This is a genomic window from Cupriavidus sp. 05L411 (assembly GCF_056398045.1).
Map to the genome: position 1 here is coordinate 1 of NZ_JBFTOQ010000033.1, position 57,671 is coordinate 57,671.

The 57,671-nt window shown below is 64.7% G+C and carries 46 protein-coding genes and 4 pseudogenes (1 of these 50 running past the window's edge); 32 read left to right on the forward strand and 18 right to left on the reverse strand.

The window, feature by feature from the left end; translation table 11 throughout:
• Positions 1–669: 669 nt before the first annotated feature.
• The 18 genes from AC1DQR_RS29365 to AC1DQR_RS29450 all read left to right on the forward strand — a co-directional run bounded on the left by AC1DQR_RS29365 (position 670) and on the right by AC1DQR_RS29450 (position 20,609).
• On the forward strand, positions 670–1,566 hold the full coding sequence (locus AC1DQR_RS29365) for a VOC family protein (RefSeq protein ID WP_416053012.1): 897 nt from the start codon (positions 670–672) through the stop codon (positions 1,564–1,566).
• Between the two features lie 4 nt (positions 1,567–1,570).
• Positions 1,571–2,461, forward strand: coding sequence for a CoA transferase subunit A (locus AC1DQR_RS29370; protein ID WP_477134255.1), 891 nt, complete (start codon positions 1,571–1,573; stop codon positions 2,459–2,461).
• Between the two features lie 26 nt (positions 2,462–2,487).
• A complete protein-coding gene (locus tag AC1DQR_RS29375) occupies positions 2,488–3,291 on the forward strand; it encodes a CoA-transferase subunit beta (protein WP_477134256.1) in 804 nt (267 codons plus the stop codon).
• An 8-nt stretch (positions 3,292–3,299) separates the two neighbouring features.
• Positions 3,300–4,190, forward strand: a complete 891-nt coding sequence (locus AC1DQR_RS29380) for an enoyl-CoA hydratase (protein ID WP_416053010.1) — start codon at positions 3,300–3,302, stop codon at positions 4,188–4,190.
• Entirely contained in the window at positions 4,187–5,296 is a 1,110-nt protein-coding gene (locus AC1DQR_RS29385) for a nitronate monooxygenase (protein ID WP_416053009.1), read from the forward strand. Before AC1DQR_RS29380 ends, AC1DQR_RS29385 begins: the two co-directional genes overlap by 4 nt.
• Before the next feature lie 12 nt (positions 5,297–5,308).
• Positions 5,309–6,127, forward strand: coding sequence for an enoyl-CoA hydratase family protein (locus tag AC1DQR_RS29390; protein ID WP_477134257.1), 819 nt, complete (start codon positions 5,309–5,311; stop codon positions 6,125–6,127).
• A gap of 9 nt (positions 6,128–6,136) precedes the next feature.
• Complete coding sequence (locus AC1DQR_RS29395) at positions 6,137–7,306, forward strand: acyl-CoA dehydrogenase family protein (RefSeq protein WP_416053007.1); 1,170 nt, start codon at positions 6,137–6,139, stop codon at positions 7,304–7,306.
• A gap of 53 nt (positions 7,307–7,359) precedes the next feature.
• Positions 7,360–8,460, forward strand: coding sequence for an acyl-CoA dehydrogenase family protein (locus tag AC1DQR_RS29400; protein WP_416053006.1), 1,101 nt, complete (start codon positions 7,360–7,362; stop codon positions 8,458–8,460).
• 14 nt (positions 8,461–8,474) lie between these two features.
• Positions 8,475–9,626 (forward strand): acetyl-CoA C-acetyltransferase, encoded by a 1,152-nt coding sequence (locus AC1DQR_RS29405; protein ID WP_416053005.1) that lies wholly within the window; start codon positions 8,475–8,477, stop codon positions 9,624–9,626.
• Positions 9,627–9,676: 50 nt separating this feature from the next.
• The gene (locus AC1DQR_RS29410) at positions 9,677–10,552 is read left to right on the forward strand and encodes an SDR family oxidoreductase (protein WP_416053004.1); all 876 of its coding nucleotides are present in this window, start codon (positions 9,677–9,679) and stop codon (positions 10,550–10,552) included.
• Between the two features lie 44 nt (positions 10,553–10,596).
• Positions 10,597–11,763: an acyl-CoA dehydrogenase family protein gene (locus AC1DQR_RS29415; RefSeq protein ID WP_477134258.1), complete on the forward strand. Its 1,167-nt coding sequence runs from the start codon at positions 10,597–10,599 to the stop codon at positions 11,761–11,763.
• A gap of 35 nt (positions 11,764–11,798) precedes the next feature.
• The gene (locus AC1DQR_RS29420; RefSeq protein ID WP_477134259.1) at positions 11,799–13,016 is read left to right on the forward strand and encodes an acyl-CoA dehydrogenase family protein; all 1,218 of its coding nucleotides are present in this window, start codon (positions 11,799–11,801) and stop codon (positions 13,014–13,016) included.
• A 5-nt stretch (positions 13,017–13,021) separates the two neighbouring features.
• The gene (locus AC1DQR_RS29425; RefSeq protein ID WP_416053287.1) at positions 13,022–13,840 is read left to right on the forward strand and encodes an SDR family oxidoreductase; all 819 of its coding nucleotides are present in this window, start codon (positions 13,022–13,024) and stop codon (positions 13,838–13,840) included.
• A 34-nt stretch (positions 13,841–13,874) separates the two neighbouring features.
• Positions 13,875–14,330, forward strand: a complete 456-nt coding sequence (locus tag AC1DQR_RS29430) for a MaoC family dehydratase (protein WP_416053001.1) — start codon at positions 13,875–13,877, stop codon at positions 14,328–14,330.
• 19 nt (positions 14,331–14,349) lie between these two features.
• On the forward strand, positions 14,350–15,552 hold the full coding sequence (locus tag AC1DQR_RS29435; RefSeq protein ID WP_416053000.1) for an acetyl-CoA C-acyltransferase: 1,203 nt from the start codon (positions 14,350–14,352) through the stop codon (positions 15,550–15,552).
• Between the two features lie 71 nt (positions 15,553–15,623).
• Positions 15,624–16,604, forward strand: a complete 981-nt coding sequence (locus tag AC1DQR_RS29440) for a WD40/YVTN/BNR-like repeat-containing protein (RefSeq protein WP_477134260.1) — start codon at positions 15,624–15,626, stop codon at positions 16,602–16,604.
• Between the two features lie 63 nt (positions 16,605–16,667).
• On the forward strand, positions 16,668–19,130 hold the full coding sequence (locus AC1DQR_RS29445) for an efflux RND transporter permease subunit (protein ID WP_477134261.1): 2,463 nt from the start codon (positions 16,668–16,670) through the stop codon (positions 19,128–19,130).
• Between the two features lie 228 nt (positions 19,131–19,358).
• Positions 19,359–20,609: an NADH:flavin oxidoreductase gene (locus tag AC1DQR_RS29450; protein ID WP_416052997.1), complete on the forward strand. Its 1,251-nt coding sequence runs from the start codon at positions 19,359–19,361 to the stop codon at positions 20,607–20,609.
• 31 nt (positions 20,610–20,640) lie between these two features.
• Here AC1DQR_RS29450 and AC1DQR_RS29455 read toward each other — a convergent pair whose 3' ends face one another.
• The gene (locus tag AC1DQR_RS29455) at positions 20,641–21,786 is read right to left on the reverse strand and encodes a formylglycine-generating enzyme family protein (protein ID WP_477134262.1); all 1,146 of its coding nucleotides are present in this window, start codon (positions 21,784–21,786) and stop codon (positions 20,641–20,643) included.
• Between the two features lie 323 nt (positions 21,787–22,109).
• Between AC1DQR_RS29455 and AC1DQR_RS29460 the strand changes: the two genes are divergently transcribed.
• On the forward strand, positions 22,110–23,186 hold the full coding sequence (locus AC1DQR_RS29460; protein ID WP_416052995.1) for a 3-ketosteroid-9-alpha-monooxygenase, oxygenase component: 1,077 nt from the start codon (positions 22,110–22,112) through the stop codon (positions 23,184–23,186).
• A 193-nt stretch (positions 23,187–23,379) separates the two neighbouring features.
• Here the strand turns inward: AC1DQR_RS29460 and AC1DQR_RS29465 are convergent, their stop codons facing one another.
• Positions 23,380–24,795, reverse strand: a complete 1,416-nt coding sequence (locus tag AC1DQR_RS29465) for a hypothetical protein (RefSeq protein WP_416052994.1) — start codon at positions 24,793–24,795, stop codon at positions 23,380–23,382.
• 1,141 nt (positions 24,796–25,936) lie between these two features.
• The gene (locus AC1DQR_RS29470; RefSeq protein ID WP_477134263.1) at positions 25,937–27,673 is read right to left on the reverse strand and encodes an FAD-binding protein; all 1,737 of its coding nucleotides are present in this window, start codon (positions 27,671–27,673) and stop codon (positions 25,937–25,939) included.
• Positions 27,674–27,978: 305 nt separating this feature from the next.
• On the opposite strand from AC1DQR_RS29470, the gene AC1DQR_RS29475 reads away from it, so the two are divergent.
• From AC1DQR_RS29475 to AC1DQR_RS29485, 3 genes are all read left to right on the forward strand, one after another.
• Complete coding sequence (locus AC1DQR_RS29475; protein WP_416052992.1) at positions 27,979–28,581, forward strand: TetR/AcrR family transcriptional regulator; 603 nt, start codon at positions 27,979–27,981, stop codon at positions 28,579–28,581.
• A gap of 297 nt (positions 28,582–28,878) precedes the next feature.
• Positions 28,879–30,900, forward strand: a complete 2,022-nt coding sequence (locus tag AC1DQR_RS29480) for an oxidoreductase (RefSeq protein ID WP_477134264.1) — start codon at positions 28,879–28,881, stop codon at positions 30,898–30,900.
• Positions 30,901–31,080: 180 nt separating this feature from the next.
• Complete coding sequence (locus tag AC1DQR_RS29485) at positions 31,081–31,875, forward strand: SDR family oxidoreductase (RefSeq protein WP_416052990.1); 795 nt, start codon at positions 31,081–31,083, stop codon at positions 31,873–31,875.
• A 544-nt stretch (positions 31,876–32,419) separates the two neighbouring features.
• Here AC1DQR_RS29485 and AC1DQR_RS29490 read toward each other — a convergent pair.
• Together AC1DQR_RS29490 and AC1DQR_RS29495 are read right to left on the reverse strand one after the other, a co-directional pair.
• Positions 32,420–33,237: pseudogene (locus AC1DQR_RS29490) on the reverse strand (hypothetical protein).
• A 495-nt stretch (positions 33,238–33,732) separates the two neighbouring features.
• Positions 33,733–36,024, reverse strand: a complete 2,292-nt coding sequence (locus AC1DQR_RS29495) for an arylsulfatase (RefSeq protein WP_477134265.1) — start codon at positions 36,022–36,024, stop codon at positions 33,733–33,735.
• Positions 36,025–36,281: 257 nt separating this feature from the next.
• On the opposite strand from AC1DQR_RS29495, the gene AC1DQR_RS29500 reads away from it, so the two are divergent.
• Together AC1DQR_RS29500 and AC1DQR_RS29505 are read left to right on the forward strand one after the other, a co-directional pair.
• Positions 36,282–37,052, forward strand: a complete 771-nt coding sequence (locus AC1DQR_RS29500; RefSeq protein ID WP_416052987.1) for an SDR family NAD(P)-dependent oxidoreductase — start codon at positions 36,282–36,284, stop codon at positions 37,050–37,052.
• 139 nt (positions 37,053–37,191) lie between these two features.
• Positions 37,192–37,848: a TetR/AcrR family transcriptional regulator gene (locus AC1DQR_RS29505; RefSeq protein ID WP_477134266.1), complete on the forward strand. Its 657-nt coding sequence runs from the start codon at positions 37,192–37,194 to the stop codon at positions 37,846–37,848.
• Between the two features lie 108 nt (positions 37,849–37,956).
• Here the strand turns inward: AC1DQR_RS29505 and AC1DQR_RS29510 are convergent.
• Positions 37,957–38,157, reverse strand: a pseudogene (locus tag AC1DQR_RS29510) (4-hydroxy-2-oxovalerate aldolase); the annotation flags it as partial.
• Here AC1DQR_RS29510 and AC1DQR_RS29515 point away from each other — a divergent pair.
• Positions 38,148–38,711 (forward strand): annotated as a pseudogene (locus AC1DQR_RS29515) (3-ketosteroid-9-alpha-hydroxylase); the annotation flags it as partial. The pseudogenes AC1DQR_RS29510 and AC1DQR_RS29515 overlap by 10 nt on opposite strands.
• An 86-nt stretch (positions 38,712–38,797) precedes the next feature.
• On the opposite strand, the gene AC1DQR_RS29520 reads toward AC1DQR_RS29515, so the two are convergent.
• The 7 genes from AC1DQR_RS29520 to AC1DQR_RS29550 all read right to left on the reverse strand — a co-directional run bounded on the left by AC1DQR_RS29520 (position 38,798) and on the right by AC1DQR_RS29550 (position 45,407).
• Entirely contained in the window at positions 38,798–39,193 is a 396-nt protein-coding gene (locus AC1DQR_RS29520) for a type II toxin-antitoxin system VapC family toxin (protein WP_150992284.1), read from the reverse strand.
• Positions 39,190–39,423 (reverse strand): type II toxin-antitoxin system Phd/YefM family antitoxin, encoded by a 234-nt coding sequence (locus AC1DQR_RS29525; protein WP_150992282.1) that lies wholly within the window; start codon positions 39,421–39,423, stop codon positions 39,190–39,192. Before AC1DQR_RS29525 ends, AC1DQR_RS29520 begins: the two co-directional genes overlap by 4 nt.
• A 149-nt stretch (positions 39,424–39,572) precedes the next feature.
• Complete coding sequence (gene dmpG / locus AC1DQR_RS29530; protein WP_416052985.1) at positions 39,573–40,595, reverse strand: 4-hydroxy-2-oxovalerate aldolase; 1,023 nt, start codon at positions 40,593–40,595, stop codon at positions 39,573–39,575.
• 10 nt (positions 40,596–40,605) lie between these two features.
• The gene (locus AC1DQR_RS29535; protein WP_477134267.1) at positions 40,606–41,517 is read right to left on the reverse strand and encodes an acetaldehyde dehydrogenase (acetylating); all 912 of its coding nucleotides are present in this window, start codon (positions 41,515–41,517) and stop codon (positions 40,606–40,608) included.
• A gap of 35 nt (positions 41,518–41,552) precedes the next feature.
• Positions 41,553–42,335 carry a 2-oxopent-4-enoate hydratase gene (dmpE, locus tag AC1DQR_RS29540; RefSeq protein ID WP_416052983.1) on the reverse strand — a complete coding sequence of 261 codons (783 nt, stop codon included), beginning with the start codon at positions 42,333–42,335 and terminating at the stop codon, positions 41,553–41,555.
• 83 nt (positions 42,336–42,418) lie between these two features.
• Positions 42,419–43,789 (reverse strand): DUF1329 domain-containing protein, encoded by a 1,371-nt coding sequence (locus AC1DQR_RS29545; protein WP_416053286.1) that lies wholly within the window; start codon positions 43,787–43,789, stop codon positions 42,419–42,421.
• A 55-nt stretch (positions 43,790–43,844) separates the two neighbouring features.
• Positions 43,845–45,407: a DUF1302 domain-containing protein gene (locus AC1DQR_RS29550; protein ID WP_477134268.1), complete on the reverse strand. Its 1,563-nt coding sequence runs from the start codon at positions 45,405–45,407 to the stop codon at positions 43,845–43,847.
• A 266-nt stretch (positions 45,408–45,673) separates the two neighbouring features.
• On the opposite strand from AC1DQR_RS29550, the gene AC1DQR_RS29555 reads away from it, so the two are divergent.
• Complete coding sequence (locus AC1DQR_RS29555; protein ID WP_477134269.1) at positions 45,674–46,540, forward strand: SDR family NAD(P)-dependent oxidoreductase; 867 nt, start codon at positions 45,674–45,676, stop codon at positions 46,538–46,540.
• Between the two features lie 16 nt (positions 46,541–46,556).
• Here AC1DQR_RS29555 and AC1DQR_RS29560 read toward each other — a convergent pair whose 3' ends face one another.
• Positions 46,557–47,333, reverse strand: coding sequence for an SDR family oxidoreductase (locus AC1DQR_RS29560; RefSeq protein ID WP_477134270.1), 777 nt, complete (start codon positions 47,331–47,333; stop codon positions 46,557–46,559).
• A 149-nt stretch (positions 47,334–47,482) separates the two neighbouring features.
• Here AC1DQR_RS29560 and AC1DQR_RS29565 point away from each other — a divergent pair, with 149 nt between their 5' ends.
• From AC1DQR_RS29565 to ppk2, 6 genes and pseudogenes are all read left to right on the forward strand, one after another.
• Entirely contained in the window at positions 47,483–48,334 is an 852-nt protein-coding gene (locus AC1DQR_RS29565; RefSeq protein ID WP_416052979.1) for an alpha/beta fold hydrolase, read from the forward strand.
• A gap of 102 nt (positions 48,335–48,436) precedes the next feature.
• Entirely contained in the window at positions 48,437–48,844 is a 408-nt protein-coding gene (locus AC1DQR_RS29570; RefSeq protein WP_416052978.1) for a nuclear transport factor 2 family protein, read from the forward strand.
• Between the two features lie 18 nt (positions 48,845–48,862).
• Entirely contained in the window at positions 48,863–49,426 is a 564-nt protein-coding gene (locus tag AC1DQR_RS29575) for a TetR/AcrR family transcriptional regulator (RefSeq protein ID WP_416052977.1), read from the forward strand.
• Positions 49,427–49,611: 185 nt separating this feature from the next.
• Positions 49,612–49,857, forward strand: a complete 246-nt coding sequence (locus tag AC1DQR_RS29580; protein ID WP_416052976.1) for a hypothetical protein — start codon at positions 49,612–49,614, stop codon at positions 49,855–49,857.
• A 280-nt stretch (positions 49,858–50,137) separates the two neighbouring features.
• Positions 50,138–50,779 (forward strand): annotated as a pseudogene (locus tag AC1DQR_RS29585) (AAA family ATPase); the annotation flags it as partial.
• A gap of 101 nt (positions 50,780–50,880) precedes the next feature.
• Positions 50,881–51,702: a polyphosphate kinase 2 gene (ppk2, locus tag AC1DQR_RS29590; protein WP_477134271.1), complete on the forward strand. Its 822-nt coding sequence runs from the start codon at positions 50,881–50,883 to the stop codon at positions 51,700–51,702.
• A gap of 50 nt (positions 51,703–51,752) precedes the next feature.
• Here the strand turns inward: ppk2 and AC1DQR_RS29595 are convergent, their stop codons facing one another.
• The 4 genes from AC1DQR_RS29595 to nirB form a co-directional block, all read right to left on the reverse strand.
• Positions 51,753–54,545 carry a molybdopterin-dependent oxidoreductase gene (locus AC1DQR_RS29595; RefSeq protein WP_477134272.1) on the reverse strand — a complete coding sequence of 931 codons (2,793 nt, stop codon included), beginning with the start codon at positions 54,543–54,545 and terminating at the stop codon, positions 51,753–51,755.
• A gap of 73 nt (positions 54,546–54,618) precedes the next feature.
• Positions 54,619–55,848 carry an NAD(P)/FAD-dependent oxidoreductase gene (locus AC1DQR_RS29600; RefSeq protein ID WP_477134273.1) on the reverse strand — a complete coding sequence of 410 codons (1,230 nt, stop codon included), beginning with the start codon at positions 55,846–55,848 and terminating at the stop codon, positions 54,619–54,621.
• A complete protein-coding gene (gene nirD / locus AC1DQR_RS29605) occupies positions 55,845–56,216 on the reverse strand; it encodes a nitrite reductase small subunit NirD (RefSeq protein ID WP_416052972.1) in 372 nt (123 codons plus the stop codon). Before nirD ends, AC1DQR_RS29600 begins: the two co-directional genes overlap by 4 nt.
• Positions 56,217–56,261: 45 nt before the next feature.
• Positions 56,262–57,671, reverse strand: the 3' portion of a protein-coding gene (nirB, locus tag AC1DQR_RS29610; protein ID WP_477134274.1) for a nitrite reductase large subunit NirB. The gene runs 1,140 nt beyond the window's last position; only the last 1,410 of its 2,550 coding nucleotides appear in the window; the start codon falls outside the window, past its right edge — the gene reads right to left on this strand; the stop codon is at positions 56,262–56,264.

Sequence of the window (57,671 nt, forward strand, 5' to 3'; positions counted from 1 at the left end):
GGCGCTGGTTTCGTGGTGAGGCTGCTCGGTAGCGGCATCCCTGCTCATTCATCCATCTGCCGGTACCGGTGCAAAGTGTCACGATATGTCACGCCGTGATGGTTTCGTGGTGGGGTGGGCGCGGTGGAAGAATTCTTCGGCCTATCAATTCGGTGCCACCGCGCCCACGACGGAAACGGGACGCTTGCAACTTCGTGGCCAGTCACTCGGCGGGCGACAGACGGCTTGAAGTTCGTGGTGGCCGCTACCGGGGGGACCACCACGAATCCCTGGGCATCGGCTGGGTCGTGGTGCTCTGAACCGGTTACGGCACGAGTCCATTGGAACCCAGGGCCTGACGACGAAACCACTGGGCTACGTGACCCCAATAAGCCAGCCTCCTGCAAGGATCGCTTTCTCTTGGTTACTTCTCTTTACGAGTAAAGAGAAGTGACATCTCACACGTTCTAAAACGGCCAACCCCGTACAGCCGCGCCAGCAGCTACAAGCGCTAAAACACCGCCCAAAACAAACGCTCCCCGCGTCAGCGGGGCTAGAGACCGCAAACCAATCCCCCCGGCTAGTCCCAACAGACGATGCCCGCATCCCGCTTCCGCTGAACAATGGCTTCACCAACCTGCCGCACCCAACGCGGCAGCAAATGAATTCCAAGAACAGCGAGGAGGCAGCATGATGGACATCCGAGCGCTCGGCTATATCGTGGTCGAGTCCACCGACACCGAACGCTGGCGCCATTACGGCGAGCAAGTGCTCGGCATGGCGTGCACCACCGCGCCCCATGGCGCGCTCTACCTCAAGATGGACGAGCGCGACTACCGCTACCTGATCGTGCCCGGCAAGCAGGACCGCTACCTGGCATCGGGCTGGGAGCTGGCCGGCGAGGCGGCCTTCATCCACGCACTCGCCACGTTGCGTGCGGCCAACGTGGAAGTCACGCATGCCAGCGAGACCGAGCGCATCCAGCGGCGCGCGCAGGCCATGGCCTGGTTCACCGATCCTTCCGGCAACCGGCACGAGATCTTCTGGGGCATGCGTTCGGACTTCCTGCGTTTTGTCTCGCCCATCGGCGTGTCGTGCTTCGTCACCGATCCGCTGGGCGCAGGGCACTCCGTGCTGCCGGCCCCCGCCTTCGACGAAACCTATGCCTTCCTGCGCGATGTGATGGGTTTCGGCCTGTCGGATATCTTCCGCGCGCGCTTCACCACGGATCCGGCGGAGACGGAGAAGCGCATCCACTTCCTGCATTGCGGCAACGGGCGGCACCACAGCCTGGCCATCTTCGAGGCGCCAGCGCCCAGCGGCTGCATCCATGTAATGGCCGAGGTGCAGGACATGACGGAGGTGGGCCGCGCGCTCGACCGCGCGCAGCAGCATGGCGTGGCGCTCTCGGCCACGCTGGGCCAGCACTGCAACGATCGCGTTGTTTCCTTTTACATGAAGACGCCCGGCGGCTTCGACCTCGAGTACGGCTACGGCGGGCTGGTGGTCGACTGGAGCCAGCATGCCGCCTACGAGGCCACCCGGGTCAGCCTGTGGGGCCACGATTTCAGCATCGGATATCGCTAGAACTATGCTCAAGACACTGGACAAGACCATGACCGCGGCCGAAGTGGCCGGCCGCCTTGCCGATGGCATGACCATCGGCATCGGTGGCTGGGGGCCCCGCCGCAAGCCGATGGCGCTGGTGCGGGAGATCCTGCGCTCGCCGCTGAAGGATCTCACCGTAGTGGCCTACGGCGGCCCGGAAGTCGGCATGCTGTGCGCTGCCGGCAAGGTGCGCAAGGTGGTGTTCGGCTTCGTCTCGCTCGACGTGATCCCGCTGGAGCCGCATTTCCGCGCGGCCCGCGAGCGCGGGGAGATCGACGTATGGGAGCTCGACGAGGGCATGTTGCAGCTCGGCTTGCGCGCCGCCGCTGCGCGCCTGCCGTTCCTGCCGACGCGCGCCGGGCTCGGGACCGACGTGCTGGCTTGCAACCCCGAACTCAAGACCGTCCGCTCGCCCTACGCCGATGGCGAAGTGTTGCTGGCGATGCCGGCCATCGCGCTGGACGCCGCGCTGCTGCATGTCAACGAGAGCGATGTGCTGGGCAACACCCGTATCGACGGCCCCGATCCCTTCTTCGACGAATGGTTCGCGCGGGCGGCCGGCCAGTGCTATGTGAGCTGCGAGGTCCTGCACGACCGCCTGGAGGACGAAGACCTCGCGCGGGCACGCAACAACCCCTTCGAGCGCGCGCTTGTCAGCGGCGTGGTGCACACGCCGGGCGGCGCGCATCCCACTTCCTGCGGGCCTGCCTATGGCTTTGACCTGCCGCAGCTGAAGGCCTACTGCGCCAGCGCCGAGCAGGAGGCGGGCTTCGCCACCTACCGCAAGGACGTGATCGGCGACACCGAAGCCGGCTACCTGGACAAGATCGGTGGCATGGGCCACGTGCTGGACCTGCCGTTGCCGGTCCTTTGAACCCGTCACAAGGAGAAGGAGCCATCGTGAGCGCCACTCAACAATTCACCCTCGCCGAACTGATGATCGCCGCCGCGGCCCGCGCCTGGCGCGACGACGGCGAAGTCATGGCCACCGGCATCGGCACCGGCCCGCGCATCGCGGCCGGGCTGGCGCGGTTGCTGCACAACCCCGGCCTGATGCTGACCGACGGCGAAGCCTACCTGGTGGAAGAGCCGGTGCCGCTGGGTCGCCGCGCGCCGGGCTTCAAGGTGCGCGCCAGCGGCTGGATGGGCTATGCGCGCGTATTCGACTGCCTGTGGGGCGGGCGCCGGCATGCGCTGGTGATGCCCACCCAGATCGACCGCTTCGGCCAGGCCAATATCTCCATGCTTGGCGGCACCCACGCGCAGCCAAAGAAGCAGTTGCTCGGCGCACGCGGCTTTCCCGGCAACAGCATCCATCATGCCAACTCCTTCTTTGTGCCGGCGCACAGCCCGCGCGCCTTTGTCGCCGGCGAGGTCGATATGGTGTGCAGCGTGGGCTATAACCCGGCGCGCCAGATCGAAGGCATGCGCCGCTTTGTCGACCTGCGGGTGATCGTGACCGACCTGTGCGTGATGGACTTCACCGGTCCCGATCACGCGATCCGCGTGCACTCGCTGCATCCCGGCGTGAGCCTGGACCAGGTGCGGGCGGCCACAGGCTTCGCACTGGCCAACGCTTCCGGCGAAATCCTGCCGCAGACCGCGGCGCCCACCGCGGAGGAGCTGGCCGTCATCGTCAGGCTCGATCCGCACAACCTGCGCGCCACCATCGTGCGCGAGAACCCCGCCGTTCGCACCGCGTGAGGAACACCATGTCATCGCAAGCCACCGAATCTCTCGGGCTGGGCCCCAACGCCGAGGTGCTCTTTGAGGCGGCCGACGGCGTGGCCACCGTCACCATGAACCGGCCGCAATACCACAACGCGCAGAACTCCAAGATGACCTACGCGCTGGACGAGGCGTTCCGGCGCGCGGCTGCCGACGATGCGGTCAAGGTCGTGATCCTGCGCGGCGCCGGCAAGCACTTCTCGGCCGGGCACGATATCGGCACGCCGGGCCGCGACATCGGCGAGTCGTTCGCCCGCGTCTCGCTTTGGCCAGACCATGTGGGCAAGCCGGGCGGCGAGATGCTTTATACCCGCGAGCAGGAGGTCTATCTCGGCATGTGCCGGCGCTGGCGCGACCTGCCCAAGCCGACCATCGCCATGGTGCACGGCGCCTGCATTGCCGGCGGCCTGATGCTGGCCTGGGTGTGCGACCTGATCGTGGCGTCTGACGATGCCTTCTTCGCCGATCCGGTGGTGCGCATGGGCATTCCGGGCGTGGAGTATTTCGCGCACGCCTACGAGCTCAATCCGCGCATCGCCAAGGAATTCCTCTTCATGGGCGAGCGCATGGATGCCCGGCGCGCTTACCAGATGGGCATGGTCAACCGCGTGGTGTCGCGCGAGGCGCTGGATGCCGCCGTGCAGGGCATGGCGGCCAAGATCGCGCAGATGCCGCGGCTGGGCTTGAGCCTCACCAAGCAGGCGATCAATCACGTCGAAGAACTGCAGGGCAAGCGCGCGGCCATGGATGCCGCCTTTGCCTGGCACCACTTCGCCCACGCCCACAACGAACTGGTCAGCGGCGACAAGCTGGGCGGCTTCGACGCACGCGCCATGGCGGCATCGCAACGCACCGGCGAGGAGAAAGCAGCATGAGCGGCGCGCCCCTGCATACCGTGCTGTGCGACTTGCTGGGTTGCCGCTACCCGATCGTGCAGACCGCGATGGGCTGGGTGGCCGATGCCCGCCTGGTGGCCGCCACCAGCAATGCCGGGGCCTTCGGCTTCCTGGCCGGCGCCACCATCGAGCCGGGCGAAGTCGAGCAGGAGATCCTGCGGGTGAAGGCGCTCACGGGCCAGCCCTTCGGCATCAACTTCCACATGTTCCAGCCCAACGCTGATGAGGTAGTCGAGATGGCCATCCGCCACCGGCTGCGCGCGGTCAGCTACGGGCGCGGGCCGGACGCGGCGATGATCGGCCGGCTCAAGGCCTCGGGCGTGGTGTGCATGCCTACCGTGGGCGCGGCCAAGCACGCCGCCAAGGCCGTGGAGCTGGGCGCCGACGTGGTGACCGTGCAGGGCGGGGAGGGCGGCGGGCATACGGGTGGCACGCCCACCACGCTGCTGCTGCCGCAAGTGTTGGACAAGGTGGTGGTGCCGGTGGTGGCTGCGGGCGGCTTCTTCGACGGCCGCGGGCTGGCGGCGGCGCTGGCCTACGGCGCGGCGGGCATCGCCATGGGCACGCGCTTTCTGATGTCCGGCGAGTCGCCGGTGCCGGCGCAGACGCTGGCGCGTTACCTGGCAGTCCGGGACGCGGCGCAGATCCGTGTCTCGCTCGCCATCGACGGCCTGCCGCAGCGCATGATCGACAACCGCCTGCTGCTGGCGCTGGAGCAGGCTGGACCGCTGCGCCGCACGCTGATGGCGCTGGCTACCGCCCGCCAGTGGCGCCAGCGCAGCGGCATGGGGCTCGCCCAGATGCTGGCAGTGGGTTGGCGCGCGCTGCGCCAGCACGACTACACCGCGGCGCAGACGCTGATGGCGGCCAACGCGCCCGTGCTGATCCAGCGCGCCATGGTCGAAGGCCATCCCGACGAAGGCGTGCTGCCGAGCGGACAGGCCGCAGCGGCCATCGGCGCCATTGAATCCTGCGAACAGATCGTTGCCGGCATCGCTGCGCAGGCCCAGGCGCGCCTGGCCGCCCTGGCCGAACCAGCCAGCGCCAGGCCGGAACGCAGCAATCCCATCCAAGCCATCCATTGAAGGCAGACGTTCATGACAACGACGAGATCAAGCGAGCCCGTAGCACAGGACGGGACCCAGCCCTTCCACATCGAGGTGCGGGACGGCGTAGCGGAACTGACGATCGCCCATCCCCCGGTCAACGCGCTGGATTGTGCAGGCTGGCATGCGCTGGCGGCAGCGATCGAGCGGCTCGGCGGGGATGAAGCCGTGCGCGTGATCGTGCTGCGCGGCGAGGGGCGCGGCTTCTGCGCCGGGGTCGACATCAAGGAGCTGGCGGCGCACCCGCAGCGCATCGTGGAGGTCAACGCTGGCAACTACGCTACCTTCCGCGCGGTCCACCGCAATCCAAAGCCTGTTATCGCGGCGGTGCACGGTTTCGTGCTCGGCGGCGGCATCGGTATCTGCGGGGCGGCCGACATCCTGATCGCCGCCGAGTGCGCGCGCTTCGGCGTACCGGAGATCGACCGTGGCGCCATGGGTGGCGGTGCCCACCTGCAGCGCATGTTTGGCGTGCAGAAAGTGCGGGCGATGTACTTCACCGGCGACATGATCGACGCCGCCGAAGCCTACCGCCTGGGCGCGGTGGAGCGGGTGGTGCCGCGCACGGCACTGCGCGATACCGCACTGGAGATGGCGTGGCGGATCGCCCGGAAGAGCCCGGCCATGGTGCGCCTGGCCAAGGAGGCGCTCAACGGCGTGGAGGACGGCAACCTCGAGGACAAGTACCGCTGGGAGCAGGGCTTCACGCTGCAAGCCTATATGAGCGCGGATTCCGACGAGGCGCGCGCCGCCTTCGTGGAAGGGCGCGAGGCGCGCTTCGCGGCGCAGGCTTCCACCGTCAACGCCTGAGGTTGCCAGATGCATCTCGAATACACCGAACGCCAGCAGGCCTTCCGGGCCGAGATCCGTGCGTGGCTGGCCGAACGCGTGCCGCGCGCGCCGCTGGCCAGCTTCGACACTGCCGAAGGCTTCGCGCAGCATCGCGACTGGGAGCGCACCCTGTACGAGGGGCGTTGGAGCATGGTCACCTGGCCCAAGGAACTGGGCGGACGCGGCTGCGACCTGATCGAATGGCTGATCTTCGAGGAGGAGTACTGGCGGGCCGGTGCGCCGATGCGCGTCAACCAGAACGGCATCTTCCTGCTCGGGCCGACCTTGATGGAGTTCGGCACGCCGGAGCAGAAGGCGCGCTTCCTGCCACGCATGGCCGCCGGCGAGCACGTGTGGGCGCAGGGCTGGTCGGAGCCGAACGCGGGCTCCGACATGGCCGCGATCCGCTGCACCGCCATCCGGCAGGGTGATGAGTACGTGCTCAACGGGCAGAAGATCTGGTCGACCCGCGCGGTCTGGGCCGACTGGCTGTTCGGCCTGTTCCGCACCGATCCCGGTTCGTCGCGCCACCACGGCTTGACTTTCCTGCTGATGCCCCTGGATACGCCAGGCATCACGGTGCGACCCATCCGCCAGCTCAACGGCCTGACCGGCTTTGCCGAGATCTTTTTCGACGATGTGCGGGTGCCGGCGGAGAACCGCCTGGCGGCGGAGGGTGCCGGCTGGCAAGTGGCGATGGCCACCGCCGGTTTCGAGCGCGGGCTGATGCTGCGCTCGCCGGCGCGCTTCCAGGAGACCGCGCGGGCGCTGGTGCAACTTTATCTCGCGCATCGGGAACAGGCCGACCGCGATCCCTCGCTGCGCGAAGCGGTCACGCGCGCGTGGATGGATGCCGAGGCCTATGCGCTATCCACCTACGCCACCGCCAGCAGGCTGGTCAAGGGCGGGCATATCGGCGCGGAGTCCAGCACCAACAAGGTGTTCTGGTCCGAGCTGGATATCCGCATGCACGAAACCGCGCTGGCGATCCTTGGCCAGCGGGGCGAACTGGTGCCCGCGCAAGACGCGGCGCAAGGCACGCTCGGTGCGTGGCTGGACGGCTTCCTGTTCGCGCAGGCCGGGCCGATCTACGCGGGCACCAATGAGATCCAGCGCAACATCGTCGCCGAACGCATGCTGGGGATGCCGCGCGCCTGAGCGCGCGGCGGCAGACATTCCGGCATCGTCCCCCGACCTAACCGTGAACCACGATGGAATTCGCATTTAACGAAGAGCAGCAACAGTTCGTCGATTCGATCAGGCGCTTCCTGATGATCGAAATGACGCCGGAACTGGCGCGGGAACAATGGAGCAGCGCAAGCGGCCGCTCCGACGCGCTTTGGCAGCGGCTGGCCGGGCAGGGCCTGACGGCGGTGCTGGTGCCGGAGGCTTGCGGCGGCCTGGGCCTGTCCGAAACCGAATGGGCGCCGCTGGCGCAGGAGTGTGGCTACTTCGCCCTGGCCGAGCCGCTGCTGGACACCGCGCTGGTGGCGGCCGGCATGCTGTCGGACTGCCACGCCGCCACGCAGGACACAAGCACCCGCGAACGCTGCGAAAGCTGGCTGGGCCGCATCGCGGACGGCAGCGTGCGCGTGGCGGTGGCGCATCCGGGACAAGCCATGGTGGCCGACGCCCATGTCGCCGACGCCATCCTCTGCGAGCACGGCGGCGCGCTGCACCTGGTGCCGCCGGCGCAGGCCACGCTCGCCGCGCACGCGAGCCTCGATCCCTCACGCCGGCTCTTCGCGCTCAGTTGGGCGCCGGACGACGGCAGCCTGCTGCTGCCCGCGACGGCCGCGAAGCCCGTGTGGGAAGCCGCGTTCAACCGCGGGGCGCTCGGCGTCGCCGCGCAGATGCTCGGGCTGACGCAGCGCATGCTGGATATCGCTATCGACTACAGCATCCAGCGCAAGCAGTTCGGCAAGGCCATCGGCGCCAACCAGGCGCTCAAGCACCTGCTGGCGGATGTCGCCATCCAGCACGAATTCGCCAAGCCGGTGGTGTACCGCGCGGCCTGCACGCTGGCGCAAGGCCATGGCACCGCCGGGCTGCATGTGTCGCACGCGCTGCTGGCCGCCACGCGCGCCGCGCTGCTCGCGGCGCGCAACACCATGCAGGTGCACGGCGCCATGGGCTACACCTGGGAGCTGGACCTGCAGATCTTCATGAAGCGCGCCTGGGCCCTGGCCGATAGCTGGGGTGACCGGGCCTTCCACAAGGCGCGCGTGGACGCGCACATCCTCGGGGCGGCCGTGCCGATCGGCGCCGGCGCCACCTTTGCCACCACAGCCAACTTGGCATCAACACTTTGACAGGCGGAATGACCATGAGAGACGCATATATCGTCGACGCGCTGCGCACCCCAACCGGACGCCGCAAGGGTGGCCTGGCGCACATGCACGGGGCCGACCTTGGCGGCTTCGTGCTGGCCGAACTGGTGGGCCGCAACGCCATCCCGGCCGCGGAGTATGACGACGTGGTGTTCGGCTGCGTCGACACCATCGGGCCGCTGGCCGGCAATATCGCCCGCAGCGCCTGGCTGGCCGCGGGGCTGCCGCTCGCCGTGCCCGGCGTGACCGTGGATCGCCAGTGCGGTTCGTCGCAGCAGGCCGTGCACTTCGCCGCGCAAGCGGTGATGAGCGGCAATCAGGACGTGGTCGTCGCCGGCGGCGTGCAGACCATGACGCAGATCCCGATCTCGTCGGCCATGCTGGCCGGGCAGGCGCTTGGCTTCTCCGATCCGTTCTCCGGCAGCAAGGGCTGGCAGGCGCGCTTCGGCGACCAGCCGGTGTCGCAGTTCGACGCCGCGCAGCGCATCGCCGGGCACTGGAATCTGTCGCGCGAGGCGATGGAAGCCTATGCGCTGCAAAGCCACCAGCGCGCTGCCATGGCCATCGAGAGCGGCCGCTTCCAGCGCGAGATCGTGCCTTGCGAAGGCGTGGTCCACGACGAGACGCCGCGGCCCGATACCACGCTCGCCAAGATGGCATCGCTCGAACCGCTGATGCCCGGCAGTGCACTGACCGCCGCCGTTTCCAGCCAGACCGCGGACGCGGCGGCGGCATTGCTGGTGGTCTCCGAAGATGCGCTCAAGCGCTACGGGCTCACGCCGCGCGCGCGCATCGCCCATATGAGCGTGATGGGCGACGACCCGCTGTGGATGCTGACCGCGCCCATTCCCGCCACGAAACGCGCCCTTGCGCGCAGCGGCCTGCGCTGGGAAGACATCGACGTGGTGGAGATCAACGAGGCGTTCGCTTCGGTGGCGATGGCCTGGCTGGCCGAGACGGGCTACCCGGCCGAGCGCACCAACCCGAACGGCGGCGCCATCGCGCTGGGGCATCCGCTGGGCGCCACCGGCGCGCGGCTGATGACCACGCTGCTGCACGAACTGGAGCGCACGGGCGGCCGCTATGGCCTGCAGACCATGTGCGAGGGCGGCGGCCTGGCCAACGTCACCATCATCGAGCGCCTGTGAGCAGGGTTCCCGGGGCATTGGCGCAAGCAACGGATAAGGGGAGTAGCGACATGGGAATCTGCGACGGACGGACCGTCATCATCACCGGCGCCGGCGGCGGCCTGGGGCGCGCCTACGCGCTGGCCTTCGCCGCCGAAGGCGCCAGCGTAGTGGTCAACGATATTCGCCGCGAGGCGGCCGAGGCGGTATGCGCGCAGATCCGCGCGCAGGGCGGGCAGGCACTTGCCAGCGACGACGACATCACGCAACTGGCCTCGGCCCAGCGCATCGTCGATGCCGCGCTGGCGGCCTTCGGCGAGGTGCACGTGCTGGTCAACAACGCCGGCATCTGCCGCGACCGCATGTTCGTCAGCCTGAGCGAGGCAGACTGGGACGATGTGATGCGCGTGCACCTGCGCGGCCACTTCTGCCTGGCCAACCTGCTGGCCCGGCGCTGGCGCGACGCGGCCAAGGCCGGGCGGCCGGTCGATGCGCGCATCGTCAACACCAGCTCCGGCGCGGGGCTGCAAGGCTCGGTGGGCCAGTCCAACTACGCCGCCGCCAAGGCCGGCATTGCCGCGCTGACGCTGGTGCAGGCCGCGGAACTGGAGCGCTATGGCATCACCGCCAATGCGCTCGCGCCGGCGGCCCGCACCGGCATGACCGAAGGCGTATTCGCGGAGATGATGAAAGCACCGGCCGAAGGCTTCGACTACTACGACCCGGCCAATATCGCGCCGCTGGTGGTCTGGCTTGGCAGCCCGGCCTCGCGCCATGTCACCGGCCGCGTGTTCGAGGCGGCGGGCGGCATGGTGGCGGTGGCGGACGGCTGGCGCACCGGCGTGAGCACCGACAAGGGCGCGCGCTGGCAAGCGGCCGAGCTGGGGGGCGCGATCGACGCGCTGCTCGCCCGCGCCGAGCCCGCGCAACGCGTCTACGGTACCTGAGGCGAGGACGGACGATGCGCTTCACGCTCTCCCTGGAACAACAAATGATCCGCGACTCCGCGCGCGATTTCCTGGCCGTGCGCAGCGATTCGGCGGCGGTCCGGCGGGTGGTGGATGCGGTTGCGGACGCGGCGCGGGACGGCCATGACACCGCCCTGTGGCGGGAAATGGCCGGCGAGCTGGGCTGGTGTGGCATCGCCTTGCCGGAGGCGGCCGGCGGCGCCGGGCTGGGCACTGTCGAACTGGCGCTGCTGATGGAGCAGATGGGCCAGCGGCTGGCCTGCGTGCCGTACTGGTCGGCCATCTGCCTGGCGGCCCCGGCGCTGGCGGGGAGCCTCTCGCCCGAGGCCGCCGCGCCGTGGCTGGCGCGGCTGGCGCAGGGCGAGGCGCGGGCCGCGCTCGCCTTGCCTGCCTGGATGGCGCCCGGCGCGGACGGCTTGCTCGATGCCGATGCGCTGACCGTCACTGCCGCCGCGGCCGGGGATGGCTTCGTGCTGGACGGGCAGCTTGCGCAGGTGTTCGATGCAGCAGGCGCGGACTGGCTGCTGGTGCCCGCGCGCCTGTCCGGCGACGCGGCAGGGCAGCCGGCGCTGTTCCTGCTGCAAACCGCAGCGCTGGCAGGCCAGACAGGCTTCGGGCTGCGCCGGCTGGACGTGCTGGACCGTACCCGCCCGCTGGCCGATCTCGTCTTCGACGGGCTGCACGTGGAGGCTAAGGCTTGCCTGGCGCAAGGCGCCGGGGTGGCGGCGGGCGTAGGCGCCGCGGTGTGGCACGGCAGCCTGATGCTCGCCGCCGAGCAGCTTGGCGGCGCCCAGCAATGCCTCGACCTCACCGTGGCCTATGCCGCCGAGCGCATCCAGTTTGGCCGGCCGATCGCCGCCTTCCAGGCCGTCAAGCACCGCTGCGCGCAGATGATGGTGGCGGTGGAAGCCGCGCGCTCCGCGGTGCACGGCGCCGCGCGCGCCTGGCAGGCGGGCGCGGCAGGTGGCGCGATGGATGCAGCCAGGCTCGATGTCGCCGCGGCGCGCCTTGCCGCCGGCGATGCCTTTGGCTTCTGCGCCCAGGAGGCCATCCAGTTGCATGGCGGCGTGGGCTTTACCTGGGAGTACGACCCGCAGCTCTATTTCAAGCGCGCGCAGGCCGCCGGCGGCTGGCTGGGGGGCGCTGCCGCCGCGCTCGCCCGGATCGCCGACGGCCTGTTGGGCGCATGAGCCATATCAGCAGCGCAAGGATAAGCATGGATTCGATGGAAAACCAAAATGCCTCCGCCGGGGAAGCGCAACTGCGCGCGGAGGTGGCGGACTGGATGTTCGCCAACTTGAGCGGCGAATTCGACTGCCTGAAGCATCGCGGCGGCCCCGGCGACGAAGAGGCGCATCCTGGGCTGCGCAAGGCCTGGGAGCGCCGCCTGGCTGAAGGTGGCTGGACCTGCGTGGGCTGGCCGCAGGCGCACGGCGGGCGCGGCTTGCCGGTGATGTCGCAGGTGATCTTCCAGGAGGAGTACGCGCGTGCCGGCGGCCCCGGCCGCATGGGCCATATCGGCGAAGGGCTGATCGGTCCCACGCTGATCGCCTTCGGCAGCGAAGCGCAGCAGGCCCGCTTCCTGCCGGGCATCCGCAACGGCACGGAGTTCTGGTGCCAGGGCTACTCGGAGCCGGGCGCCGGCTCGGATCTCGCCAATGTGCGCACCCGCGCCGAGCGCGATCCTGCCACCGGGGACTGGCGCGTGAGCGGGCAGAAGGTGTGGACTTCGCTGGCGCATGAGTCGGACTGGATCTTTGTGCTGGCGCGTTGCGATCCGGCGTCGCGCGGCAACAAGGGCCTGGTCTTCCTGCTGATGCCGCTGGCGCAGCCGGGCGTGGAGATCCGCCCGATCCGCCAGATKGGTGGCGGTGTGGAGTTCAACGAGGTGTTCTTCGATGGCGCGCGCGCCGCCGCCGGCGATGTGCTGGGCGCGCCGGGCGACGGCTGGCGCATCGCCATGGCGCTGCTGGGCTTTGAGCGCGGCATCTCCACCCTGGGCCAGCAGATGCAGTTCACCCACGAGCTTGGCTGGATCGCCGAGGCCGCGCGCGCCAACGGCGCCTGGCAGGACGCGGCGCTGCGCCAGCGCATGGCGCGCGCCTGGGCCGGCCTGCGGGTGATGCGCTACAACGCGCTGCGCATGCTGGAAGGCGCGGAGCAGGGCGGTGCCGGCGATGCCAGCGCGGCGCTGCAGCGCGAAACCCTGATCTACAAGTACTACTGGTCGAACTGGCACCGTGACCTGGGCCAGCTCGCGCTCGACGTGCTTGGCCCCAACGCCAACCGGATCGACGAAGCGGACGTGCGCCGCACGCGCCTGCAGCAGATGGCGCTGTTCTCGCGCGCCGACACCATCTACGCCGGTACCAACGAAATCCAGCTCAACATCATCGCCGAGCGCGGGCTGGGCATGCCCCGCGAGGCCAGAGGACAGTCATGACTGAAATGGCAGACAAGCAACCGGCCATGGCCGGCACCCCGATCTCCCCGCCAGCCTATGTGGCCGGCCACCAGTTGCTGGCCGGCAAGAGCGTGCTGATCACCGCCGCCGCCGGCGCGGGCATCGGCTTCGCTGCGGCACGGCGCTGCGCGGAGGAGGGCTGCCGCGCGCTGATGATCTCCGACATCCACGAGAAGCGGCTCGACGAGGCGGTGGCAACCCTGCGCGCCGAGACCGGCCTGCAGGCGATCCATGGCCAGCTTTGCGACGTCTCCGACCAGGCCCACGTGCGGTCCCTGGTGGCGGCGGCCGAGGAGGCCCTGGGCGGCACCGATGTGCTGATCAACAACGCCGGGCTGGGCGGCTCGCGCCGCATAGTCGAGATGGACGATGCCGAATGGTCTCGGGTGCTCGACATTACGCTTACCGGCACCTTCCGCATGACGCGGGCCGTGCTGCCGCATATGCAGGCGCGCCGGCGCGGCGTGATCGTCAACAACGCTTCGGTGCTGGGCTGGCGGGCGCAGAAGGAGCAGGCCCATTACGCCGCCGCCAAGGCCGGCGTGATGGCGCTGACCCGCTGCAGCGCGGTGGAGGCCGCGGAGTTTGGCGTGCGCATCAATGCGGTGGCGCCGAGTATCGCCTTGCACGATTTCCTGCGGAAGTCGGCGCCGGCGGAACTGCTGCGGGACCTGGCCTCGCGCGAGGCGTTCGGGCGGGCGGCCGAGGTGTGGGAGGTGGCGAATGTGATGGTGTTTTTGGCTAGCGACTATGCGTCGTATATGACGGGCGAAGTGTTGCCTGTCAGCAGTCAGCGGGCTTAGCGGTTGCAGGGCAAGAAGCGAAGGAAGGAGAGCCATGACACGAATATTCAATTCCGCCGAGGCGCTGTTGCGCGCCGTGGGCGAGCAACTGGGCCACAGCGCCTGGACCGTCATCACGCAGGAGCGCATCGACGGCTTCGCCGAGGCCACGGGCGACCACCAATGGCTGCACGTGGATCCCGAGCGCGCCGCGCAGGGCCCCTTCGGCGCTTGCATTGCGCACGGCTATCTCACCCTGTCGCTGGTCAACCAGTTCCTGCCGGAGATCCTGGCGGTGGAAAACCTGCGCTGGGGCGTCAACTACGGCTGCGACAAGGTGCGCTTCCCGGCGCCGGTGCGGGTCGGCAAGCGGCTGCGCGGCGTGGCCGAACTCGTGCGCGCAGAGCCGCTGCCCGGCGGCGTGCAATCGGTGGTGCGCGTGAGCGTGGAAATCGAGGGCGAGGATAAGCCCGCTTGCGTGGCCGACACCATCAGCCGCTATTACTTTTGATCCTTCCAAGGAAAGCAGCATGAGAGAAGCAGTCATTGTCGCCGTGGCGCGTACGCCCATCGGCAAGGCATTCCGCGGCGCCTTCAACGATACCGAGGCGCCGGCGTTGGGTGGGCACGTGGTGCGCGCCGTGGTGGAGCGGGCGGGCATCGACCCGGCCGAGGTCGACGATGTACTGATCGGCGCCGCCGCGCAGCAGGGCACGCAGGGCTACAACCTGGGCCGGCTGTGCGCGGTGGCGGCGGGCCTGCCCGATAGCGTGCCGGGCATGACCATGGACCGCATGTGTTCGTCGGGGCTGATGACCATCGCCACGGCCGCGAAGAGCATCATCTGCGGCGAGGCCGACATCGTGGTGGCCGGCGGCGCCGAGTCGATCTCGCTGACGCAGAACAAGCACAAGAACGCCTATCGCGCGCAATCCGAGGCGGTGCTGGCCCGGCAGCCGGACGCCTATATGGCAATGATCGAGACCGCTGAAGTGGTGGCGCAACGCTATGGCATTGCCCGGGCCGCGCAGGACGAGTACGCGCTGCGCAGCCAGCAGCGCACCGCCGAGGCGCAGCGCCAGGGCTTGTTCGACGACGAGATCGTGCCGCTGGAGACGCGCCGCGCGCTGTTCGACAAGGCGGGCGCGCTCACCGGGCACGAGACCGTGCGCCTCGCGCTGGACGAATGCAACCGGCCCGATACCAGCGCCGACAGCCTGGCCGCGCTCAAGCCGGTATGGAGTGGCGGGCACGCGGTGCCGCAAGGGCTCCACATCACCGCCGGCAATGCCTCCCAACTGTCGGACGGCGCCGCCGCCGTGTTGCTGATGAGCCGCGAGCAGGCCGAGCGCCGCGGCTTGCGCCCGCTGGGCCGTTATCGCGGCATGGCCGTGGCCGGCTGCGCGGCGGACGAGATGGGCATCGGCCCGGTGTTCGCCGTGCCCAAGCTGCTGGCGCGTCACGGCCTGACGGTCAAGGACGTTGGGCTTTGGGAGCTCAATGAAGCCTTTGCCTGCCAGGTGCTGTACTGCCGGGACACGCTCGGCATTCCCGACGCGCGGCTGAACGTCAATGGCGGCGCCATCGCGATCGGGCATCCGTTCGGCATGTCGGGCGCGCGCATGACCGCGCACGCCTTGCTCGAAGCGCGCCGGCGCGGGGCTGCGCACGCGGTGGTGACAATGTGCGTCGGCGGCGGCATGGGCGCTGCCGCGCTGTTCGACGTGCTGTAGCGGCCATTGCCGGTGGCAGTGCGAACGGCCAGCACAAGGCCGGCCATGCCCCCGGCACGGAGGAGACGACAATGAAACAAGTGATTGGCATCGCCATGTCGCTGACGGTATTGGCTGCCGCGGCATGGTCCTTCTCGCCGCGGCCCCTGCCTGCCTTCGCCGCCACCGCGCTGCGGGCGGATCGGCTGCAGTTCAATGGCATCGCCCGGTCCGGCGACCGCCTGGTGGCGGTCGGCGAGCGCGGCACGATCTTGCTCAGCGATGACGAAGGTGCGCACTGGCGGCTCGCCAGCGTGACGCCGGAGCACGGCGCCGCGCTCACGCAGCTTGCCTTTGCCGGCGGCAAGGACGACAAGGTCGGCGTGGCGGTCGGCCACAGCGGCTGGATCTTGCGCACCACCGACGGCGGTGAGCATTGGCAGCAGGTGGCCTTCGATGCGGCACAGTCGGACCCCCTGCTGGGGGTCTGGGGCCAGGCGACTAGCCCGTGGTTCGCCATCGGCAGCTTCGGGCGCTTCCTGGTGTCGCACGACCAGGGCAGGCACTGGCAGTCCGCAGCCACGCCGCTGATGCAGGACAAGCACCTGAACGGCATTGCCGGTGATCATCAGGCCCGCCTGATGCTGGTAGGCGAGAGCGGCCTGGTGCTGCGCTCCGCCGATGGCGGCGGCACCTGGGAAGCGGTCAAGATGCCCTACGCGGGCTCGCTCTACGGCGTGCTGCCGCTGCGTGATGGCGCCTGGCTGGTCTATGGCATGCGCGGCAACGTGCTGCGCAGCGCCGACTTCGGCGCGAGCTGGGAGGCCGCCGAGGTGGGGCTCAAGACCTCGTTCTTCGGTGGCGTGCAACTGGCCGACGGCCGCATCGCGGTCGCCGGCCAGGGCGGCATGCTGGCCGTCTCGGCGGACGGCGGGCGCCATTTCAAGCCGGTGGCGGGCGGCAGCGCACAGACGCTGGCTGCGCTCATTCCTGCCGCCGGGGGGAATGCCCTGACGCTGGCCGGCAACGCGGGGATTGCCCGCTTCACGCTGACCCCGGATGCCGCGCCCTGATCCTCTCCCCGCCGCAGCAGCAGCGCTTAGCACCTCATCGCATTGCATAGAAGCGAGAACGCCATGACCCGCCCCGAAATCCCCGGCCCCCGGGCCCCCACCACCCGCCTGAGCCGCTTCGTCGCGCATTGCGCGGACCTGTTGATCCGGCGCCGCCGCCTGTTGCTGGTGCTGTGCCTGGCGATGACCATGGCGATGGGCTTGTCCGCCACGCGCCTGCGGCTCGATCCGGGATTCAACAAGATGATCCCGCTGCAGCATCCCTATATGCAGGTGTTCACCAAGTATGCCGGCACGTTCTCCGGGGCCAATACCGTGCTGATCAGCTTGCGCTGGAAGGGCGAAGGCGACATCTACAACCCGGCTTTCATGGACAAGCTGCGTCGTGCCACCGACGATGTGTTCTTTATCCCAGGCGTGCGCCGTTCACATGTGTTCTCGCTGTTTACGCCGAACGTGCGCTACACCGAGGTGACCGAGGTGGGATTCCGGGGGGATGTGGTGGTACCGGGCCGATACTCCGGGACCCCGGAGCAGCTCGACCAGGTACGCCGCAACGCGGCGCGCTCAGGCCAGATTGGCCGGCTGGTAAGCAATGACCTGAAGTCCGCGCTGATCCGCGCCGATCTGAGCGATGTGGATCCCGCTACGGGCAAGGCCCTCGACTACGGCAAAGTGGCACGCCAGTTGGAGCAAATCCGCACCGGCCTGGGCGGCACGGATGTGGAAGTGAGCATTATCGGCTTCGCCAAGCTTGTCGGCGATGTGGAAGACGGCATTGCCGGGGTCATGGTGTTCTTCGCGCTGGCCTTTGCTGTGACGGCGCTGATGCTGTTCTTCTACACGCGTTCGCTGCGCATTACCCTGCTGGCGCTGGTGGTTGCGCTGCTGCCGGTGGGCTGGCTGCTCGGCTTGCTGCCGCTGCTGGGCTACGGCATCGACCCCATGTCCATTCTGGTGCCGTTCCTGATCTTCTCCATCGGCGTCTCGCATGCGGTGCAGATGACCAATGCCTGGAAACAGGAAGTGGTGCTGGGCAATGACCCGGTCGAGTCCGCGCGCGCGGCCTTCTGCAAGCTGTTTCTCCCCGGCACCGTGGCCTTGCTGACCAACGCGCTGGGTTTCATGGTCATCATGCGCATCGAGATCGAGATCGTGCGTGAGCTGGGCATTACCGCATGCCTCGGCGTATTGCTGATGATCGTCACCAACAAGGTGTTCCTGCCGCTGCTGCTGTCGTACACGCGCCTGGAGCCCCGCGTGGTGGCGGCTGCCAGGGCGCGTGCCGGGCGGCATGGCACCTTCTGGAACCGGTTCGGCCACTTTGCCCGCCCGGGGCCGGCGCTGGTGGTGTTCGGCGTGTCGCTGGCGCTGTTGGCGTTCGGTGCGGTGCAGTCACGGGGATTAAGGGTCGGCGATATCGGTAACGGTGCCCCGGAACTGCGCGCGGACTCGCGCTATAACCGCGATAACGCGCAGATCGTCGGCCAGTACAACATCGGCGTGGACGTGCTCACGGTGGTGGTGGAACCCAAAGGCTTTGACGACGCTTGCCTGCACTATCCGGTGATGAGCGCGGTGGAGCGCTTCGAGATGAACCTGCGCGGTGTGGCGGGCGTGCAATCGGTGGTGAGCGTGCCGTCGCTTGCCAAAGTGATGATCGGCGCCTTCAACGAAGGCAATCCACGCTGGGAGGCGCTGCCGCGCAATAGCGATGGCCTGACCCAGGGCGCCAAAGCCTTCGATCCTGAGAACGGCATGAACACCGCGAACTGCCAGGCCATCCAGGTGCTGATCTACACCGCCAATCACGAAGGCGCCACCATTGCCCATATCGTTAAGGAGATTCAGCACCTAATTGCCGCAGACAAGACGCCGAACGTGGCGTTCCGCCTCGCCGGCGGCAATATCGGCGTGATGGCTGCCACCAACGAAGCGGTGGACGAAGCCGAGGTGACCATGCTGCTGGCCATCTTTGGCGCCATCACGCTGCTGTGCCTGCTGACCTTCCGTTCCTGGCGGGCCGTGCTGTGCATCATCGTGCCGCTGACGCTGGTGTCCGTCCTTTGCAGTGCGCTGATGGCATCGTTGGGGATCGGCCTGAAGGTATCGACGCTGCCGGTGATCACGCTGGGCGTAGGGGTTGGCGTGGACTATGGCATCTATCTCTATGAGCGTATGCAGCATCAGTTGCGCCATGAGGGGCAGAGCCTGCCGCAGGCGTTTGCCGAGGCCATGCGCCAGCGTGGCAACGCCGCCTTGTTCACCGCCATGACGATGTGCATCGGGGTGGGTACATGGGCCTTCGCGGCGCTCAAGTTCCAGGCGGACATGGGCATCCTGCTGGCCTTCATGTTCATGGTCAACCTGTTCGGCGCAGTCTTCCTGTTGCCGGCGCTGGCGAGCTGGCTGGGCGTGGAAGAGGAGGAACGCCGGCCGGCCGGCAGCAAAGCACGCGGCGCGGACGCTCGCGTGGGCAAGATGGTCGGTGGCGAAGGGCGCCCGCTCAAGTCGGACGCGGCCTGAACCGCCGCGTCGGCCAGATCCAACATCCCTTGGGGAATTTGCAGAAAATCGAACGCGCCGGACGCTTACAATGCATAGCGCATACCTCGCGATTCGACATGGCGTCCCGCTGATGGCCGTGCAAGGCCGCGGGGCAATAATCAAACGATAGTAGCCGGCTGCTCTGCTGCATGGGGCAAGGCGCGGCGTGCCAGGCGCGACATGGAATCGCGCCGGAAGGAGAATAAGATGTCGCAGCAGACCCCGACTGATGGATCGCCGTTTTCATCGATCCGGATCGGCCCCCTTGCGTTGCGCAACCGCCTGATCAAGGCAGGTGCGAATGAGGGCATGACACCGCAAGGATTGCCGACACGGGCGCTGGTCAAGCATCACCGGGATATCGCTGCCGGCGGCATCGGCATGACGGTAGTCGCGTATGCTGCCGTCGCGCAGGAGGGGCTGACCTTCTCGCATCAGCTCGTTCTGACCCGCGAGGCCGTACCGCATCTGCGGGTGCTGACCGACGCCGTGCATCGAGAGGGCGCTGCGGCTTGCCTGCAGATTACGCATGCCGGCTCGTTTACGATGATGCGGCACGGCGGGAGCCGTGCCCCGCTGACCGCATCGGCTGGCTTGAATGCCTTCGGCATGATGTATGGCGTGTATTTCCAGCGCGCCATGGGCGAGAGCGATATGTCCCGGGTCGCCACGCAGTTCGCCGATGCTGCGCGCCTCGCGCGGGAGGCGGGTTTCGACGCGGTTGAGATCCACATGGGGCACGGCTATTTGCTCAATCAGTTCCTGTCTCCGCTCAGCAACCGGCGGCGCGACCGTTTTGGCGGTGACGTGGAAAACCGCACGCGCTTCCCGGCGATGGTACTACGCCACGTCAAGGATGCCGTCGGGGCGGAGTTGGCGGTGTGCTGCAAACTGAGTGTGGTTGACGGTGTGCCCGGCGGCAACGCGGCGGCGGATTCTGCCATCACGGCGCGCATCCTGGAGAGGGAGGGGGCTGACCTGCTGACGCTGAGTGGCGGACGCAATGTCGAAAGCCCGTGGGTGTTGTTTGGCAGTGCGATGCCGACGGCGCAGATGAAAGCCGCGGCGCCGCACGCGCTGGCCAGGCTCGCCATTTCGATTCTGGAAAAGCGTACCCCGCGCGAGCTGAAGTTCCGTGAACTGTATTTCCTCGAGGCCTCCCGGGTGATCCGCCAGGCGGTGCGGATGCCGCTGGCCTATATTGGCGGCGTGAAGTCGCTGGACAATGTGCGGCAACTGTTGGGCGAGGGCTTCGACTGCGTTGCCCTGGCGCGCGCGCTGATCCATGATCCCGCACTGGCCGAACACTGGCGAACCGGCGCGGTGACACGTTCGGCGTGCGACAGTTGCAATGCCTGTGTTGCAAAGATCTATGATCCCGCCGGCGTTTCCTGTATTTACGGTCCGCCGGCCGATCCCAGGCTGACCACGATACTGGCAGCCGGGCAGGCCGGTTGAAACGGATTGAGTTACCGCTCCCGTGCGGATTTCATCGATCAGGTGGCATCGCGGTCCCTGATTTCCGGGCAAGCCAGTCCTGTTGGGTCATGATCGTGCGGAAGCCAAGATGCGACATGGCGCTAAACGGGTCTGACCCTCTCCTTGCGCTGACCCGGTAGCTGGTGCAATACGTCTCGCTGCACAAAAAAGAGCCGCCCCGTATGACTCGCTTGGGGGCGTCGACGGGTGCCCCCGCATCGTCAGGGTCATAGGAGTCGACGGGTCCCTGGGGATCGGACACCTGTCCTTTGCGGGCCTCGATGGCGAACGCGTCGGAGCGATACCAGTCAGCCGTCCATTGCCAGACATTGCCGGCCATATCGTAGATGCCATAGCCGTTCGGCGCGAAGTTGCCAACCGGCAATGTGCCAACCTGGATCTTTTCATTGCGGCTGACAACCGGAAATTGACGCGCCCGGTCGTCCCACGTATTGGCCATCTTTTTGCCGTTGGGGGTCAATTCGTCTCCCCAGGCGTAGTCTGCTTGCTCGAGGCCACCTCGCGCAGCGAACTCCCACTGCACTTCGGTCGGCAGGCGCTTTCCAGCCCAACGGGCGTAGTTCAGCGCGTCAACGTACGACACCTGCACCACAGGATGATCCTCTTTATCCGCCAGATTGCTTTGGGGGCCGAGCGGATGCCGCCAATCAGCCCCAGGCACATATCTCCACCAGCGCGACCAATCGCCCAGTTCGACGGGCTCGCTCGTGCCGAAAAATACCATGCTGCCGGGGACAAGCGTTCCGGGATCTGGCTCTGGCGTGCCAGCCGGCAGTTGCGGCCTTATGTCCTCCCACCTTGGTTTCTGCTCAGCTGTCGTGACGTACCGAGTGGTTTCAGTGAAGCGCCTGAAATCGGCATTTGTCACATCGAAACGGTCCATCCAGAACCCGCTGACCTGAACGCGGTGGGCCGGTCCTTCGCTGGGAAGTGCCTGCTTGGATGAACTGCCCATCAAGAACGCGCCCCCTGGGACCCAGACCATGCCTTTGGGGCCGGTCACGCCATCGCCTATCACGGGCCCCTTGAACTGGCCTGCCGAAGAAAAACCCCTGACGTATTTTGCGCTCAGCAGTCCAGCCGCGCCGGCAACTCCAGTTGCCAGTAATCCCGAGATAAGCGCTCGGCGTTTCATGGTATTTCCTAATTTTTTTCGTAGCGTCCCGCAATCTGTTTGCGGCATGCGATGAATTCACTGTGTTGATTCCCGGCTTGGCTCGGCGATGTCGTCCACCTTAAACGGTAGAGGATGAGCCGCCGACTATCCGATGGTGGTGATAATACAGCTGCTTGGCATCGTCTTCCCGGACTACTGCGGTATCTATGTGTGCCATCTCAGGACCTCGCTTTGATTGACCACGGCTACTGCGCGCGTCCTTCGCTGTCTAGTCTGAAGAGACGATGAGGCATGGTCCTGGGCTATGTACTGTGGAACGTGCTAAATCAAAAGGAGGGGACATGGCTGCACCTGGCTACAAAATTGAATCCCGGCCGCTGGAATCGCGGTATGCGCGCGGCTGGCATTGCCTCGGACCGGCCGCGGATTACCGGGACGGGAAGCCGCACACGCTGAACATTTTCGGCCAACGCCTTGCGGCCTTCGCCGACTCCGTCGGCACCATTCGCATCATTGACAGCTATTGCCCGCATATGGGCGCGGACCTGAGTACAGGTACCGTGCAAGGCGACCAGTTGGTGTGCCCCTTCCATGGTTGGCAGTGGGGCGGTGATGGTGTCTGCAAGTCGATTCCTTACTGCAAGCGAGTGCCTCCGAAGGCGCGCATCGGCAGCTGGGATACTTGTGAGCAGAACAATCTGCTCTTCATCTGGCACGATCCCCAAGGCAAGGCACCCCCACCTGAGGTGGCGATCCCACGCATCGAGGCATGCTTCTCGGAGCAATGGTCGGCGTGGTCGATCGACAAGATGGTGATTCAGACGAATTGCCGGGAATTGGTCGACAATATCTCCGATATGGCTCACTTCGACACCGTGCACGGGGCGCCGATCGACTACTTCGCCAATCTGTTCGAGGGCCACAAGGCTACGCAAGTGCTGGTCGGCCGCAGCGCCCGGCTCTCCGCTGGAGATTGCCTGACTGCGCTATCCACCTATTTCGGTCCGGCGTACCACATTACGGAAATGCGTGGCCAGATGGAGGGTCAGCCGATCCATTCGATTCTGCTCAACTGCCATGTGCCGATCGATATGAACAGCTTCGAACTGCGCTATGGCGTATTGGTAAAGAAGGTCCCCGGCCTTTCCGACGAGCAGAATCAGGCGATTGCGCACGCCTATGTGGAACAGGCGCGCAATGCGTTCTACGAGGATGTGGCAATCTGGGATTCCAAGATCCGCACCGACAATCCGCTTTTATGCGAGGGAGATGGGCCCATCTACCAGATGCGGGACTGGTATAGCCAGTTCTATGTGGATGCGGAGGCGGTACGGCCGGCCAGCGTCGGGCGCAAGGTGATCGAGATGAATATCGCGGGAATTGATGCGCCGACACTGCATCATGTATTTGAAGAGTAGGCAGAAGGGGGCGCTGCCGCCTCTGGACCGGAGGCGGCAGCGGTTTTCCTGATGCCGGGTGTTGCACCCGGGCATATAGCCAGGGCAAATGGCGAACGCCGATGACTTAAGATGTCGCTCCTCTTTCCCATTTCATGGAATTCATGGAAGAGAGAATTCATGGAGGAGAGGAGCGAACCAGCCCACGTCGCTGCTACTTCCCGTCTCCAACGTTTACCCGCTTCGTGGCAAAGATGCCGCCGATCAGAAGGTCCCCATCCTCGAGCAATGCGGTAATGCCGCCCCAGGCGTTCCATTTGCGGCTGTCGTCCGGGAACGGCCAGCGGGCCTTGATGGTGCCGGTATCCCAGTCAAGGCCTACATATTCGTAGTTGCTGCTTTCCTTGTTGGCGAGGTAGATCATGTTGCTCTTGGCGGAAATGACAGGGACCATCACATCCGTGTTGTCGATCTCCTTGTTCACCCAGGCCTTCTCGAATGACTTCGTCTGAGTGTTCCAGTTGAACTTGACTACCCCACGCGGGGCGGGCCGGGTCACGCCGGGCGTTACCACGTTGCCCCATATATCGGGCGCGGGCTTCGGATAGGAGTTATTCAGCAGGGCGACGCCATAGCCCAGCACCTCCGGTGACGGCTCGACCGTGGCCTTGGAGATTTCCAGCGGAATCTGATCAGCGATGCGTGCGGACTTGGTGCCCGGCTTCTGCTTGAACCCGGGCGGAATCTGGTCGCGCCAGAAAGCCACGAGGTTGGCTCCCTTTGCATCGCCGTCGGCAATCACAACCAGCTTGTCGGGGTCGTTGCCGAAGCCCATCAGCGTCGGCGTGGTACCGGATCCGCCGGAAGTCGTCAGCGCGCCGGCAGCGATGGCCTGCGCACTGCTCATGGTGTTGTAGTCGGCCTGCCAGCCGCCATCTGCTTCATCATAGGACAGCCTGGTGCCGGTCCAGACGATCTTCAGCATGCGCTTGGAGGTGACCACATAGATGCCACTGTTCTCGTCAATGCAGATGCTGTTTTCGATCGCCTCGCCCGGCAGCAGCAGCGTGCTCTTGAGATTGAGGTCGCGGTCCAGCAGGAGCACCGCGCCTTTCGCGGCGGCAACAACATCGCCGGTATAGGTCATGCCCATGCCGATGATGGCGGATTTGCGCATGTCTTCAGGCAATGCCTCCGAGAAGTCCTGGAATTTGACGATGCGCAGCGGCTTCTTCGGATCATTGTCATCGGTGGACTTTAGGATCTTCAGGCCGCCAAAGGCTGCATAGTGAGCGCCGTCCTTGTCGATCATGTTGTAAGCGCCGTTGGCCAGCATCTGGCGCTTGAAGCCCAGTTCCTCCATCTTCCCCGACAGTGCCAGCAGCTTCGTGTCATCGTTCGCGCGGCGGGCGGCGTCGACTTCCTCCAGTGCCGCCCGGATCTTCTCGCTATTGCCATTCGTGGCCAGCCTCTCCATTCCAGGGTAGGGCAGGAGCGAGACCAGGTCATAGGCCTCGCCGGTCGCGTCGATCTTGCTGATGCCCTCGACGCCGGCAGCGAAGATGATCGTCTTGTCACCGATCTTCTTCACCGTGGGATTCGAGGTAAAGACGGTTGGCACGGTTTTCACATCGTCTGCCGACAACCTGCGGCCCTTGGTTGGGCCGGCATGCGGGACGGAATCGGTCGCGGCCGGATTGTCGTGCGAAATGGGATAGACGCTATCGGTCAGCCAGGGGTTGCGGCCCGGGAAGGTGCCGCTCTCCTGCTGGGCGGCTTGCGCGCACGTCAGGCTTGCTGTCGCAAGCGCAAGCGCGGTCGATGCGAAGACTAATGCTCTCATGGGTCACTCCGTGGATAAGTGTGGGTGTAGTTGCGAGGAGAATCTGACGACGAATTGAGGTTGTTCGGCGGAGCAATTCAATCGACGGAATGCACGCGTGCGCTCACGCGGGCGTGCCGGCTGGCTCGCTGCCGGAGATACCAGTTTGCCAATGGGACGACCGAAGGTGGAACCGGCGTTGAGCGAAGACAGGTAGTCTCGACGGACTTCGATAGCGCGAATGGCTGGAGCCAATTGCGGCTTGCTTCGGCCGCTAACGCCAATGCGAAAGTGACGGGGACATCAGGGCGCAGCATCTTGCCGACATGGCGGCACGGGCCAGACCGCGCCCCTTGGCATGGAACGCACACTATGGTGCGCTGCGGTGATTCAGGAGAGCAACCGCGGCAACTCCAATGCTCTGCCGGCAGGTGTCATCGCAAGACGTCTGCATGATCGCAGCACCATTGGCTTCTTCGCCGGCCAGGTGTCCGTCATGCCTGATCGCACTCCCCGGATCAAGACCAAGCCGGGCAGATGGCAGGCCCCCAGCAAATGCAAAGCTCAGGGCCACGGCAGCACCGGCCCCAAACAGACAAACCGCCCGCAACCATGCTCTCATCACTGTCTCCTCTTGCTGCTGCCCACCATGGGCAGATGCCGACGCCTGTTGTACCGTCAGGGCCAGTCTCTTGATCTAAGCATATTTGCGGAATCTGGAATCAACATCGTCCAATCGGACTACAGGATATATGTAAGTGATGGGTAACTTTTAGGGGGTTCTGCAAAGCGGTTCGGCCAACCGCGGCTTCGAAGTGTTTCTGTGCCGGCGAGAGGAGAGTTAGCCGGATTGCGAGCGGATCCCACGGGGTAAGCGCGCCATTTTCCCTTCAGTCGTCAAGTTCCGGGAAACGTCGGATTTGACGGTTTCCAGCCTGCGTCAATCTACCTAAGGGCGTGGATTGCTTCCGTTGATTTTCTCTGCCGCGATATGATTCGCGGCGATGTAGCCAAAGGTCATGGCCGGCCCGATAGTCGAACCTGGTCCGGGATAGGTTTTTCCCATGACCGCGGCCGAGGTATTGCCGATCGCATAGCATCCCTCGATGACGCTGCCATCGGGGCGGAGGACGCGGGCGTAGGCATCAGTGCTCAATCCGCCCTTGGTGCCGATCTCACCGGGATCGATCCGCAGCGCGTAGAAAGGTGCACGGTCGATCGGACCCAGACACGGGTTAGGCTTGGAGGTGATGTCGCCATAGTAGCGATCGAAGATATTGCCTCCCTTGCCGAACTCATGGTCGGTGCCAATTGACGCATAAGCGTTCATTTGATCTACCGTCGTGGCAAGGCCGCGTGGTTCGACGCCGATTTTTTTGGCCAGTTCGGCCAGCGTCCCGGCGCGATAGATGACACTGTCCAGCCAGCCATGCGGAATCCTGGAATCAGGCTGTATGCTGCCGGGAAGCAGCACGCCGCACGGATAGCGTTTTCTATACTCTGCATCGAACACCAGCCATGCCGGAACATTCGCATTTGTTTGCGCGTTGTCGGCATACATGGCGTGGATGATGTCCGGGTACGGCGCTGCTTCGTTGACAAATCGTCGACCGAGCCGATTGACCAGCACGCATTGCGGCAATGAACGCTCCATGAAAAGCCCGCGTTGTTTTTCCTCTCCTGGAACCCGTATCGTCGGCACACCCCATGTGTATCCCATCAGCGAAACGCTCGCGCCGATTTTCAGGCCGGCGCGAATTCCATCTCCGGTATTGATGGGCGGGGCGGCTGTCCATTCGGCTTGCGTGGGCTTCGGCAGGTATTGGTCGCGCATTTCCTGGCTGGATTCAAAGCCTCCACAGGCGAGCACCACCGCGCATCGCGCGCGTACGTTGTACTCGCGTCCCTGTCGCTCCACTGCCACGCCGGTCACGCGGGCATCGTGCGCGTGGAGCGTGCGCATCGGGGTGTTGAGCCACAGTGGTATGGACCGATGTGCGAGTGCCGCACGCAGACTCGCGACCAAGGCGTTGCCAAGCGTCAGCCGGCGGTCCCTGCGCGTTCGGCAGCGCCAGCGCAAATCCGTTGCGTACCGGAACGCGAGGCGTGCCAACAGGCCGAGCCAGCCGGACTCCTTCGCTACGATGGTGTGGGCTTCGATCTGCGTCAGCGCTATGCGCCCGCCCACCAGGGTGGCGGGCGATGGGGCGCGGAGTTCGTCAAATACATCGCCGAGCCGGCGCGCGTCGAATGCCGCTGGCTCCATGGTGCGGTAGCCCGGCTTTCCTCCCGTGCGGTCCGGATAGTAGTCGGGATAGCGGGGCACCGCGTGGAAATGCGTTTGCGCCCGCGTGGCGAGATACTGGACCATCTCCGGCCCATTCTTGAGATAGGCATGGATTCTGTTCAGATCGAAATCTTCCCCTACGACATCCCGGAGATACGCCACCGCTTCCTCATAGGAGTCGTTGCCGCCGAGAGATTGGATCTGATCATTGCAAGGGATCCAGATTCCGCCGCCTGAAATAGCCGTCGTGCCCCCATAGTGCGGGCTTTTCTCGACGAGGAGCACGGTCAAACCGAGATCGTATGCGCGCAGCGCGGCCGTCATCGCGCCTGCCCCGGAACCAACGACCACCACGTCGTACGTTGTATCCCAATTCTCGGCCGGATTGTTGTTGCTCATTTGGCTTGCCTCCAACGTTAAATGTTTGTCGGGCGTCTGGTTGCCTGCGCCCTCGCTCCCGATTCCGGTGAGCCTCTTGGGTAAAGAGCCTTGCCGAAGTACGCCGAGTCAACGGTCAGCAAGCTGTCCGCTTCCGGGTGCAACACAATTGCATCGGTACGATCACTATGTCACATAAGATAAAAAATGCGACACGATGATGGCACAAAAAATACTCTTTGTGTAATACTGGGCGAAGGCTCACGGCAATGCCGGAATCACACCCCGATCAAAAGCACATCACGTTGCGAGAGGCAAAGTTCCGAATGAATAGACAACTTCGCTGGGGAGACGCCAGCCGAATAGACTGTCCCGAGCAAGGGCGCGCCTTGATTTTGAGGTCCACGCTCGACTGCATGGCTGAGATGGGTATCGAGGGTTTCACCGTGGATGATGTGGCCAAGCGCGCCAACATTTCGCGCAGAACCCTTTACCGCTACTACGGCACCCGGAATGAACTGATCCAGGCCGCGATTGGCGTGGAAAATGGCGTGTTTTTCGAGGAAATGCAGCGTAGCTTGTCGGGTTACGAAGGCGATTTCGAGGCGTATCTCGAAGAGTGTGTGTGTTTCGCCGTGAAGTATCGGCAACGCCTCGCCGGGCTTCGTCAGGACTACCTGGCAAGAAGCGTTACGGCGGAAGTGTTTCCCTACATCCTCGAGAATATCAAGCCCATGTGGCACAAGGTGCTGGCTGAACGCTACCGCGATTACGTAGAGAAGTCAGGCACGACGCCCGCGTCGCTGGACGACATCATTGCGCTGGCTAGCCGCATTGGACTTGCCTATAGCCTGGTTCCTACAGACGAGGGCGCGATTCGCCGGCAGATGCGAATTCTCCGCGGCGTCCGGCCTGGTACGACTGCGTGACTTTGTGCGGCATTCCGCCCGCATGACAGATTCCCATGTGAACGAAAGAAGCTTCCCCCTCTGCCCGCTTGTCGGTGCGCAACTGGCGCCGATCGGATGATCGATGCGGAGCGATAAACGGCACGCCTTGCGCTCCCGTGGCGCTGGTGCCGGTATGTCTATCAAGACGCAATTACAGGAGCCAGTCAATGAGTCGCACATCGTATCGCCACCTGTTGGCGCCTGGCCGAATCGGCACGATGACACTACGCAACCGCATCGTCGTGACCGCGATGGGTGCGAGCCTTGCGGAGCCAGATGGCCAATGCGGTGAGCGCATCGTGCGCTATCACGAATCGCAGGCCAAAGGGGGGGGCGGGGCTGATCATCACCGGCGTCGCCGGCGTGGCTTGGCCGGCCGGTGCCAATCAGGTGAACCAGATCGCCATTTCGGAGGATCGCTTCCTTCCTGGCCTGACCGCGCTGACCGAAGCCGTCCACGCGCACGGCGCAAAGATCGCCGCGCAGCTGCACCATGGCGGGTTGATCGGCGTGGAGGATATGCTTGCAGGGCGGCCGGTGTGGGCGCCCTCGCTGCCTGAACCCCCCACTGGCGATTTCACCGAGGCGTTCTTGCTCGAAGAGTTGGCCGAGGCGCCGTTCGGCCGCATCACCAGCGTGACGATTCAGGTCATGACGAAGGCCGACATCGACACGCTGATCACGCAATTTGCCGCCGCTGCGATCCGGGCGCGACGGGCCGGCTTTGACGGCGTCGAGATCCATGGCGGGCACGGCTATCTCCTGTCGTCGTTCATCTCACCCACGACGAACCGGCGTACCGATGAATATGGTGGCCCGCTGGAAAATCGCGTCCGTCTCCTGGTCGAGGTGATTCGGGCCGTGCGGACCGCGGTTGGCCCCGATTTCCCTGTGTGGTGCAAACTCGACTCGCGCGAGGAAGGCATTCCGTGCGGCATCACGATTGACGAGGCTGTGCGCACCGCACAGATGGTCGAGGAGGCGGGGGGCAATGCGATTACCGTGACTGCTTATCATGACGCGGGGAAGCCGAAGTTGCATTCGGCATCGCATACCCCGCATGAGCCCGGGATCAATCTTCCGTTTGCGGCGCGGATCAAGGCAGCGGTCAGCATTCCGGTCATCGCGTCGGGCCGGATCGAGCCCGCGCTGGGTGACGAAAAGATTGCCGAAGGCTCGATCGATTTCGTCTCAATGGGGAGAAAGTTGCTAGCCGACCCGCATCTGCCGCGAAAGCTTACCGAAGGGCGACCCGATGACGTACTACCCTGCATCTACTGCTACACGTGCATTAGTGCGATCTACGTTGGCAAACCGCTGCGCTGCGCGGTCAACCCCGAAATCGGTTTCGAGTATTTGCATCGTCAATCGCCGAAGGGTGGCAAGCGGGTCGTGGTTATCGGCGCAGGCCCTGGTGGCATGGAATCGGCGCGGCGGCTACGGTTGGACGGGCATCAAGTGACGCTGCTGGAGCAGGCCAACCAGCTGGGCGGCACGTTGCGCATTGCCGCGCTCGCCTATGAGGCCAACGAGCCACTGCTCGACTGGCTCCGGCACCAGGTTGAATCGTCACGAATCGACGTGCGCCTGCGCACACAAGCGACGCCTGAGCTGCTGCGCACGCTATCCCCGGACGTCGTTGTTGTTGCAACCGGCGCGGTGCGCGGATTGCCGCCGATACCAGGAAACGACTTGCCGCATGTCATGAGCGCAGACGACATGCGTCGCTTGATGCTCGGTGAGGGTTCACAGGAACTGGCGCGCAAGATCGGGTGGGCGACCCGCATGGCGTCAAAGATTGGTGCGGCGAGCGGCCTGACCTCGAATCTTGATTTCGTTCGCCAGGCGACCCGCCAGTGGATGCCGTTGGGCAAGCGCGTTGTGATCATCGGTGGCGAACTGGTCGGCCTCGAACTGGCCGAGTTCCTCTCCGAGCGCGGACGATCGGTGACAGTCGTCGATGAGGCGCCGCGGTTTGGTGCCGGATTGACCATCGTCCGCCGGATGCGGCTGCTTGCGGAGCTTAAAGAGCACGACCTTGGCCTCTTTCCGGGTGCCTCGGACATCCGGATCGAACCTGACAAGGTTTGCTTCACCGACCAGACAGGCAATGCGCAAGCAGTCGATGCGAATACTGTCATCGTGGCCAAAGGTGCGGCAGGTGACTTGACGCTTGCCAGGCAGTTGGAGAGCGAAGGCTTTAAGGTCTATGAAGTCGGCGATTGCACCGGCATCGGCTATATCGAAGGTGCCATGCGCGGTGCGGCGAGAGCGGCGAAGGAAATCTCGCAAATATGACTCCCGGCTTCAGAGAGGTGCCCCGGCTGGGCGTTGCGGGATTCCCCTTAGTCTGCTCAGACGAAGCGGCTTGCCGGGCCGGTGACTAGTATCAAGCAAGAGGCCAAAAAAGCGGTCGGGAGACAGCGTTGATTTCGCCTTTTTCTTTTTTCCTCTTTTTCACTCACGAAACCGAACACCATGACAACTACCATCATCACCGGCTCGGCCTCCGGCATGGGCGCGGCCGTACGCCGGCGCCTGCTAGCCGACGGAGACAGGGTCATCGGCATCGACCTGCGCGATGCCGAGATCCAAGCCGACCTCTCCACCCGGCACGGCCGCGAGGCCGCTATCGATGGCGCGCTGTCACAGTCCGGCGGCAGGATCGACAAGCTGATCTGCTGCGCTGGTTTGGGCCCGCATGTCGATCCTGCGACGCTGGTCGCCTCGGTCAACTACTTCGGCGTGGTAGCCATGTTGGACGGCTTGTTCGAGGCATTGCGGCAGGGCAAGGCGCCGTGCGCCGTGGTGGTGTCGTCCAATTCGGCCACGCTGCAGTCCTGGGCAGGCAGCCCGCTGCGCGACGCCTACCTGGCGGGCGATGAGGATGGCGTGCACGCCCTGGTGCGCGCGGCGCAGGAGGCGGGTGGTGAGCAGGCCGCCCAGGCGGGCTATCTGGCGTATGCGAGCGCGAAGAACGCCGTCGCGGCAGCGGCACGGCAACGCGCCGCCAGCTGGGGGCGGGCCGGGGTGCGCCTGAATGTGACTGCGCCTGGCGCGGTGGAAACGCCTATGCTCCAGGCTGGCCTGCGGGATCCGCGCTATGGCGATGCCATCCGCGACTTTCTGCCTCCCCTTGGGCGGCGCGCGCAGCCCGATGAGGTAGCCGCGCTGATCGCGTTCCTGTGCCGACCCGAGGCAGCATATCTACACGGCAATGTCGTGTTCATCGACGGTGGCGTCGACGCCGTGCAAAGGCCGCTGGAGTTCTGATCCGCACGGTCGCGCCGGGCCGGCATCCAAATTGTGGGGAGCGGCCCGGCCGGTTGTCGGAAAAGTCAGTCGAGGTCGAGTTAGCGGGTAGCGCAGCTTATCCGCGGTGTGATGGCGCACTCGGCAAGCCGAAGTCACTCATCGCACTGCAGACAAAAAAAATCCCACCGCCTTATCATGGGCCTCCGGCGCGCCGGCACAATTCATCTTGTCATCCCCGCCTTGATTTTCGCTGTAGCGCTGGATGGCAGCGTGCAAGTAGGGCCCGCTGCGCCCGCATTCGCAAGGGGCATCCTAGCCGCTCAATGTAACTTCGTCGCCGGTAATCAAGCCACCCAGTAAGAATCCGGCAACAGATCAATGTGGCTATCTCTAGCGCTCCAGCTCGACAAAGAGCGGAGCGCCTTCCTTTGGTGTCGGGCGTATTTAGGCAAACCGGCCGCCGTCCGTGATCACATCGACAACATTAGCCGTGCCTCGTCGTTCAGGTCCGCGACGCGATGAATGCCTGGCCACTATGGCGATGCCAATCTGCCTACGAACACTATCCGTTGGGATAGTTCGCGGCAATCAGACTCGTGCGAAGAGTCGTAAATTGCGCATACATGTCGTGCACCAGGTAGAGATCGCGGCGCCGTGTCCAGGCCTGCCTGACTGTGGGTCATAGTTCAACGGCAGGGCGACTTCCTGCGCCGCGTAAGCGTCCATGCCGCGCGCTTTGGACGTCTGTATGCATCGCTTCGCATGATCCCGGTGACCAACGACGGCCACTTTACCCATTGCTGTCGCTGTACCCTCAAGCGCGACAATCGCGGCTGCCACGCCATCGGTACTCAGGTAGGTAATAGAGCCATCCGCCGCGATAACGGGCTCGACCGAATGGAGGTCAGGCAGTTGGTATTTTGAGGTCAGAAACCGTGCAATTTCCCATTGCGCGTATACCTTAACCGGCTTCATCTGGTAGATCTTGTACACCGCATCTGCGAGTGCCTCATTGATAGGGCCAGGATCAGGCAGTGCGGCTTGGTTGGCGCCATTACTGGAGGTGTTTCCACTGGCAGCGTTGGGCCTGTTTCCAAAGCTGTAGGCAACAATCCGATCGACCTGTGCCGCCGGAATTGTTGGTAGATCCCAGGTGAAACCGATGTCCATCAGGTAAGGCTGAATGACATTGGCGATCGACGCATCGGTCAGTTCCGTCGTCAGCTTTCCAATCATCTGCCTCTTGAGTTCAGTGTCGGAGATTGTCGGAACATCGGTGACAGCGGCGTCACTGCCACCACAAGCACTCAGAGCTGTTGTGAGCAGCGGGAGCGTTGCTGCGGTCGAAGTGGAAAGAAGAAATTTGCGGTGTGTAGACAAGAGAACCTCTAATTGGGGAGCGGGAGACTAGTCTTTTACCGCACCACCATTACAGGTTGATGTACCAATAGGTTGTGTGAGGGAAGAGYAGGTGTACCACATCATTCAACCGTTCCATCTTCTCTATGCTTTGCTCGTCCGCCAGCCACAATCCGCTTACACATCCGACGTACCGGCTCGATGCCGTCCTGTGGCATTGCCGTATCCTCGAAGAGTGCCGCAGCGCCGAGCGAGGCCTGCTCGACCGGGTGAGAACATCTCCGGTATTGCCTCATGGAAATACCGCAGAATGGATTCGGAAATCCCTGATGTTTGGCAGGAGAAATGATAATCAGCCTGTAGGGTGAGGGTTTTCCGAAAGGATCAATTACTTTCCCAATTGTGCCAGGAAGCCCACGATATCGTCGAAGGTCAAGGCATAGAGGCCTGCCATCTATTGCTGGCGGGCCTCGCCTTACCCATGACGTGGTCGGCGAGACCCGGGTGGAGTGGGGCTCAGCGCAGGAGGATATCCACTCGTTCGATGGCGCCGTTAAACGGATAACCCACGGTGTAACGTCCGGCCGGTGAGCCGGTATCCATGCCAACGTCAAAGGTCTCATCAGCGGAGAAGAAGCCTGGCGTGGTGACCGGCAGATGGCCACTGCCAACCGCCGTGCCGTTCACCTGAAGCGTGCCGGTGCCGCCCTTGGTATAACCCGTTCCCTCGTAAGCGAAGTCGAACTGCACCACGTTCCTCCCCGGTTGCAGCGGCTTGCTACCCGTAATCTCCATGCGCGCCACATCGAACACTTTCTGCACGTAGACCGGCTTGCCCTCATCGTCAAGGTAAAGGGACCAACCCGCGGTAGTGCCACCCATGGTGGCAATGACACCATGGGCGCCGCCCGTGGGAATATCCACCGTGGCCACGATGCTGTACGAGCGGTTCTTGATTGCTGGCGCTTCAGCTTCAGGGATGCCCACCGCTCCCGCGAAGTAGCTGAACTCTGTGCGCTTGCCAGTCAAGTTGGGGAGAGGTGTGCGGGAGCAGGCCGTATCCTGCAACGGTAATACTTGATTCTTTGCTGCCTCTGCCAGAAACAACGCCTGCATCTGCTTGAGTTTCTCCGGCAATCTGGCCGCCAGATCGGTGGACTGGCTGAAGTCCTCGTTCAGGTTGAAGAGACTCCAGGTGTCGTCGGCGAGCCGTTTTCCCTGGCATGTGCTCGCCCACGGGTCTCGATCCTTGTGCCGGGCCGAAGCCAACCAGCCATCGTGATAGATCGAGCGGTTGCCGAATACTTCGAAGTACTGCGTAGTGTGCTTCTCCGGCGCATTTTTATCGGCGAAGCTATAGAGCAGGCTAGTGCCGTCCATTGGACGCTGCTTTACGCCATTGACATCGGCCGGGGCCTTCAGTCCCGCCGCTTCAAGAATGGTTGGCGCCAGATCGTTCACATGAGAGAACTGGCTGCGCAGACCACCGTGATCCCGGATTCGCGCAGGCCAGGAAACCACCATACCGTTACGAATTCCGCCCAGGTGCGAGGCAACCGTCTTGGCCCATGGCAGGGGAGAACTCATGGCCCAAGCCCAACCGGCTGGATACTGCACATAGCTGTCCGGGCCGCCCAGGCTGTCGAGGCGCTTCACCAGATCGGCAGCCGGTGTCTCTGGCATGCCTTGCAATCTACCCATGTAGCTATCCCCGCCGTGGATGCCGCCTTCAAGGCTTCCCCCGTTGTCCCCCATCACGTAGATGAACAGCGTGTTGTCAAACTGGCCGCCCTCCTTCAATGATTGCACCAGGCGGCCAATCTGTGCATCGGTATGCGCGAGGTACCCTGCGTAGACTTCCATTAACCGTGCGGCGACCCGCTTCTGGTCTGTGCTGAGGCTTTCCCAGGCGGGGAGTTCATCCGGCCGCGGAGTCAGTTTTGTATCCTGCGGTACGACGCCAAGGGACTTTTGCCGGGCCAGAATCTCCAGCCGCATATCGTCCCAGCCCTTGTCAAACTTGCCACGGTATGTCTCGATCCATGCCCTGGGTGCCTGGAGCGGAGCATGGGTGCCACCTGGGGCGAAGTAGACGAAGAATGGCTTGTCGGGTGCGATTGAGTGTTGCGCGTGCATCCAGTTGACGGCGCGTGTCGACAGGTCTTCGTTCAGGGTGTAGTCCTTCGAGGCTGTCCTTAGGACTGGCGTGGTGCCATCGTATAGAGAAGGATTGAACTGATCGGTTTCGGCGCCGATAAACCCATAGAATTTCTCGAAGCCTTGGCCGGTCGGCCAACGGTCAAAGGGACCGACCGGTGATGCTTCCCAATCGGGTGTCAAATGCCACTTGCCAAAGGCCGCAGTGCTGTAGCCCTGTTGACGCAACAGTTCGGCGATTGTTGCGGAGTCCTTTTGCAGAACCCCACGATAACCCGGATAACTGCTTGGCGAGTTCAGCACTGCGCCGACACCGGCTGCGTGGGGATTGCGGCCTGTGAGTAGCGAGGCGCGTGTCGGCGAACATACTGCAGTGGTATGAAATCGGTTATAGCTCAAGCCCTCACGGGCCAGGCCATCCATCGCAGGCGTCTTGACCGGTCCGCCAAAGGTGGAGGCTGCACCGAAGCCAACGTCGTCAAGCAAGACCACTACCACATTTGGCGCACCGGCCGGCGCATGCAGTAACGGCACGACTGGCGGGGTATCGCCAGCCTGCACCTCGTTGCTGGCAGCCCAGCCAATACCGGTTGCGGCACAACTTAGGGCCAGGCACAACGCCGTGGCCAAACGCTTGCGTAGTCTGTTCATGATGGTCTCCCGYGTCTCCTGTTTTTTTTCGTTCTCGTCGATGCCTATTGCGCTTTCGCGTGGGCGTGTGCCAGAATTTCTGAGCATTCGATTGAATCAAATGTTCGAATGGAATTTAGCAAGCGCCGTGGACCGTCGTCAAGACAAAATTTCGCCGGCTACGGTCGCCGATTGCACGCTGCTCGGCGCCTTTGACTCATCAGTCTTTGTTGCCAGATTCATTCGATCACTCAAACCATCTTGACAGGAGACCCCCAATGAAATCGTTACTCGCGTCACCCAATACAGCCGTGATCGTCACCGGTGGAGCGTCCGGGCTTGGGCTTGCCTCGGCACGCGCACTAGCCGCCGTAGGCCGCGACGTTGCGCTGTGGGACATTCAGGCTGAGAAGGCGCAAAACCGAGCATCGGAGATTGCCAAGGAATTTGGCGTTGCGGCGGTTGGTGTTGGCGTCGACCTGTGCGATCCCAGCGCGCTGCGGGTTGCGCTGAACGCAACCCGCGCGGTATTGCCCCGGATCGGTGGCTTGCTCCACGCGGCGGGCACGGTCGATACCGGGTCGCTCGAAGGCATCACTCCGGAAAAATGGGATGCTGGCATCCATGTTCACCTCCGCGCATTTGCACTGCTGGTGCAGGCGTTGTTGCCGGATCTGCGCGCCAATCCGGGGTCTGCGGTGGTCGGCATCGCGTCAATCAATGCCACCTTGGGCAATCACATCAACCCCATCTACAGTGCGGCGAAAGGCGGCATGTTGTCACTGATCCGGTCGCTGGCGGACGGCCTTGGGCGCGATAACATTCGCATCAACGCGATTTCTCCGGGCCAGATCTTGACGCCAATGCTCCAGCCCGCTGTGGACAGTTTGCCGCCAGGAACCTTCGAGCGCCGCATTCTCCTCAGCCGACTGGGACAGCCGGAGGAGATTGGCCGCGTTGCGCGCTTCCTATTGTCGGACGAGGCGAGCTACATCACCGCGGCGGAGATCGTGGTGGATGGCGGCAACATCTCATCGCAGCGTATGTGAGTCGGCAGTAGTGCTGAACGTATAATCGGGCGCCACATTCATTGAGTCGTGCCCTGCCGCGCCGTTTTGCTGGGGGTATTGGCGTCATTGGCCAATCGCCCCTAGCGGGGCAGGCGGCATCCCGTACTACTTGTAATCGATGACATCTCCTACTGTAAAAGGCGAGGCCCGGGAACGCATTCTGCTGGCGGCCGAAGAGCTGATGGCCAGGTATGGCGTGGACGGCGTGTCGGCCCGCAGCATCAACGCAGCGGCCGGCGTTAGCGCCGGTATTCTCCACTATCACTTCGGCGGACTGGATAAGGTGGTGGACGCGCTGCTGGAACGCCATATGATGCCGTTGATGGCACAACGCCGCGAAATGTACGCTTCACTTCAGGCGCAGCCGCAGGTCACGCTCCGCGGCGTTGTGGAAATACTTGTCATTCCGCTTGCCAGGAAGATCATTGAAGAGGGCAGTGCGGGTGCACGCTATGTTCAGTTTTTGGCGCGCCTCCATACGGACCGCAACCCGAAGATCGCCGAGATATTCGAGCAGTCGTTTGGGGGGAACGCCGCCGCCTTGGTTGCAATGCTCCAGCGCATCCTGCCCGAAATCCCTATGGAAGTGCTCAGGTCGCGCCTGATTGTCTGTTCCCATGCGATGCTCCATAGTCTCGCCGAAATATCCGCTCGTCTCCAAGCGCCGATATCTCCAGGCAAGCTGCCGCGGGATCAGCTTCTGTGGAACCACGTGGAGATTCTGATCGAGTTTCTTTGTGGCGGGCTGGCGGCGCCAACCAGCTTGCACAGTTAAGGCGGCACACCGGGTTCTGTCAGACATGGCAGGCAACGGCGGCGGCGATCGAATACGGTAGTACCGTATGCGCGTGTGCCGCCGCCAGGGGTGTGCGCTTCAGGCTAGTCAGCCTAATCGCAGGCCGCGCGAGCGGGCCAAGGTCATTGCGGTGTCTTCAATCATGTCTTCCTGACCTCCGACCAGCCGTTGACGTCCCAGCTCGACCAGGATCTCGCGCGCCGGAATGCCGTACTTGGCCTGGGCGCGCTTGGCGAACAGCAGGAAGGACGAGTACACGCCGGCGTAGCCCAGCGTGAGCGCATCGCGGCACGGTGCATGGCGCACCGGTCGACTACTTCGCCAACCTGTTCGAGGGCCACAAGGGCACGCAGCTGATGATCGGCCGCAGCGCCAGGCTCTCAGGCGATGACCAACTGACCGCGCTCTCCACCTATTTCGGCCCGGCGTACCACATCACGGAAATGAGCGGGCGCATGGGCGACCAGCCCATCCATTCCATCCTCCTCAACTGCCATGTGCCGGTGGATGCCAACAGCTTCGAGTTGCGCTATGGCGTGCTGGTCAAGCGCGTGCCGGGTCTGTCGGATGCGCAGAACCGCGCCGTGGCGCAGGCGTACGTGGAGCAGGCGCGCGGCGCCTTCTACGAGGACGTGGTGATCTGGGACAGCAAGATCCGCATTGATAACCCGCTGCTGTGCGAGGGCGATGGCCCGATCCACCAGATGCGCGAGTGGTAAGGGCAGTTCTACACGGACATTGAAAGCGTGCGGCCAGGCAGTGTGGAGCGGCGCAAGTTCGAGCTCAATATCGCCGGGGTTGAGCCGCCGGCGTTGCATCACGTGTTTGAGGGCCAGGATTGACGGCTGCGGCGGGCTGGCCAGTCGCAGCCTGCTGCATTTGGCCGGCGCTGTTCTACGGCACAGCGTTCGGCCGGTTACGGGAGCCGTTACCAGATTGTCTTGACGTGCGGGTAGGCGCGGATCTTCTCGTCCTTCGTCACCAGCGGCACGGAGAACTTGCGCGCGGTGGCCACGATCATGCGGTCGGCGGGATCCTTGTGGAATACGCCCGGAAGTTCTACCGATTTGATGGCGATCTCGGTATCCACAGGTACTACGCGTACGGCTTCAATTTGCCCCACGGTGGCGAACCAGCTGGTCGCATCCATTGATAGAACAAGGCGCTCGCGTGCCACCAGCGCTGCGATTTCCCATGCGGAAATCGATGAGACGAGTATCTGGCCGCCGTCCAGTTCCTTCTCGATGCTCGCCTTCGCCTTCCTGCTCAGCAGCGGATCGCGACTCACCCACCAGACTAGCGTGTGCGTGTCCAGGACGATCACTGCGCCGCCTCCCAATCATCGGCGTCCACCGGCTCGGTCGGTGCGTTGTAGCGCACCACGGAATCGCGCAGGATTGCCAACGGGCTACGCGAAGTACTCCGATATGGCCGGACCTCGAGAACCGGCTTGCCGTGGTTGGTCACCACCAGCGGTTCGCCCGAGTCCTCAACCTGGCGGAAGTACTCCAGCGCATGTGCCTTGAAGTCCGATTTCGAGACTTGCTTCTCCATCTCTGCTCCTGGTCATATGTCTATAGTCATATATTCTAAGCCAAGATGACCGGCAGACTTGAGCCTTCTTTTGACGGCGGGTGATGAAACAGGCATCTGCCCTGGCCACGGTAGGTGGCGAGGGCAAGTGCGGGCGCCGCCGCGTCCCGTCAAGCCAGCAACCCACGCTCCCGCGCCAGCGTCATGGCGGTGTCCTCGATCATGTCTTCCTGCCCGCCCACCAGGCGTTGACGTCCCAGCTCGACCAGGATTTCGCGCGCCGGAATGCCGTACTTGGCCTGGGCGCGCTTGGCGAACAGCAGGAAGGATGAGTACACGCCGGCGTAGCCCAGCGTGAGCGCATCGCGGTCGATGCGGATCGGCTGGTCCATGATGGGCACCACCAGGTCTTCGGCCACGTCGGCGATGCGGAACACGTCCACGCCGGTCTCGATGCCCATGCGTTCGCAGACCGCCACGAAGACTTCCATCGGCGTATTGCCGGCGCCCGCGCCCAGCCCGGCGGCTGCCGCGTCGATGCGGGTGGCGCCACAGGCCACGGCTGCCAGCGAGTTGGCAATTCCCATGGCCAGGTTGTGGTGGCCGTGGAAGCCCAGCTCGGTTTCCGGCTTGAGCGCCTGGCGCACGGCGGTCAGCTTGGCGGTGACGTCGTGCGGCAGCATATGCCCCGCCGAATCGGTGATGTAGAGGCAGTTGGCGCCATAGGACTCCATCAGCAGCGCCTGTTCCACCAGCGTCGCTGCCGGCGCCATGTGCGCCATCATCAGGAAGCCCACGGTGTCCATGCCAAGCTTGCGCGCCATGCCGATATGCTGCTCGGAGACATCGGCCTCGGTGCAGTGGGTGGCTACGCGGATGGTGTGCACGCCCAGTTCATGCGCCATGCGCAGGTGGTCGATGGTGCCGATGCCGGGCAGCAGCAGGGCGGAGACCTTGGCTTGCTTCAGTTCGCCCAGCACGGCTTGCAGGTATTCCTCGTCGCTATGCGCGGGAAAGCCGTAGTTGACCGAGGCACCGCCCAGGCCGTCGCCATGGGTCACCTCGATCAGCGGCACGCCCGCGTCGTCCAGCCCGCGGGCGATCGTTTTCATCTGATCGAGCGAGATCTGGTGGCGCTTGGGGTGCATGCCGTCGCGCAGGGTCATGTCATGCACGGTAATGCGTTGGTTCATATCGGGCTCCTTATGCGGTAGTGGCCACGGCGGGCAGCGCGCCGCGCAACATGGCGGCGCCGATGCGCTCGGCGGTGCGCGCGGCGGCGGCGGTCATGATGTCGAGATTGCCGGCGTACTTGGGCAGGTAGTCGCCCAGGCCCTCGACTTCCATGAAGATGGAGACGCGCTTGCCGTCGAAGACCGGGCCATTCTTGAGCGTGTAGCCGGGCACGTATTGCCGCACCTCGGCAATCATGTCGTGGACCGAGGCCGTGATGGCGTCCACGTCCGGCTCGTCCTCGGTCAGGCAGTGAATAGTGTCGCGCATGATGAGCGGAGGCTCGGCCGGGTTGATGACGATGATGGCCTTGCCCTGCCGCGCGCCGCCCACCTGTTCGATGGCGCCTGCGGTGGTGCGGGTGAACTCGTCGATGTTCCGGCGCGTGCCGGGCCCGACCGAGCGCGAGGAAACGGTGGCGACGATCTCGCCATAGGCCACCGCCTGCACGCGCGACACCGCATACACCATGGGAATGGTCGCCTGGCCGCCGCAGGTGACCATATTGACGTTCATCGCATTGCTGCCAAGATGTTCGTCGAGGTTGACCGGCGGCACGCAGAATGGGCCGATGGCCGCCGGGGTCAGGTCGATCACGCGCACGCCGCGCGCGGTGAGCTGGTCAGAGTGCTCGCGGTGCACGTAGGCCGAGGTCGCATCGAAAGCGATGCGGATGTCGTCGGCGGCCAGGTGCGGCAGCAGGCCATCGAGGCCCTGGTCGGTCGTCTTCAGGCCCAGTTCGCGGGCCCGGGCGAGGCCATCCGAATTCGGGTCGACGCCAACCATCCAGACGGGTTCCAGGACGGTGCTGCGACGCAGCTTGTAAAGCAGATCAGTGCCAATATTGCCGGGGCCGATCAGGGCGCACTTGATTTTTGCCATGGGGCTCTTTGCTTGGTTTGGGGGTGTGGGGGAGTTCAGGCGAATTCGGTGCTGCACGTGCCGATCCCATCGATGCGCAGTCGCAGACGGTCGCCGGCAGCGACCGGAATCAGCGCCGCAAGGGAGCCGGAGAGAATGGTCTCGCCGGCAAGCAGTGGAATGCCGAGTTCGCCAAGCGTGTTGGCCAGCCAGGCCACCGCTTCGGCGGGATGGCCGAGGGCGGCGCTGCCCTGGCCTGTAGCGACAACAACGCCGTTCTTTTCAAGCGCCATGGTGCAGGCGGCAAGGTCGAGGCCGGCCGGGCTCACGCGCTCCTCGCCAAGCACGTAGACGCCACAAGAGGCGTTGTCCGCCACGGTGTCCTGAATACGGATGCGCCAGTCGGTGATGCGTGAATCTACGATCTCGAAGCAGGCCGAGACCGCCTCGGTGGCGGCCAGCACATCTGCGCGGGTCACACCGGGGCCACGCAGGTCTCGTTTGAGGAAGAAGGCAATCTCGCCTTCGGCGCGTGGCTGGATCAGCGTGCTTGCGGGAATGGCCTTGCCGTCTGGATATTCCATGCTGGCCAGCAGCATGCCGAAGTCGGGCTGGTGCACGTCCAGCATCTGCTGCACGGGCAAACTGGTAACGCCGATTTTCTTGCCGCTGATGCGGTCGCCTTGTGCCAGCCGCTGCGCAACGAAATGCTGCTGGATGTGATAGGCATCGCGCACCGTGAGCGGGTGGCCACGTCCGCTCAAGGGGATGACTGGCACGCGGGCTGTCAGGGCTCGATGAAGTTCATCGCCGAATTCGGCGATCAGTTCGGGATCCATGGTCAGGCTCGATGTTAAGGGGGGCAATGCGATGAAATTCGCCCCCTGGCCATGGCGGGAAGGGGGCGAATGAAGGCGTGCGCTCAGTGACCGGCACCTCGCGCCGCGTCGGGCGAAAAGTAGGTCTCGTTGAACTCGGGGCTGTTGTTGAGCACCGGCATCGGCCCCTCGTTGGTCAGGCGGTCGGCGAGATACGCACCCGAAATCAAGTCATGATATGTCGTTGTGGTCGGGTAGAGGTTTCGTGCGTCATAGGCATAGACGGTTGCCGCCAGGTTGGTTCGCCACAGTTGGCCGCGCGCATCATAATTGTCTGCAGCGAGGGCGGTCCAGCTGTCCTCGTCCAGGTAAAGCACCCGCTTGGCGTACTGATGCCGGAAGCCTTCCTTGAGGGTGGCTTCCAGGACCCATACGCGATGCATTTCATAGCGCATATAGTCCGGGTTGAGGTGGCCTTTGCCTAAGATGTCCTGGTACTTGGCCGGGCTCATCAGCTTGTAATTGTTGTACGGCACATAGATTTCCCTCTTGCCGACAATCTTCCAGTTGTAGCGTTCACCCGAGCCATTAAACAGGCGGTCGTCGTCGAGGGTGCGGATTCCTCCTGCGCCGGAGGGCTGGTCGAAGCCAAATTCCGGGGCCTGCCGCACGCGCCGCGTACCGGGGTTGTACTGCCACGCGCGGCGGGTATCGGAACCTTCCTTGTCATAGAATTCGTGTCCGACAGACAGCATGCCTCGGTCGCGCAGGGGCAGGTCGGTCGCCGTACGGAAAAAGCCCCTGGTGTCGCTCTTGAGGTCGAAGGTGGTGCCATTTCGTGGCGAAAGGATCGAATAACGGACACGGCCCCAGGCGATGTTGCCGTCGCCATATACGGCTGCCTGGTCGTAGGTGGCGGATTCGGTATTCATCGACGGGGAGTAGCGAAGGTTCCACATCAGTTCGAGGCCGCTCTTCGGGATCGGGAAGGGGACGATAGGGGGGGCGTCCTTTAGTCCGTTACCGTCGGCCGTCATGCGGGTGCCGGGCGCGTAGGTGCGGATGTTCTTGTAGATCGTATCGTCATAGCGGAAATCGCGATGGGTCGGATATACCGGCATCCTGAAGGTATCCGGATACTTCTTGAACAGAGCCCTTTCGCCGTCGGTCAAGTGATCGGCGTACTTTGCCATGTTCTGCGCGGTGATCACCACGATGGGCTTCTCGCTGGCGTAAGGATCAGGGTAGCGCTCTCCCCGCTTCCACTGCACTCCGGGCGGTGCGCCCAGCCATTTCCCGCCCCAGGCGGGGATCTGCCCGTCCTTGCTGGCGGCGCGCTCGGCGCCCATCGGGGTCAGGTTTCCATCGAGTTGCTTGAGTTCGTCCGGCGTTACCGCGGCGTACGAGGCTGCCGCCAGCAGCACGCTGCTGGCCAGCAGTGTGCTACGGATCAAAAGATTTTTATGCTGTCGCATCACGGTCTCACTCCTTTAGAGAAATCTGGCACTTGCGCGTGGTATCGCTGCCAGTTCAAAACGAATATTTCGCATTGAATGCCGCATAGCTGCGGTCGGCCAACGGCCGATTAACAATGTTCGCCGTGCCCAGGAACATCGCGTAAGTCAGGTTCAGTTCAAGGTTGTTCAAATATTTGAAGGTCACGCCGACGCTCGCGCGGCGGTCGCCATATCCGGTCAGCGAACCGAAGCCGCCGGCTACGGCGGACTTTCCGCTGAATTCATGCGCATATGTCAGCGGCACCGTCATGTCCCAGCCGTTGAAGATATTGAGATAGGAGAGCGACCAGCCAAGCTGCAGGGCTGCCGAGTTCCTGGTGTTGGTGAGCGTGCTGAAGCCATTGACTGGCGTGACGCCAAGCACATGCAGGTAGGCGATTTCGCCCACCAGGCTCTGGGAGCTAGCGAGGAATGTCGGTCCGATGGAGTAAATGGCCGACATCTGGCCCTGGACGGCCTGGCCGCGCGTTGCGGTGGCAGCACCGTTGACATTCACCAGGATTGGCACGCCGTCTTTGTAGCTGACTTCACCCGCCACGTTGGCGCCGAGAAATTGCGTCGAGAAGCTTGCGCCGGTCAGATTGATACCGCTGAAAAACTTCTGCTGGTATTGCAGCGTCGGGAACAGGGTTGTCACGACATTCGGATTCTTGTCGTGGTAGCGCAATTGGTACAAACCAAACTCGGCGTCGAACGCGCGAAAGCGAGTACCTATGCCCCATTGGCCGGAGTCTGGAGGGTTGATATCCGAACCGCGCGGGATCTGTCTGCCACCCGGGCCGATGATGAACTGGGCACCCGGTCCAACCACATCAGTGGTGCTGAAGTACGCGCCAGCGGGGTTGAGTTGGTTGGACTTGTAGGTGAACTGGTAATAGCCAAGCAGGCTGAAGTTCGGATTCACCTCCCACTGTAATGAAGCTTGCGGCACCGGCAGCAGGATGTCCTTGACCTCGGCCCCCGGCACAAACGACTTGGTGGCGTCTGCCGGCCCCTGCGCGCCAGCGATGTTGGGGAAGAACAGGCTCTCGCCCCATGCCACTACTTGGTTGCCCAGCTTGACGTTCAAGCGAGTGGTGTCGATGTTGACGGCGCCATAGGCGTAGGCATCCAGCAACTGAGCCCGCTGGCCGTTGTAGTAGCGCGCGGAATCCGTAAACTCGTTGAAAGGGCCGGAGTGGTTGACGGTGGCGGGTGCATTGTTGGAATTGGAGGTGCGATAGGCCTGGTCGTAGAACACACTGCCGCGAAAGAACGCACCAAAATCGCCGCGCTGGAGATTGGCCTCGCCAAGCACGGTGGCGCGGTTGGCGATCATGTCGCCGCGCTTGAAGTTGCGGTCGCCGTCGTCGCCGTTGATGTTGGACGGCGACAGCAGCGCGCCGCTCTGCCCGCCAGTGCGGACCGCTGCGCCGTAGGTGGCGGTAAAGGAGTAGTTCAGCGACGTATCGTTGCCGAGATCGATGGTGTTGCCGGCCCAGGCGAACGGCGTGATCGCCGCGGCGATGGCCGAAACGATGGCGGCTGGCCGTAGCCTGTGTGTGCGATGCGGTGAACTGGTTCTTGAATTCTGCATTTGTCTCCTCCTATGGTTTTGGTGATGCGCGGTGATGCATTGACTGGCATGTCCCGTGGCTTCTTCTTTGATGGGAAGCGTAATGAGCGAGGGAGGGCGCGGAATCGTCAGAACGGACTAGACGGTTTCCCCTAGGACCGCGCGTTCCTGCGCGTGCACGAGCGGCTAGTCCGAACGGAGGATGAGGCGCGGTGGCGTGCGCGATAGCGTCGGGCATCGCCCCGCGTGGTGAGATCGCGACGCGGGAACCACGGAGGAGGAATGCGATGCGCAGTGAAAAGGAATCCATCGTTGCGGTGGTCACGGGCGGCTCGCGTGGCGCGGGCAAGGGCATCGCGCTGGCGCTGGCGCAAGCCGGCGCGACGGTGTACGTCACCGGGCGCACCGAGCGCAATGGCGAGGCGCCGTTGCCCGGCACCATCCACGAGACCGCGCGCGAGATCGATGCGCGCGGCGGCAAGGGCATTGCGGTGGCCTGTGACCATCGCGATGATGCGCAGGTACGCAGGCTGTTTGAGCAGGTGGGCGACGAATCGGGACGGCTGGACATCCTGGTGAACAACGCTACCTTCCTGCACGACGAACTGATCGAGCCGGGCGGCTTCTGGGAAAAGCCGCTGGCCCTGGTGGACATCCTCGACGTGGGCTTGCGCTCGGCCTATGTGGCGAGCTGGCATGCGGCGCCCTTGATGGTGGCTGGCAGGCGCGGATTGATGGCGTTCACGTCGTCCTTCGGCGCAAGCTGCTATATGCACGGCCCGGCCTACGGCGCGCAGAAGTCCGGCGTGGACAAGTTCGCCAAGGACATGGCGGTCGACCTGCGCCCGTACGGCGTGGCCGCGGTATCGGTCTGGATGGGCCCGCTGCGCACCGAGCGCACCATGCGGGTCTGGGCGCGCGAGCCCGGCAAATACGCCGCTTTCGCGCCGAGTGCGGAGAGCCCCGAGTTCACCGGCAAGGTCATACTTGCCTTGCATGGCGACGCCGCCCTCATGGAGAAATCCGGCCAGGTCCTGATCAGCGCCGAGATTGCGCAGGAGTACGGCATTCGTGATATCGACGGCAAGGCGCCCGTTTCCTACCGCTCGGTGCTGGGCGGGCCGGTGCAGGCGCATCCGGCCAAGGTCGAGTAGGCGCGCGCGGGGCGAGTCAGCCGCCTTGATGGGCTGCCGCGTCGAGGAAGGCCGGACGCTCGCCGCCGCCGTCGATGACCAGGTTGGCGCCTGAGACGTACGCGGCATGCGGCGAGGCAAGGAACAGGCAGGCGTCAGCGATGTCGCGCGGGGCGGCAAGGCGGCCGAGCGGCACGGTGTCGGCCACCCGCTGGAGCGTGGCCGCATCGCCGTAGTGTTGCTGCTGCGCGGTTTCGGTCAGCACCAGGCCCGGGCTCACGGCCGTGACCCGCACGTGCGGGGCCCATTCCACCGCTAGCGAGCGGACTGCGTTCAGGATGCCCGCCTTGGCCGCGCCGTAGGCGGCGGTGCCGGGGGAGGGCCGCAGCGCGCTGACGCTGCCGATGAAGATCTGCGTGCCACCACTGGCCTGGGTTTGCATGCGTGCGTTGGCGCGCTGCGCCAGCTGCAGCGGGGCCACCAGGTTCAGGCGGATGATCGATTCCAGCAGGCGCGGCGAGGCATCCGCAGCGAGCGCGAAGGGCGCGCCGCCGGCATTGTGGATCACGATATCGAGCGAGCCGGCGCTGTCCACGATCCGGGACAGCAGGGCCTCCACCTGCTCGGCGTCACGGATGTCGGCTGTGATGAACTCCGCCTCGCACGGCTGCATCCCGTCAGTCTCCGGTGGCGTGCGCCCGCAGGTGAATACGCGGGCGCCTGCTGCCAGGAAGCGCTCGGCAATGGCGCGGCCAATGCCGCGCGCGCCACCTGTCACCAACACCGTCTTGCCGCTGAAGTCGAATCCCGTCATCTCTGTTTTCCCTTGGTCCCGTTGCCTTGCTGGTCAGTGCGATCTTAGGGAAATCCACGGTCCGCTTCGTAGTCTGAAAGGACGATGCCTGCCGCGTTGCGCATGCGCATGATGGGCCGGGTTCGTCATGACAACAGGGAGACACCGACATGTCCAGTACGTCGCCTGCCGCAATTCCAGCCGGCCAAACCATCGCCACGCCAGACGGCCTGCGCCTGCACTACCTCGATGCCGGCGCCGGCGAGCCCGTCGTGTTCATCCACGGCAGTGGTCCAGGCGCCAGCGGTCACAGCAATTTCAAGCACAACGCACCGGCTTTTGCCGCGGCGGGTTTTCGCACTGTGGTGGTCGACCTGCCGGGATACGGCCAGTCATCGAAGCCGGCGGATGTGGAATACACACTGGACTTCTTCGTCGCCGCGCTGCGCGCGCAATTGCTGGCGCTGGAACTGCCGCGCTGCGTGCTGGTGGGCAACTCATTGGGCGGCGCCATTGCGCTGAAATACGCGCTGGATTACCCGGAGCATGTCAGCCGCCTGGTGATGATGGCGCCCGGCGGCGTCGAGGACCGCGAGACCTATTTCCGCATGGAAGGCATCGAGAAGATGGTGTCGCTGTTTACGGGCGGGCAGATGAACCATGACACCATGCGCGAGCTGCTGAAGTTGCTGGTGCATGACGCCACGCTGGTCACCGATGCGCTGGTGGACGAGCGCATGGCTGTCTGCAAGGAGCAGCCGCGCGAGGTGCTCGCCACCATGAAGGTGCCCAACCTGACCGAACGCCTGGGCGAGATCGCGTGCCCGGTGCTCGGTTTCTGGGGCACGGAAGACCGCTTCAACCCGGCCGGCGGCGCCCTCAAGTTCCTGCAGGGTTGCCGCGATGCGCGCTTCGTGCTGATCAATCGCTGTGGCCACTGGGTGATGGTCGAGCACAGCGATTACTTCAACCGCGAATGCCTGGCCTTCCTCGCGGATACGGCGGCGGCCGCCGCCGCGTAGCCTGGCTGTGCGGCCGGCGCGCCGGCGGCGCAAAGCAAATAATGGCAGGAGACAACATGGAATACCCGTTCAACCTGTCAACCTGTTCCAACGAGGAATGGAATGACCATCGACACGACCATGACCATGGCCGCGAACAAGAGCGCCCACATGAAGACCGCCTTGCTCGATTACGTCACCGCTTTCAATGCGGCGGACGCCGAGCGCGTGGTGGCGCTGTTTGCCGACGATGCGACCGTCGAGGACCCCGTTGGCGGCCCGGTGATAGCCGGGCGGGAGAGCATCCTCGCCTTCTATCGTCACGCGACGTCGCTCGGCGCGCGTCTGGACGTGGTAGCGGCGCCCCGGGGTTCGCACGGCAATGCCGCAGCCTTGTGTTTCGCCGTGTATGTGCGGATGCAGGGGCAGCCGGTTCGCATCGACGTGACCGACGTGATGACCTTCGGTGCCGACGGGCGCATTACCGGCATGCGCGCCTTCTGGGGGCCGGATGACGTGCATCCGCAGTAAGGCACGTGCGGCGCGGCCATGGTGAGACGTCGCGCGTGTGATGCGGCGGTCACGCGGGAGCGCATCCTGGCCAGCGCTGAGTTGCTGTTCGAGCGCCAGGGCGTGCAATGCGTCACGCTGGAGCAGGTAGCCGGTGCCATCGCCATGACACGCGGCGCGGTCTATGGACACTTCCGTAGCCGCGCCGACCTGCTGGCCGCCGTCATGGCGCGGGCGGAGGCGCATCTGGCCGCTTGGCTTGCCGCCTGTGCCGGTAACGGCGGGGGCCTGGCCCGCCCGGATCTGGAGCGCGTGCTTGCGACGATGCTGCAGGACGAGGCGGTGCCGCGCTATGCAGGCATCGTCCTCGGCTTGCTGCACCACGTTTGCACGCCTGCGTGCGAGCTATGCCACCTGAGCGTCCGCATCCGTGCCCGTGCCAAGGTGCTGTGCGACGCGCTTGGCAGGTTGCTGGGCGAGCAAGACAAGGCCGTGCTGCTGGCGGCGCATCTCTGGGGCCTGCTGTGCGCCCGTTCGCTGCGACTGGCGCCGCTAGATCTGGCAGGGTGCGTTGGGCCGCTGCTGCGACTCTATGGGGACTAGCTGGCGCTTGCTTTGGCGCTTCGCCGGCCTCGCGGCACGTGCACGGGCATAGGGATCGCCCCTAGTCTGCTTGGACGAGGACGTTATTCGCTCCATTGGCTACCTTTGAGTCATGAGACCGTGCCGACGCAGCGATGCAGGAGCATGGCAGAGGGAAAAAAGATACAAGCGGGGAGGAGACTGTCATGAAAGCTGGAAATCGCATCGCATGTTTGTTGTGCGCCGGCGCAGTGCTGGCGGTAGGTTTCGCCGCTGGCCTGATCACGGCGTCGCCACCAGCCTGGGAGGACGGCGCGTACGAACGCGCATCGGCCGCCACGACGGATATCCGGGTGGCGGCCGATGCCGCGCCGATTGACTGCGACGATGCCTGCTGGCAGCGCCGGGGCGTCGAGGCCGTGATGCTGCTGAGTAATCGCCCACCGCAGTAGCCACCCGGTCCTGCCAGGAACATGGCGCGCGAATCCGGCGCCTGGCGGGACCGTCTCCGGATGCCGGCATCAGCCAGTCATGCTGGTTAAGCACCTGTCCCATCCTCTGCATCAGGTCCAGGCGGCCCGCCCAGATGTCCATGCGCTGGTACCGACGCATGCGGGCCCCACCAGCTCTGCTCTCCTTGCGCCCGCCCGGGCGCGGCACTTTGGCCTGGCACAACCAATCGTTCCTTCTTGATCCGCATCAATTTCTCAGCGCCGGCTACGCACACACTAGATGGAGATCGGCAAGAGCAAGGCCAAGGTCTATATGCAGAAGGAGACCGGTGTCACCTTTGCCGACGTTGCCGGCATCGATGAGGCCAAGGCGGAACTGATGGAGGTTGTGGAGTTTCTCAAGAATCCGGAGCGTTACCGGCGCCTTGGGGGAAAGATCCCCAAAGGGGTGTTGTTGCTTGGTGCGCCTGGGACTGGCAAGACACTCCTCGCCAAAGCCGTCGCGGGGGAAGCCGCTGTGCCTTTTTTCAGCATGAGCGGTTCCGGCTTCGTCGAGATGTTTGTCGGTGTGGGCGCTGCACGCGTGCGCGACCTCTTTACGCAGGCTGAACAGAAGGCGCCCTGCATTATCTTCATCGACGAGCTGGATGCGCTTGGCAAGACGCGCGGCTTCAGCGCCGTCGGCGGCCAGGACGAGCGGGAACAGACCCTGAATCAACTGCTGGTGGAGATGGACGGGTTCGACACCAATAAGGGCGTCATCATCATGGCCGCCACCAATCGCCCCGAAATTCTCGATCCCGCGCTGCTGCGCCCCGGGCGATTCGACCGCCATGTTGCGCCGGATCGTCCGGACCTGAAGGGGCGGGAGCAGATCCTCAGGGTGCATGTCAGGAACGTGACCCTGGCCCCTGCCGTGGATCGCGCAATGCTGGACCAGTTGCTGTCGGGCAAGGCGCCTGTGCCGGGGAACGCCCGGCTTGGCGAAATGCCGGTCAGCGGACGGCCGGTGGGAGCGGAATCATGAGCAAGAAGCGGATTGGATATCCATCGGGAGATGAGAACGGCGTCCTGTTGCACGAGGGGCACGAGGGGCACGATGGCTATGACGCAGATCTGCGCCTGCTGCAGATAGAGTTGGTGAAACTGCAGAAGCACTTCATTGGTTGCCAGGACAAGATCCTGGTGATCCTTGAAGGCCGCGACGCAGCCGGCAAGGACGGCACCATCAAGCGCATCGTCGAATATCTCAGTCCACGCGAAACACGGGTGGTGGCACTGGGAAAACCCTCCGACCGTGACCGTGGGTCGTGGTACTTCCAGCGCTATGTGGCGTACTTGCCGGCTGCCGGGGAATTCGCGCTGTTCAATCGTAGCTGGTACAACCGCGCGGGCGTTGAACACGTCATGGGGTTTTGCACCGACGCCGAGCGTGAGGAGTTCATGTCGAGCGTCACGGAGTTTGAAAGCATGCTGGTTCGCTCGGGGATCCACTTGATCAAGTACTACCTCGATATCAGCAAGGACGAACAGAAGAAGCGCCTTGCGCAGCGGCGGCGCGATCCCCTGAAGCAATGGAAGGTCAGCCCGGTCGACCAGCATGCGGTGCGCTTGTGGAAGAAATACAGCGCGGCCCGCAACGAGATGTTTGCTCGCACGAGCGCCGCGGTGCCATGGAGCGTGGTGCGTGCCGACGATAAGCGCCTGGCGCGCCTTAACCTCATCAAGGACTTGCTGACGCGACTGCACTATGCCGACAAGGACGAGGCGCTGATACGCCCGAATCCGCAGATCGTGTTCTCCTATGACATGTCATGTCTGGAGAACGGCGCTATCGCGGCATGAAAAGGCACCAGCCAACGCAACGTGAGCACGTTGGCTGGCGCCCGCCATCATCAAGCTACTTCCGCTACCCGTATCTCCGCCAGCAGCTTCTTCAACTCCGGCACGCAAGACCCGCAGTTGCCGCCCGCCTTCACGCAGGCGGTGACTTCGGCCGGTGTCTTGAGATCATGCTTGCGTACCGCATCGCAGATGGTGTTGCGCCCCACGCCAAAGCAGGAGCACACGGTGGGGCCGGCGTCCGCACCCTTTTCCATCGGCTGGCCTAGCAGCAGGCCGATGCGATCGGCGTCTTCCAGGCGGTCCTTGGCGAACAGCGTGGGCAGCCACGCGCGCGAGGGTAGCTCGGGGCGCGTGCACACGTAGATGCAGGCCTGGAGGCGGTCGTCGACCACGTGGCCGGCGTGGTAGATGCCGGCGGTGCGGTCTTCATACTCGATCCAGTCCGCATTGGGGTCATCGATGCCGAGCAACTGGCGGGCCCACGCGGCGCGGTCGGCGATATTCTCGCGGCCGGCGAACTCGTAGCGCTGGAACTGGCGCCCCTGGACGCGCGTCCAGTAGGTCAGCTCGTCCGCCTGGAGGTCCTCGCGGCTCAACACGAAGCCATGCCACGACACGCGGAACTCTTCCACGCGCACCGGCGTGTGCTTGAACTCGGGCTCGCCCGAGACCGGGTCCACCACCGGGTTGACCAGCGCGCCCACGCGCGCGTCGGAGCTGAACTGGCTGTTCCAGTGGATCGGCACGAATACGCTGCCGCGCGGGATGCCGCCGCTGTGCTGCACCCGCGCCACCATGGCGCCCCAGCGCGTGGTCACGCGGGCCAGCTTGCCTTCGCTGACGCCGGATAGCAGGGCGTCCTGCGGATGCATGTCGACGAAGGGCTCGGCGATGTGGTCGGCCAGCTTGGGCGATTTGCCGGTGCGGGTCATGGTGTGCCATTGGTCGCGCACGCGGCCGGTGTTGAGCACTAGCGGGAATTCGTCATCGGTGGCGTGGAACGGCGCGCGCGGCGCGGTGGCGATAAAGCGGGCGCGGCCATCGGGGTGGGCGAAGCGGCCGTCGGCGAACAGCCGGGCCGTGCCGCCGGACGCGCTGGTGAGGCGCCCCGCGGGCGTGGCCATCACCGGCCATTGCACCGGTGAGAGCGCGTCGAATTGCTTCTGGCTCATGCCAGCCAGCCCGGCGAGGTCGAATATGCGTGGCGCGTGGGCCTGATCGCTGCTGCCCGCGTTCCGGTATGTGCTCAGCCGCGCGTGCTCGTCGAAGATCTCGTGCGGTCCGGCAAAACGGAATCCATCAAAGCCCATGCGCGTGGCCACATCGCACAGGATCCGCCAGTCAGCGCGAGCCTCGCCGGGCGCCGGCAGAAAGGCGCGCTGGCGCGAGATGCGGCGCTCGGAACTGGTGACGGTGCCGTCCTTCTCGCCCCAGCCCAGCGCGGGCAGCAGGACGTGCGCGGCGTCGTTGGTATCGGTGCGCAGCATGATGTCGGAGCTGACCACCAGTTGGCACTTGGCCAGCGCGCGGCGGGCCTGGTCGGCATCCGGCAGGCTGACCACCGGGTTGGTGGCGATCACCCACACGGCCTTGACCCGGCCTTGCTCGATGGCCTCGAACAGCTCCACCGCCTTCAGGCCTGGCTTGTCCGCGATGGCGGGTGAGCCCCAGAACGATTGCACGATTTCCCGGTGCAGCGGGTCGGCCAGCTCCATATGGGCCGCCAGCATATTGGCCAGCCCGCCGACCTCGCGCCCGCCCATGGCGTTGGGCTGGCCGGTCAGCGAGAAGGGGCCCATGCCGGGCTGTCCCACGCGGCCGGTGGCCAGGTGGCAGTTGATGATGCTGTTGACCTTGTCGGTGCCTGCCGACGACTGGTTCACGCCTTGCGAGAAGCCGGTCACCACCTTGGGCGTGGCGGCGAACAAGGCGTAGAAGCCGCGCAGGGCTTCAGGGTCGAGCTTGCATGCCTTGGCTACCTTGGCGATGTCGGCGCAGTCCGGGCCGGCGGCCGCCAGCGCGGCGTCCAGGCCGCTGGTGTGGGCATCGACGAATGACGGGTCCACCGCGCCGTGCTGTGCCAGGTAGTGCAGCAAGCCGTTGAACAGCCACACGTCGGTGCCGGGCTTGAGCGGCAGGTGCAGGTCGGCCAGCTCGCAGGTGGCGGTGCGGCGCGGGTCGATCACCACCAGCTTCATTTCCGGCCGGGCTTCCTTGGCTTTCAACAGCCGCTGGAACAGGATCGGGTGGCACCACGCGGTGTTGGAGCCGACCAGCACCACCAGGTCGGCCAGTTCCAGGTCTTCGTAGTTGCCCGGCACCAGGTCCTCGCCAAAGGCGCGCTTGTGCCCGGCCACCGCCGACGACATGCATAGGCGCGAGTTGGTGTCGATATTGGCGCTGCCGATAAAGCCCTTCATCAGCTTGTTGGCAACGTAGTAGTCCTCGGTCAGCAACTGGCCGGAGACGTAGAGCGCCACGGCATCGGGCCCGTGTTCGGCGATGATGGCCTTGAAGCCCTGGGCGACCTTGTCCAGTGCGTGGTCCCAGGACACTGGCTGCAAGGCGCCGTTGGCACCGCGTACTTGCGGGTGCAGCAGGCGGCCTTCCAGGCCGACGGTTTCCGCCAGCGCCGAGCCCTTCACGCACAGTCGGCCCTGGTTGGAGCCGTGGCTGGCGTCGCCGGCCACTTCCACGCTGCCGTCGGCATGGCGAGTGGCGCGCACACCGCAGCCCACGCCGCAATACGGGCAGGTGGTATCGGTGACGGTGACTGAGGCGTCGGCGGACAGCAGGGTGGGCGAACCGGTGGAGAGGATGACGGGGATATCGGACAGGTTCACGTTAGCACTCGCTGCTGGCGGTCAATCGGGGACTAGGTCGTTCAAGCGTTCAAGCGTTCAGGCGTTGAGGTGGTCAGGCTGCCATGGCCTCGCACTGTGCCTTGCCGAACAGCAATCTCTGGCGCATGGCGCCTACCGGGGCGCCGCTCTGGATCAGGTCGAAGTACCAGGGGCCGTCCTGCACGTCGCCGTACAGCACCGCCCCGACCAGCCGCCCGCCTTGCAGCACCAGCCGCTTGTACATGCCGCGGCGCGGATCGCGCATGACGAGATCCTCGCTGCCGTCGCCGCCGATGAAGTCGCCGGCGGAGTACAGATCCACGCCAGTCACCTTGAGCTTGGTGGCGGTGGCCTGCTGCACATAGCGGCGATGCCCGGCGCCGGCCAGGTGCGCGGCGGCCACGCGCGCCTGTTCCCAGATCGGCGCGACCAGCCCGAAGGTGGCTTGGCGGTGCTGCACGCATTCGCCCACGGCATACACGCGCGGATCGTAGCTCTGCAAGGTGTCGTCCACCACGATGGCGCGCTCGCAGCGCAACCCGGCCTGCTGGGCCAGTTCGATATTGGGGCGCACGCCGGCGGTCATCACCACCAGGTCGGCGGGGATCTGGGTACCGTCTTTAAAGCATACGCCGGTGACGCGGTCTTCCCCAAGGATGCCGCTGGTATTGGCGCCCAGCAAAAAGCGCAGGCCTTTGCGCTCCAGCGCCTCTTTGAGCAGCGCGGCGGCGGGCTTGTCGAGCTGGCGCTCCATCAGGCTGTCGGCCACGTGCACTACGCTCACCTCCATGCCCTGGCGCATCAGGCCATTGGCGGCTTCCAGGCCGAGCAGGCCCCCGCCGATCACCACCGCGTGGCGATGGTTGCGCGCCGCCGCCAGCATGGTTTCCACGTCCTGGATGTCGCGAAAGGCGATGACGCCGTCGAGCTGGTGGCCCGGCACGGGGATGATGAATGGCTTGGAGCCGGTCGCCAGCAGCAGGCGGTCATAGCCCACCTCACGCCAGGATTGCGAGCGCACCAGCCGGCGGCGGCGGTCGATCGCCACCACCGGATCGCCGGCCAGCAGTTCGATGCCGTTCTGCGCGTACCAGTCGCGGGTGTTGAGCATGATGTCCGCGACTGTCTTCTCGCCGGCCAGCACCGGCGAGAGCAGGATGCGGTTGTAGTTGCCGTGCGGCTCGGCGCCGAACACGGTGATGTCATAGAGGTCGGGCGCGAGCTTGAGCAACTCCTCGACCGTGCGCATGCCGGCCATGCCGTTGCCGACCACCACCAGGCGGGGTTTGGGGGGCGCGGTCATGCGGCCACCCAGACTTTGCCGTCATAAACGCGGGCCGGATATGCCGCGATGGAGTGCTCGGGCGCTTCCAGGCATTCGCCGGTCTGCAGGTCGAAGTGATGCTTGTAGATCGGCGACGCCACCACGATGCGTTCGCCCAGGCTCCCCACCAGGCCGCGCGACAGCACGGCGGCGTTGGCGTTGGGATCGTAGTTGGAGATGGCGAACACCTGGTCGCCATTGCCGCCCTGATCGTCGCTGTAGCCGGCGCCGACCCGGAACACGGCGATCTGTGCCTTGTCCACCAGTGCGCACACACCGGTATTGGGCACGATGTCGCGCAGGCTGCAAACGGCGGTCCAGGCTTCGGTATGGTGGGTGGGGCTCATGATGTTCTCCTTGGGCGTTGGCGCGAGATGATGGGTCGGGTCGGTTCAGGCTGCCTTGACGATCACGGGGATCTGCTCAAGCCGGGATTTACGCAAGTTTCGTTCCTCCGGCGTGGCCGGGCGGATCTGGCCGCGCTCTTCCATAAAGACCAGGTTGTCGTCGCGCAGGTCGCTATTGACGAAGTGGCGGAAGCGCTTGCGGGTTTCCGGGTTGGTCACGGCGGCCTTCCATTCGTCTTCGTAAGTGTCCACCACGTGCTGCATCTGCGCCTCCAGTTCGGCGCCAATGCCCAGGCTGTCTTCCAGCACCACGGCCTTGAGGTAGTCCAGCCCGCCTTCCATGTTGTCGCGCCACACGCTGGTGCGCTGCAGGCGGTCGGCGGTGCGCACGTAGAACATCAGGAAGCGGTCCACGTAGCGCAGCAGGGTTTCGCGGTCCAGGTCGCTGGCCAGCAGTTCGGCGTGGCGGGGCTTCATGCCGCCGTTGCCGCACACGTACAGGTTCCAGCCGCGTTCGGTGGCGATGATGCCCACGTCCTTGCCCTGGGCTTCGGCGCACTCGCGGGTGCAGCCGGAAACGCCAAACTTGATCTTGTGCGGCGCGCGCAGGCCCTTGTAGCGGTTTTCGATCTCGATGGCCAGGCCGACCGAGTCGTCCACGCCGTAGCGGCACCACGTGGAACCCACGCAGGACTTCACGGTGCGCAGGGACTTGCCATAGGCATGGCCCGATTCGAAGCCGGCCGCGATCAGTTCTTCCCAGATCATCGGCAGCTCTTCCACGCGCGCGCCGAACATGTCGACCCGCGCCCCGCCGGTGATCTTGGTGTACAGGCCATACTTCTTGGCCACCTGGCCGACCGCGATCAGCCCGTCGGGCGTGACTTCGCCGCCCGGCATGCGGGGCACGACCGAGTAGGTGCCGTCCTTCTGGATGTTGCCCAGGAAGTAGTCGTTCGAGTCCTGCAGGCTGGCGTGCTCTTGCTTGAGCACGAACTCGTTCCAGCACGAGGCCAGGATGCTCGCCACCGTGGGCTTGCACACGTCGCAGCCCAGGCCCTTGCCATGCGCGGCCAGCAGTTCCCCGAAGGTCTTGAAGCCGCCCACGCGCACCAGGTGGTAGAGCTCCTGGCGGGAGTAAGCAAAGTGCTCGCACAGGTGGTTGTTCACCGCCAGGCCTTGCTTCTTCATCTCGGCCTTCATCACCTGCGTGACCAGCGGTACGCAGCCGCCGCAGGTGCTGCCGGCCTTGGTGCAGCGCTTCATCTCACCGATAGTGGTGGTGCCGCTGCAGACGGCAGCGCAGATATCGCCCTTGGTCACGTTGTTGCAGGAGCAGATCTGCGCGGAATCCGGCAAGGCATCGGCGCCCAATCCCGGCTTGGCCTGGCCGTCGGAGGACGGCAGGATCAGGAATTCCGGCGACTCGGGCAGCTCGATCTTGTTGAGCATCAT

Coding starts and splice junctions, on each gene's coding strand:
- AC1DQR_RS29555 (WP_477134269.1), top strand. CDS start 45,674: ATGCGCAGTGAAAAGGAATCCATCGTTGCGGTGGTCACGGGCGGCTCG.
- AC1DQR_RS29500 (WP_416052987.1), top strand. CDS start 36,282: ATGAAATCGTTACTCGCGTCACCCAATACAGCCGTGATCGTCACCGGT.
- AC1DQR_RS29455 (WP_477134262.1), bottom strand. CDS start 21,786: ATGAAACGCCGAGCGCTTATCTCGGGATTACTGGCAACTGGAGTTGCC.
- AC1DQR_RS29440 (WP_477134260.1), top strand. CDS start 15,624: ATGAAACAAGTGATTGGCATCGCCATGTCGCTGACGGTATTGGCTGCC.
- AC1DQR_RS29505 (WP_477134266.1), top strand. CDS start 37,192: ATGACATCTCCTACTGTAAAAGGCGAGGCCCGGGAACGCATTCTGCTG.
- AC1DQR_RS29385 (WP_416053009.1), top strand. CDS start 4,187: ATGAGCGGCGCGCCCCTGCATACCGTGCTGTGCGACTTGCTGGGTTGC.
- AC1DQR_RS29380 (WP_416053010.1), top strand. CDS start 3,300: ATGTCATCGCAAGCCACCGAATCTCTCGGGCTGGGCCCCAACGCCGAG.
- AC1DQR_RS29395 (WP_416053007.1), top strand. CDS start 6,137: ATGCATCTCGAATACACCGAACGCCAGCAGGCCTTCCGGGCCGAGATC.
- nirD (WP_416052972.1), bottom strand. CDS start 56,216: ATGAGCCCCACCCACCATACCGAAGCCTGGACCGCCGTTTGCAGCCTG.
- AC1DQR_RS29480 (WP_477134264.1), top strand. CDS start 28,879: ATGGCCAATGCGGTGAGCGCATCGTGCGCTATCACGAATCGCAGGCCA.
- AC1DQR_RS29400 (WP_416053006.1), top strand. CDS start 7,360: ATGGAATTCGCATTTAACGAAGAGCAGCAACAGTTCGTCGATTCGATC.
- AC1DQR_RS29365 (WP_416053012.1), top strand. CDS start 670: ATGATGGACATCCGAGCGCTCGGCTATATCGTGGTCGAGTCCACCGAC.
- AC1DQR_RS29415 (WP_477134258.1), top strand. CDS start 10,597: ATGATCCGCGACTCCGCGCGCGATTTCCTGGCCGTGCGCAGCGATTCG.
- AC1DQR_RS29445 (WP_477134261.1), top strand. CDS start 16,668: ATGACCCGCCCCGAAATCCCCGGCCCCCGGGCCCCCACCACCCGCCTG.
- AC1DQR_RS29370 (WP_477134255.1), top strand. CDS start 1,571: ATGCTCAAGACACTGGACAAGACCATGACCGCGGCCGAAGTGGCCGGC.
- AC1DQR_RS29565 (WP_416052979.1), top strand. CDS start 47,483: ATGTCCAGTACGTCGCCTGCCGCAATTCCAGCCGGCCAAACCATCGCC.
- dmpE (WP_416052983.1), bottom strand. CDS start 42,335: ATGGATCCCGAACTGATCGCCGAATTCGGCGATGAACTTCATCGAGCC.
- AC1DQR_RS29545 (WP_416053286.1), bottom strand. CDS start 43,789: ATGCGACAGCATAAAAATCTTTTGATCCGTAGCACACTGCTGGCCAGC.
- AC1DQR_RS29580 (WP_416052976.1), top strand. CDS start 49,612: ATGAAAGCTGGAAATCGCATCGCATGTTTGTTGTGCGCCGGCGCAGTG.
- AC1DQR_RS29450 (WP_416052997.1), top strand. CDS start 19,359: ATGTCGCAGCAGACCCCGACTGATGGATCGCCGTTTTCATCGATCCGG.
- AC1DQR_RS29495 (WP_477134265.1), bottom strand. CDS start 36,024: ATGAACAGACTACGCAAGCGTTTGGCCACGGCGTTGTGCCTGGCCCTA.
- ppk2 (WP_477134271.1), top strand. CDS start 50,881: ATGAGCAAGAAGCGGATTGGATATCCATCGGGAGATGAGAACGGCGTC.
- AC1DQR_RS29430 (WP_416053001.1), top strand. CDS start 13,875: ATGACACGAATATTCAATTCCGCCGAGGCGCTGTTGCGCGCCGTGGGC.
- AC1DQR_RS29525 (WP_150992282.1), bottom strand. CDS start 39,423: ATGGAGAAGCAAGTCTCGAAATCGGACTTCAAGGCACATGCGCTGGAG.
- AC1DQR_RS29550 (WP_477134268.1), bottom strand. CDS start 45,407: ATGCAGAATTCAAGAACCAGTTCACCGCATCGCACACACAGGCTACGG.
- AC1DQR_RS29425 (WP_416053287.1), top strand. CDS start 13,022: ATGGCAGACAAGCAACCGGCCATGGCCGGCACCCCGATCTCCCCGCCA.
- AC1DQR_RS29600 (WP_477134273.1), bottom strand. CDS start 55,848: ATGACCGCGCCCCCCAAACCCCGCCTGGTGGTGGTCGGCAACGGCATG.
- AC1DQR_RS29460 (WP_416052995.1), top strand. CDS start 22,110: ATGGCTGCACCTGGCTACAAAATTGAATCCCGGCCGCTGGAATCGCGG.
- AC1DQR_RS29575 (WP_416052977.1), top strand. CDS start 48,863: ATGGTGAGACGTCGCGCGTGTGATGCGGCGGTCACGCGGGAGCGCATC.
- AC1DQR_RS29435 (WP_416053000.1), top strand. CDS start 14,350: ATGAGAGAAGCAGTCATTGTCGCCGTGGCGCGTACGCCCATCGGCAAG.
- AC1DQR_RS29410 (WP_416053004.1), top strand. CDS start 9,677: ATGGGAATCTGCGACGGACGGACCGTCATCATCACCGGCGCCGGCGGC.
- AC1DQR_RS29475 (WP_416052992.1), top strand. CDS start 27,979: ATGAATAGACAACTTCGCTGGGGAGACGCCAGCCGAATAGACTGTCCC.
- AC1DQR_RS29390 (WP_477134257.1), top strand. CDS start 5,309: ATGACAACGACGAGATCAAGCGAGCCCGTAGCACAGGACGGGACCCAG.
- AC1DQR_RS29560 (WP_477134270.1), bottom strand. CDS start 47,333: ATGACGGGATTCGACTTCAGCGGCAAGACGGTGTTGGTGACAGGTGGC.
- dmpG (WP_416052985.1), bottom strand. CDS start 40,595: ATGAACCAACGCATTACCGTGCATGACATGACCCTGCGCGACGGCATG.
- AC1DQR_RS29485 (WP_416052990.1), top strand. CDS start 31,081: ATGACAACTACCATCATCACCGGCTCGGCCTCCGGCATGGGCGCGGCC.
- AC1DQR_RS29470 (WP_477134263.1), bottom strand. CDS start 27,673: ATGAGCAACAACAATCCGGCCGAGAATTGGGATACAACGTACGACGTG.
- AC1DQR_RS29570 (WP_416052978.1), top strand. CDS start 48,437: ATGACCATCGACACGACCATGACCATGGCCGCGAACAAGAGCGCCCAC.
- AC1DQR_RS29405 (WP_416053005.1), top strand. CDS start 8,475: ATGAGAGACGCATATATCGTCGACGCGCTGCGCACCCCAACCGGACGC.
- AC1DQR_RS29535 (WP_477134267.1), bottom strand. CDS start 41,517: ATGGCAAAAATCAAGTGCGCCCTGATCGGCCCCGGCAATATTGGCACT.